The following is a 57,249-nucleotide window of genomic DNA, read 5'->3' on the forward strand; positions in this document are numbered from 1 at the left end:
CACGGCAACGACTGCGGCCACGTCGCCCTCCCCCACGGCGATCACACCGACTACGCCCACGACGGACACCTCCACCGAATCCATGAGGGCCACGTCGACGAGTGCGTCGCCGGCGGCCACGCCGTCCACGAGGGCCATGACCACCAGCACGGCGAGGGCTGCGGCCATGTGGCCGTACCGCACGGCGACCACACCGATTACGTTCACGACGGCCACCGCCACGCCGCCCATGAGGGACACTGGGACGATCACTGATCTCCCGCCCGAACATGAGGGCACGTCAGGCCCCCGCCACAATCGAATCGGAAATCATTGCCATATGCTAATGTCTGCATATGACGATGCCTCCCCCTCCCTCGGCGGACGAGCCGGCCCAGACCCTGAAGGCCGCCAGTGAGCTTCTGCGCGCCCTGGCGTCACCCGTGCGCCTGGGCATCGTGCGCGAACTGTCCGACGGCGGGAAGTACGTCCACGAGCTGGTGACCGCCCTGGGCGTGAGCCAGCCGCTGGTCTCCCAGCATCTGCGGGTGCTGCGCGGCTCCCGGATCGTCACCGCCCGACGCCAGGCACGCGAAACCCAGTACACCCTGACCGACGACCACGTGGCGCACATCGTGCTGGACGCCATCCACCACGCACAGGAGTAGCGCCGGCAGTCGTGGCACGAGTCCACTTCGATGGCCGCCCGACCCCAGTCGGGCGGCCATCGTCGCTCCCACACTCACGCCTCTCGGCAGCCGCTTGGGCGGAGAGACCCGAGAGGGCGGTATTGAAAACGAATTCCACTGGTGCCCAGTGTCGGGGTGCGCCGATGTGCACGGGGTGTCACCGGCTAGTTCTGCTCCTCCGTTGCCTCTCGTGCGCCGCTGCCCGTCCAACCCTGAACGCCGCCCGCCCCGCGCTGTCCAGCCGAGGAGGGAAGCCCGCGGCGTCAGGAAGCGCGGGCCAGTCCGGATAAACGTCTTCCGCATGGGCGGGCGAAGCAGCCCGGGCGCGCCTCCCGGGTGGCCAGGGGCAGCGGGCCCGCCTGGCCCGCAGCCCCCGTCACCCGTTTTCCAGCTGTCCACCGGCCGCCACGCCTCGCTCCCGGCGAGAGGATCGACGGTCGCCGGCACCCGGGCTTTGACAGTCCACGCGCCCACCTCCCCGACAGGCGGCGCACTGATACCGCCCGGCCGTCGCCCAGTTGCGGAGCCCTCGCAGCACCGGGGATGCACCGCACCAGCCGTACACCTCCTGTCCGGGCATCACGCGACGGCATGGCGGTGCCCCGCATCAGCACTATCTGATCTGCCGGGCTTGCGGCCACAGCCGCCCCGTGGACTCCGAGGTCATCGAGGAGTGGGCCGATCGCATCACCGCCGACACCGGGTTCGCCGCAGTCGAGCACACAAGACCAGCCTCGTCCGGGCCCTGCTGGGCCGGCAGCCGCTGTCCGCCGGAACGCTGACCGTCCTGGGCCGGCCTGCCCGCAGCGCCAGCCGGCACATCGGCTACATCCCGCATCAGGCGGCACTGTCCGGACACGCGATGCTACGCGCCCGTGACCTCGTGCGCTTCGGATGGGACGGGCACCGCTTCGGACCGTGCCCGCACAGGTTGGGGAGGTGACAAGCGTCACGGGGGTGTATCCAGGTTTCATGGGTGCTCGAGGACCGCACGGCAGTCATCGCCGATCACGGGAGTCGCATCAGGCTCTGCTTGCGGTACCACTCGGGCTCATCGTCATCGTCACGGTGGGCGACATCCTCGCTCCCCCCGAAGTGCATCTCGGTCCCTTCCTGGCCGCCGCTCCCGCCATCACCGCATCGTTCGCCGGCCCTCGCACCACCGGATGCGTCGGGGCGGTCGCGGTTCTGGCCCAGGCCGTGATCGCGATCGTGCGCACCAGTCTCACCGACCTCAACCACAGCTTCCAGCTCACCGCGCTTGTTCTGATCTCGGTGTTCGTCACGCTGTTCGCCCACCGGCGCGAGCGACACGAGAACGAGCTGATGCAGCTGCGCTCGGTGGCGGAGGCCGCACAGCAGGTCGTGCTACGACCGCTGCCACGCCGGATCGGGCCGCTGCGCATCGCCTCCGTCTACCTGGCCGCCGAAGCCGAGGCACAGATCGGCGGCGACCTGTTCGCCGCAGCGCGTGCCGGACAGGGGACCCGGTTCATCGTCGGGGATGTCCGGGGCAAGGGCATGGAGGCGATCGGGGACGCTGCTCTCCTTCTCGGCGCCTTCCGCTCCGCCGCCCACCGGCAGGCCGACCTCGCCGCGCTGGTCGCCTACCTGGAGGGAACCGTCTCCTCGGACCTGGACGACCCGGAAGCGGCCCTGTCGGGAGCCGGATCCCGCAGCGAAGCCTTCGTCACCGCCGCCGTCCTGGACATCCCCGACGACACACCGGTCCTTCATCTGATCAACTGCGGCCACCCACCGCCGCTACTGCTGCACAACGGCCAGGTCATCTCGCTCGAGGTGAGCGATCCGGCCCCGCCTCTGGGGCTCAGCGAGTTCGCCGCCTCACCCTTCGCCGCGAAAAGCTTCCCCTTCGAACCTGGCGACACCCTCTTGCTGTACACCGACGGCGTCATCGAGGCCCGCGACGGATCGGGGGCCTTTTACCCGCTGGCCCAGCGTATGAGCGTCGTTCCCGAGGGCGAGCCCGATGGGCTGTTGCGTCATCTACAGAAAGACCTCCTCGCTCATACGCCGGGAGGGCATCTGGGCGACGACGCTGCCATGGTGGCGATCGAGCGCGAGAGTGACGGCTTGACGTCGTCCTGAGCGCGAGCCACCTCGGTCACCACCGGCGCACTCGTCAGTCCCCGGCCGAGTCTTCCTCCGCCTTACGCGGACGTGACAGGACGGCGGCCATGAACGCGGTGACGACGAGGCCGACCGCTGCGATCATCGCCAGGGCGGTGAAGCCGCGGTCGTACGCCTGCCGGGCCGCGTGCAGCACAGCGTCCGCGGTGGGGGAAGGCACGTGTGCCACGAAACCCTCGGCTACGGCGAACGACTCCACGGCGGTGGATCGTTCGCCCGGTCCGAGGCCCGGTACCACGGGCAGGCCGGTGCGGTGGACGGCGGCCAGGACGGTTCCGAGGACGGCGACACCGAGGCCCGCGCCGAGTTCGAAGGACGTCTCCAGGATCCCGGCCACCTCTCCGGAGCGCTCGGGCTGTGCGGCGCTCATGATGGAGTCGCCACCCAGGGACATCACGATGCCGGGCGATGGCCGCCCTGGGTGTGAGCCGGCCGCTGGTCTCCCAGCCCCTGCGGGTGCTGCGCGGCTCCCGGATCGTCACCGCCCGACGCCAGGCACGCAACACCCAGTACAGCCTGACCGACGACCACGTGGCGCACATCGTGCTGGACGCCATCCGCCACGCACAGGAACAGCCACTGCGCGCATACGTCGGCACTGCCTCGACGGCCGTCCGTCCTTGGGCGGCCGTCGCTGCTTGCGGCCCGTCTTCTGGTCGGTCACCGGAAGCTGCGCGCCATCGGGTGGCCGGAGTTCAGGCGCGCCGTCCTCCAGCTGCGCCCGCTCGGCCACGGCCGGGTCGGTCGAATCCGAGACCAGCTCTGCGATGCGCAGGGTGCACTCCCACTCCGTCAGCCTGCCTTTGATCACCACCAGGTATGTCTCCTGGTCGGCGAAGCGGTACACGTGACGCCGTTTCTCGACGATCTTTCTGCTCGGTACATACGTGTGAAGGGCTGCACGAAGTGCCTTCAGCGCCTGGTCCTTCGTATCCAGCCCACGGCAGATGAACTCGGTCCTGTGTACGTCGCTGTAGTACTCCGCCATCACGACCCAGCTGCCCGTCGCGCTCCCCCTCGGCGCCGCGGCCAGTCAGTCGCAGCTCACTCCCCGAAGCAAGAGTGAAGCAGACCGGGGGTGGCCTCTATGCGAGAGCGGCGGATGGGGAGAGCGGCTGACCACCCCCACGTCGAGCACACCTTCGCCCGCTGATAACGGACACTGTCCGGCCCAACTCGCCGAAGCATTCCGGGGCCGGCGGGCTGGTCCCGCCCCCGCTTGGGCCAGGGGATGGCCGGTGCGGGGACTTGGCCCTCTCTCGGTTACTGCTGGCCGAGCCAGACGTAGAGAATCAGGCCGCCGAGAACGGTGCCCGTCGTCTGGACTGCGACGGCGGCCGCGAACTCAAGGAGTCGCTGCCTCTTGCTGGGCTTACAGTTGTGCATGAGATGTCCCCTCTCAACTGGTGAAGCTTGAGAGAGAGCCCGCGCCAAAGGTATCCGCCCGGCCTGTCGGTTGGAGGCCGATCACCGAAACCCGCAGGACGACTCTGATCACCGCCGATTGCGGCTGGTGACAGAGTTCTCAGCACCACTCGATCGGCCTCCACATCGAACCCGAGCACCGGGTGACTGTGATCGCCGCCCTCGGCGTCCATCAGCACCGGCTTGCCCAGCCGTTGGCCGATCACTGTGACAACGCCGCAGAACATGTCGAGCCGTTCCTGCCTGTGCAGCTCCCACAGGTCAACGTCGAAGTCGATTTCTTCCACCGAGTAGAAGCGGAAGATCGCCAGGACGTCGGAAGTCGGTCCGGACCCGCAACTCGGGGCACTCGGCATCAGCCGGACGGGACAGCACTGCCTCAGCCCGACGCACCAGCAGCACCGTCTCACCCTCGGAGTACTGCTTCCTCCAGTCGCTCGAGGCGACGAGGTCGAGGACCGACTGCCAGCAACGACCCCATCAAGTCGGGACCGAAGGACGGCTTCCGGTCAGGCGAGAGGGCGTAGAAGTCGCTGCCGTGGCGGTGTACTCGGGGCGCACCCGGGTCCTGTGCCGCGTTCCGGCGGGCCGGGCGCTCTGGTCGGGATCTTCGGGCAGTCCCGGCGTCAAGATCGATTGTCAGTGGCGGGTGAGAGCATCGAGGTACCGAGTCGGATCAGGGGGAGTTGTCATGTCCGGAAGCCAGAACTACATCAACCACGTTGCTCTTGTGCTGGACGCCAGTTCATCCATGTCGCACCTCAGCCGCAAGGTCGTGGAGGTCGCCGACCAGCAGATCACCTACCTGGCCCGCCGATCGCAGGAGCTGGATCAGGAGACCCGTGTCACGGTGTACGTCTTCGCGGACCAGGTCGAGTGCGTCATCTACGACAAGGACGTGCTGCGGATGCCGTCCCTGAAGCAGTTGTACCGGGCCGGCGGGATGACAGCACTGCTCGCGGCGACGCTCAAGTCACAGCGGGAACTGGCGCAGACGGCTCAACTGTACGGAGACCACAGCTTCCTGACGTTCGTACTCACGGACGGACAGGAAAACGCCAGCCATCGCTGCCCGGACGCACACCACAGGGACCCGCGCGCCCTGGTCGGGGCCGTCGCCGAGATGATCGAGAAGCAGGAGGACAACTGGACCCTGGCCGTTCTCGTGCCGGATCAGATGGGCAAGCGCGAAGCCATGCAGTGCGGGTTCCCCAAGGACAACATCGCCGTCTGGGACGCCACGAGCACTCAGGGACTGGAGGAGGCCGGGCAGGTCATCCAGCAGGCCACCGAGCAGTTCATGGTGGGCCGTTCCCGGGGTATCCGTGGATCGCGGGCGGTGTTCTCCACGGGTGCGCAGGCAGTCAACAAGGACACCATCAAGGCAGCCGGTCTGGTCCCGGTGGATCCGTCGGCGTACCAGCTGATCCCGGTGGCCCGTGATGCGGCGATCCGCGAGTGGGTCATCGAGTGCGGGCACACGTACCGCACCGGTGGTGCGTTCTACCAGCTGAGCAAGTCGGAGAAGATCCAGGCGCAGAAGCAGATCGCGGTGCTGGAGAAGAAGACGGACCGCGTGTACACGGGGCCGCAGGCACGGGCGCTGCTGGGCCTGCCGGGTACGGAAATCCGCGTCAAGCCGGATCACAACGCCGAGTTCACGATCTTTGTGCAGAGCACCAGCGTGAACCGAAAGCTCGTGCCCAACACCCGACTGCTCCTCATGCTCTGACACCTCAAACCCCGGCAGGTGGGACGCGCGAGGGCGTCTTCGGCGGCTGCCTGCCGGTCACCACCGTGGGCAACGCCGGGCACGTTGCCCACGGTGGTGACCGGTTCGACGGGCGTCGGCGTCGGGCGGAGTCGGTGAGTGCGGGCGGGGTGGCAACGCGTGCGCCGGCCCGGAACTCCTCATCCGATCGAGAAGGTGGCACCGGGCGCGGCATAGTCGACGGGACCGTCGAACCGGGCCGAGGCGCGTGCCACCGCCTGTTGCGGGGTGAGGAATCGTCCGACGTGGGTGACGATCAACCGGCCCACCCGGGCCCCGCCGGCCGTCTCCCCGGTGTCTTCGGGCGTGTGATGCACCTGTTCACCCTCGGCAGGCGCTTGGGCGCTCTCGGCCTCGCACAGCAGCACATCGCATCCCTCGGCGAGCCGCGTGAGGTTCGGGCACGGCGCTGTGTCCCCGGAGTAGACCAGCGACCGGCCCTCGGCCTCGATGCGCACGGCGAAGGCCGGGATGCCGTGCGCCACTGCCCGGCTGGTCAGAGTGAGTGCACCGACCCGTGCCTGATGCCCGTCGGCCAGCTCATGGACGGCGAAGGCGGACTCGACGGGACTGCGCGTCGGGCTGTTGGTGAGGAAATGGGCCAGCCGGTCAGCGAGGCCCGGCGGCCCGTACAGGGGGATGGGGGCGGCGAGTTGTATGTCCGCGTAGAGCGCCGCGTAGTAGGCGGTGAGCAGGTCCGCGCTGTGGTCGGCGTGCAGGTGGGAAATCCAGATCGCGTCCACCTCGTCGAGGCGGACATGCCGCTGCAACTGGGCCAGTGTCCCGCTGCCCGCATCCATCCAGACCCGAGTGCCGCCGCTGGAGACCAGGTAGCCGGAGCACGGGTTGTCCACGCTCGCATAGGGCGTCGCACTCCCCAGGACGGTGAGGCGGAGAAGATCGCTGGCCATGGGGTGAGTGTATTGAACGCTTGTCCACAAGCGGTGAGGTTCTCCTGGGACTGCCACCGCGCGATCCGAAGCCGGCATCCGACTGGAGACGAGTCGTATCGTCTTGCTATGGTGGCGGCATGCGTTTCTTCTACTTTCTCTGAGTCCGGGCACGGCCGACGCCGCCGTTTCTGCTGCCCGTAGACCCTTCGCATCCCCAGGGAAAGTCACATGCGCGAACGCGCCCATACCGCTGTGCCCGCTGCCGTGGCGCAGCTGTCCGTCAAGGACGTCACCAAGTCTTACGGCACTCGGACCGTCCTCGACCAGGTCTCCTTCACCGTCCGACCGGGCGAGAAGGCCGCCGTCATCGGCGAGAACGGCTCCGGCAAGTCCACCCTGCTGCGGCTGCTGGCCGCGGCCGAGACGCCGGACGCCGGCGACGTCACCGTCAGCTTCCCCGGCGGCATCGGCCATCTCGCCCAGACCCTCGGCCTCGACCCGGTCTGCACCGTGCGGGACGCGATCGATCTCGCCCTGACCGAACTGCGCGACATGGAGCACCGGCTGCGCAGCGCGGAGGAGCGCCTCGGCGAGGCGTCGGAGGACGAACTCGCCGCGTACGGTGAGCTGTTGACCGCGTACGAGGAACGCGGCGGGTATGAGGCGGACGTCCGTGTCGACGCCGCGCTGCACGGCCTCGGGCTCGCCGGGATCACCCGCGATCGGGTGCTCGGCTCGCTCTCCGGCGGCGAGCAGTCACGGCTGGCCCTCGCCTGTGTGCTGGCAGCCGCCCCCGAGCTGCTGCTCCTGGACGAGCCGACGAACCACCTCGACGCGACGGCGGTGCGCTGGCTGGAGGAGCGGCTGCGCGCGCATCGCGGCACCGTCGTGGCGGTCACCCACGATCGTGGCTTCCTGGAGAACATCGCCACCACGATCTTGGAGGTGGACCGGGACGCCCGCACGGTCCACCGGTACGGCGACGGCTGGGCCGGCTACCGCGCCGCGAAGGCCGCATCCCGGCGGCGGGCGGAGCAGGAGTACGCGGACTGGCTGGAGGAGGTGGCCCGTACCGAGGAACTGGTCGAGGCCGCCGGGAAGCGGCTCGCCACCACCGGCAAGGATCCGCGGCAGGGCTTCGGCAAGCACCGCCGTTCGCACGAGGCGAAGCTCGGCGGACAGGTGCGGGCGGCCCGGGAACGGCTGGCCCATCTGCGGCGCAATCCGGTGGCGGCGCCGCCGCAGCCGCTGCGGTTCACAGCGGCGCTGACGGCGGCGGACGGCGACCGTCCCGTCGAGGTCCCGCTCGCCGAACTCGACGGCGTGGCGGTCGGCGAACGGCTGTGTCTGGACGGCCTGTTGACGATCACTCCCGGGCAGCGGCTGCTGGTCACGGGTGAGAACGGGGCGGGCAAGACGACCCTGCTGCGTGTCCTGGCGGGCGACCTGGAGCCCGACGCGGGCACGGCTCGCCGCCCCGCCCGGATCGGCTACCTGGCGCAGGAACTGCCCGCCCGCTCCACGCGGCTCCCGCTGCTGTCCGCCTTCGCCGCCGGGCGCCCTGGGGTGCCGCAGGAGTACGCCGAACAGCTCCTGACGCTGGGGCTGTTCCGTGCGGAGGATCTGCGTGTGCCGGTGGCCGCGCTGTCCGCCGGGCAGCAGCGCCGGCTACAGATCGCGGTCCTGGTGACCCGGCCCGTGGACCTCCTCGTCCTCGACGAGCCGACGAACCACATCGCGCTCGACCTGGTCGAGGACCTGGAATCCGCGCTCTCGGCCTACCCGGGAGCGGTGGTCGCGGTCTCCCACGACCGCGGCTTCCGCGAGCGGTTCCCCGGGGAGCGGCTGGAACTGCGCGAGGGCCGCAGGTGCTGAGCCCCCGCCTCCAGGACGGTACTGCCTGCTTTGTCACGTACGTATCTAGACCTGTGCGGTTCGCCGGTTCACGGTGGTCCTTCCTGTCCGTCCTATCCGCCTGGAGGGGATCCCGCAGTGAGACGTAGGCGATTTGTGGCAGGGGCGATCGGTACGTTCTCGGGGCTCGCACTCGGCCCGGCCACGGCACGGGCCGACGTGCCGACGCCCCGTACGCAAGGCTGGCAGGCCGTGCCGGCACCGGGCAGCACTCCGGCCGCGCAACTGCGCCGTATCGCCGCCGCCGGGCCTGGGCTGGCCTGGGCGGTGGGCGAGGAAGGCCGGGCCGGGCCGTCGCAGGGACGCGCGCTGGCCATGCTCTGGAACGGCGGCGCCTGGACGAGGACCGACCTGACGCACCTGGGTCACACGCGGTTGCTCGATGTCGCCGGTACCTGCTCCGCGGCCGCGTGGAGTGTGGGCCAGCCCGTCGGGACCGGCAGCGCGCTGCTGCGCTGGGACGGAAGCACCTGGCAGGAGGCGGCGTTCCCGGGCGCGGGTGAGACGGGCCTCCGGATGAACGCGGTGGCGGTGGACTCCGACCGGCAGGTCTGGATCTGCGGGAGCCGAGGCGGCGCCGCCGGTGTGCTGTACGGCGACGGGGGCGGGGAGGTGTGGCGCTGGCTGGAACCGCTGCCCGTCACGAGCGCGAACCTGTACCGGGTCGTGGTGCGCTCGCCCGGCGAGGTCTGGGTGGGCGGCGACCAGTCGAACGGCGGAGGCTGGTCCGGACTGGTGGCCCGCTGGGACGGTGCGTGGACGGTGCTGCCCCCGGTCGCGGGCCTGCGTCTGGGCATCGCCGATCTGCACGCGGCCGGGCCGGACGACGTCTGGGCGGTCGGCACCGAGGCAGGCATCGGCGGGCCGCCCGGCCGACCGGGCAACCCCGCCCTGTGTCACTGGGACGGCACGGCCTGGACGCGGGTGGAAGCGGGCTTCACCGTCGGGTCGTTGAGCGGCATCGCGGGCGACACGCAGGGCCGGGCCGCATGGATATCGGGCTGGAACTACCAGGATCAGAGCCGTAGTACGTATCTGCGGCGCGACGGCGACGCCTGGACCGTCGTTCGAGGGCCGGCCGGTCCAGCGCCGGCGCCGTACCTGAACGACGTGACGTCCGTTCCCGGCACCGGAGGGTTCTGGTCGGTGGGCATGACGAGTCCCACCCCGGCTCCGCCGACCGAGGCCTACACGGAGCGGCTGGAAGCCTGACGCGATCGGTGCGCGTCAGCGGGATCGGCGATTCGCCGGGTCAGTGGCGGTGCCGTCAGTGCCGGCCCTGGAGGAATGCGATGAGAACGGCCGTGAGTTCCGCGGCGGCGTCCTCCTGGACGAGGTGGCCCGCGTGGGCGATCGGCTCCCACCGCGCGCCGGGGATCAGTGCGGCGAGCTGTCGTCCCTTCTCGGGGGGAATCCAGGTGTCGTTGTGGCCCCAGCAGATCAGCGTCGGGACGGTGATCTCGGCGTACCGGTGCTGGACCTCGTCGGTGTAACGCTGGTCGGCCTGGGCGATCTGCCGGTAGAAGGCCGCCTGGCCGGGGGTGCCGAGCCAGGGCTGGACGAGCCGGTCGAGGACCGCGGGGTGCAGGCCCGGGCCGCTGGCGGAGCCGACGTACTCACGGACGAGGGCCTGGTGCAGTGGGGGCGGCAACTGCTCGAAGACCTCGGCGTGCTCACGGACGAGCCGGAAGAACGGGGACCCCCACGGGGCAAGCGCCACCGGGTCGACCAGGGCGAGGGCCCGGTAGCGGACACCGTGCAGCAGATACGCCCGCAGGGCGACGGCGCCGCCGAAGTCGTGGGCGGCGACCAGCGGCTCCTTCAGCGCCCAGTGGGCCAGGAGTTCGGTGAAGACGCGGCCCTGGGCGGCCAGGGAGACGTCCTGGTCCGCGGACTTCTCCGACTGGCCGTAGCCGGGCATGTCCCAGACGAACACCTGGTGGTCACGGGCGAGCGAACGGGCGATGGCGCGCCAGACGTAGGAGGAGAACGGCGTTCCGTGCAGCAGGACGACCGGCGGCCGGTCGGGGTGCCCCAGCCGGTCCCAGCGCACCTGACCGGAGGTGCTGGAGAACGTCCTGGTCAGCTGCCATTCGCTCATGCGTGCCCCTGCGCTTTCCGTCCCTGCTGTCTGTCGGGTCCCTGCCTGCCCCGTCCGTCGAGTCCCTGCCGTCCGTCGAGGAACAACGTGGTCACCCGCTCGGCGAGATCGTCTTCCGTCATCGTGATCTCGACCTGGACGGCGGGCAGTTGGAGACGGCGGGTCTCCGTCCGGAGGCGACTGGTGAACATCTGATCACGTTCGGCGAGATTGCGGGCGGCCTTGGCCGGATCGCTGGTCTTCCCTACGAACCCCTCTTCCGGTGCGGCCCGGCTCCGGAAGGCGGCCTGGCGGAACTCGGGGGTGGGCAGAAGCCAGACGGCGTGCTCGGGAGCGGCGAGCAGCGGTTTCACGAGATGCGGCAGCAACCGGAAGCCCTCGACGACGACACACGGCTCCTGCGGCAGCCGGAGGAGGTCTTCGACGATCAGGCCGAAGCCTTCGCCGCGATACCAGTGGAACGTGTCGAGCATGGTCTCCGGGGATCGGTTCACCCATCGTTCGTCCATGTCCATGGCCATGAACCGGTGCAGGAAGGGCGCCTCCTGGGGCGTGGTCCGTCGAGCGTGCTCCCCCATCACGTCGTCGGTGGCGTAGAGACGCCAGCCGTTGCGGTCCGCGAGGCGACGGGCGATCGTCGACTTGCCGCCTCCGCTGCCGCCGCCGATCCAGTAGACGTGCCGCAGCCGTGCGGGCAGCGCTGCGACGTCGGTCATCTCTTCGTCCTGCCCGGGCTGCATCCCTCTCCCCTCCGATACGGCGGTCGATGCGATGAAGCCAGTCTGGCGGCGCGTCAGCCGCTGGACGCCGCCGACACCTCGGCGCACAGGTACGGCCGAGCGAGCAGCAGGCCGGTGCCGGTCAGGGCGATGCCGAAGTAGACCGGCGCGAGGTGGAGGAAGTCGGTGTAGTGGATCGCGCCGTGCACCACGACGGCCGGGAGGAAGCCCGCGGCGGCCGCTGCGGTCAGGGTCCAGAACACCCAGCTCTCACCGCGTCGCCAGCCCCACGCGCTGAGCAGCGTGATCGCGACGGCGGCGGACATCAGCGCGCCGCCGAAGCCCGCGCGGTCGTGGGCGACGAAGGGCACCAGCCGGGGATTCACGGCTTCCAGCATGGGCGTGCTGGTGCCCAGGAAGGTCAGGTCGCTCGGCACGAAGACCCCGGTCAGACCGACCACCGAGATCACCGCACCGCCGGCGAACAGCCCCGCTCCGGTGACGATCAGCAGCAGCTGACCGACCAGCGCCCGCCGCCGTTCCGGCTCCGGCCCTTCGGGCGCGAGGCGCCACCGCGGCGCGTGCGGGGTCCGCCGGACGGCGGCCAGGTACATCGGGAACAGCACGACGGCGGTGGCCGTGTGCAGGGGTTCCACGAAGCCGGTGGCCAGGAAGTAGAACAAGGTGGGGAAGCCGATCGCCCCCGAGATCAGGTACACCTCGCGGGCCCAGGGCCAGCCGCGTCTGATCCCGCCCACGGCGAGGCCGGTGTAGAGGGCGCCGATCGCCACCATCGTGCCGGCCATGGTGATCCGGTCGTGCTGGAGGAAGTGCACGAGGTGGTGGTTGGCGTCATGCAACTCGTGCAGGGTCATGCCGAGGTAGTCGCGGTCGTACCAGAGCAGTACCGGTCCGAGGGTGATCACCGCGGCTCCGAGTCCGGCGCCCGTCATGCCGAGCCCGACGAGCAGCGCCCACCACCAGGCGGGCCAGCGGCGGGGATCGCGGCCGAGGTCCCGGAGCCGTGGAGCGGGCGCCGTGGGTGTGGCGGCTTCCGTGACGCGTGCGAACCAGCCGGGTCCGGCCTCGACGAGCACCTCGGGGCGGGCGAGGACGACGGTGTCCGGATCGGCGAGCGCGGCCGCCGCGGCGGTGACCGACGGGTCGGACACGCGGACCACGTGCGGATCGTCGTCTCCGGTGAACCCGTCGACGTGCGCCTTGAGGGCGGCCTGGGTCTCCGGGTCGCGGGCACGGACGACCACCGGGATCGAACGCCCGGCGGCGGCCTCCCGTACGGTCTCCACGTCAGCGGCCGACACGGGCGACACCTCGACGACACCGGCCCCGAGCGGGGGCATGGCGCGGACCGTTTCGCGGGCGAGCGCGGGCGGCACCGATATGCCCAGCCGGACGGTCACGGGCACGCCGGCCGTCTCGCCGGCGAGTCGCTTCGGTGGATGGCGGTGGCCGAAGCCCCGGGCGATCAGTCGTGCGCCGGCGGGACGGGAGCCGATCGAGGCCAGCAGCCGCAGTGCGGTGCGCTGCGAGCGGCGCTCGCCGAGGACCGCGGCGGCCGCGCCGCGCAGCGGGTGATACGTCCAGTCCGGCATCAGTGGCTCTCGCTCTGTGTCGTGGTCGCCGGGTCAGCGGGCGGGGTCCAGCCGAGGACCGGCGTCATGGAGCGCAGCGTCGCCCGCGTCGGCGTCAGCCGGGCTGCCGTGTCGCGCAGCAGCACGGCGGGCGGCCACGACAGCTGGCCGACCGTGCCGAGGCGGGCGGAGCGGCGCGCGATGGCCTGGGTGCGAGGGCGGCGCCGCATGTCGTACGAGGTGAGCGCCGCGGTGATGTCCGGGGTGCCGTCGAGACAGTGGGCGAGGGTGACCGCGTCCTCCAGCGCCTGGCACGCGCCCTGGCCCAGGTTGGGGGTCATGGCGTGGGCCGCGTCGCCCAGCAGCGCGACGCGGCCGCGGGCGAAGGAGGGCAGCGGCGGCAGGTCGTACAGGTCGTGCCGGAGCACCGTGTCCGCGGGGACGGCGGCCAGCAGGGCGGGGATGGGATCCGGCCAGGACCGGAAACGGCGCAGCAGTTCGGCGTACTCGGACGTGCCGGAGGCGGCTCCCGGCGGCAGGGAGGCGGTGGCGAAGCAGTACATACGCCCGCCCGGCAGCGCCGTGTACCCGAATCTCTCGCCACGGCCCCAGGTCGCGGCGCCTTCGGCGGGCGGGTCGGCGAGGGGCTCGGTGACCATGCGCCACGCGGTGTATCCGGCGTACCGGGGACCTGCCGCGGTGGGCCACAGAGCGCTGCGGACCCCGCTGCGCAGGCCGTCGGCGCCGATCACCAGGTCGGCCCGGGACACGCCCCCGCGGTGTTCGACGATCAGTCCATCGGCCTCGTCGCGGACCGCCGACGCCTCGCTGCCCGGCCGCAGGCTGTCGGCGGGCAGCGCCTCGGCGAGCGCCCGCAACAGGTCGGCGCGGTGCAGGACGACCAGGGGATGGCCGAAGCGGCGCGTCAGTTCCGCGTTGTCCGTGCGGGACAGCCAGCGGCCGTGCCGGTCGCGTACCCCGCCGGTGGCCTCGACGGCGCCGAGTGCCCGGACGGTGCCGGCCATGCCGAGCGCCTCCAGGGCGCGCAGCGCGTTCGGCCACAGGGAGATACCGGCGCCGATCTCGGTGAACGCCGGGGCTCGTTCCAGCACCTCGACGCGCCAGCCCCGGCGGTGCAGGGCGATGGCCGCCGCGAGGCCGCCGATCCCGCCGCCGACGATGGTCGCGGCACGCTGCGGCATGGGTCCTCGCTCTGGGCTCTGGGCGCCGCCCTCGGTCGGGCGGCCGTCGATCCGGTGCCCGAGCGGCGTGCGATGCGACGCAGGGCTGCTGAGCAGCGCTTATAGCAGCATGTCGACAGATGCCTGTCAACGTGCGGCAGCACACGCGACCGCGCTCCGCAGGCAGCGACCAGGGTTCCGAGGGACGGGAGGGGTGGGCCCGTGCGCCGTCCCGACGGACCCTGCGCCCTGGGCCCGGCCCTCCCTCCCGCGTCAGGCCTCGGCGGGGCGGCGTTCGCGCCACCAGGAAGCCGCCCAGGCGGCGCCGGGTACGCGCCACCGGAGCTCGGGTTGCCCGGCACAACGAAGAGCAGGACGACGACGCCGGTGCCCAGCAGGCCCAGCAGGGTCCGGAGCGCGAGCGCGGTCGTCGCCGAGGCGAGGACGACGGGCGCCTCAGCCCTAAGGGACTGTTAGGACTTCGTTCGCCGTGTTGAACGGCCCTGTCGAGCCGTCGACCCTGTGTGCTTCCGGGCCGCAGACAAGGGAGTTTTCGATGGCCACACAGACCACGCCCGTGAGCGCGCAGGAGTCGCGCCGCGGTGAGCGCAGGGTCGTCAGCAACATCGTGCGCGGATCGATCGGCAACTTGATCGAGTGGTACGACTGGTACGCGTACACCGCGTTCAGCGTGTACTTCGCCGCCGCGTTCTTTCCGTCCGGCGACCAGACGGCCCAGTTGCTGAACACCGCCGCGGTGTTCGCCGTCGGCTTCCTGATGCGGCCGATCGGCGGCTGGGTGCTCGGCCGCTACGCCGACCGCCGTGGCCGCCGGTCGGCGCTGACCCTGTCGGTGACGCTCATGGCGGCCGGTTCGCTGATCGTGGCGCTGACCCCGTCGTACGGGGCGATCGGGGTCGCCGCGCCGGTCCTGCTGGTGACCGCGCGGCTGTTGCAGGGCCTGTCGGTCGGTGGTGAGTACTCGACGTCGGCCACCTATATGTCGGAGGTGGCCTCGCCCGGCCGGCGCGGCTACTACTCCAGCTTCCAGTACGTCACCCTCATCGCCGGCCAACTGACCGCGCTCGGCCTGCAAATCGTGCTCCAGCAGGTGCTCAGCGCGGCGCAGATGGAGGCATGGGGCTGGCGGGTCGCGTTCGTCGTCGGTGCGGCGGGGGCGATCGTCGTGCTGTGGCTGCGGCGCGGGATGGACGAGTCGGAGAGCTTCGAGCGCGCGGCGGCCGGGGAAGGCGACGGCAAGAGCGGCGGGCCGGCGCGCGGCAGCCTGCGGATGCTGCTGTCGTACCCCCGGCAGTGCCTGGTCGTCGTCGGGCTGACGATGGGCGGCACGCTGTTCTTCTACACGTACACCACGTATCTGCAGAAGTTCATGGTCAACACCAGCGGCATCGCCAAACCGACGGCGGCCTGGATCAACTTCTTCGCGCTGCTGGTGTTCGTGGTGCTCCAGCCGGTCATGGGGCTGCTGTCCGACCGGGTGGGCCGGCGTCCGATGCTGATCGCGTTCGGCGTGCTGGGCGCCGTGGTCGTGGTGCCCTCGCTGACGCTGCTGTCGCACACCAGCGACCCCGTGTACGCGTTCCTGCTCATGGTCGGGCCGCTGGCGGTCAGCTCCCTCTACACCTCGATCAGCGCGGTCGTGAAGGCGGAGCTGTTCCCGACCTCGATCCGGGCGCTGGGCGTCGGCCTGCCGTACGCGCTGACCGTGGCCGTGTTCGGCGGAACCGCCGAGTACGTCGCCCTGTGGTTCAAGGACGCCGGGCACGAGAGCTGGTACTTCTACTACGTCACCGCCTGTGTCCTGATTTCGCTGCTCGTCTACATTCGGATGCGCGAGACGTCCGACGGATCGCCGCTGGAGACCGAGACCCGCGATCACTGACGGAAGGGAGGCGACCGTGCGCGTGCTGCTGGCCGAAGACGACGACGGGGTGGCCGACGCCCTCACCGAGGCCCTGTACGAGCACGGTCATCTGCCCACCCGGGTGCGGCGCGGGGAGGAGGTCCTCGTCCGGCACCGGCAGGCCGACCTGCTGCTGCTCGACCTCGGCCTGCCCGATCTCGACGGCCTGGAGGTGCTGCGCAAGCTGCGTGCGGTGAGCGGCCTTCCGGTGGTGGTGCTCACCGCGCGGGGCGACGAACGGTCGGTGGTGCGCGGCCTGCGGCTGGGCGCCGACGACTACCTCGTCAAGCCGGTGCGGCTGGCAGAGCTGCTGGCCCGGATCGAGGCCGTCACCCGCCGCGCCACGACGGCCGCCGCGACCGCCGCCGCTCCGGTACCGCGCACGGTCCGCGCCGAGGACGTCGAGGTCGACCTCGACGCGCGCCGGGTGACGGTCGGCGGGGCCGAGGTGCGGCTGACCACCAAGGAGTTCGCGGTCCTCGCCGCGCTGGCTGCCAGGGCCGGTACGGCGGTCAGCCGCCAGCAGCTGATGGACGAGGTGTGGGGCGACGCCTACCTGGCCGTCTCCCGCTCGCTCGACGTCCATCTCACCCAGCTGCGGGCCAAGATCGGCCGCCCCGAGGTACTGACCACGATCCGCGGCTTCGGCTACCGGTTCGGCGGCTGAGCAGGCCAGGGCCTCGCATGCGTACCCGGGTACTGACCGTCGTCCTGGCCTTCGCCGTGCTCGCGGTGGCCGGATTCGCCGTCCCGCTGCTCGGCGTCACCGCCACCCAGCGCACCGAGCAGCTCGTCGCGGCCCGCACCGCCGACCTCGACCGCTTCGCGGGGCTGGCCGGGCAGGCCGCCGTCAGCGGCGACACCGGGGCGCTGACCGCCGAGGTCACCCGGTACACCGAGCTGTACGGCGAGGCGGTCGTGGTCGTCGACGCCCGCCGCGCCCCGGTGGCCCAGACCGGCGGCATGCGCGCGGCCGACCCGGCCGTGGCCCGCCTGGTCGACGCGGCCCTGCGCAACCAGCCCCTCTCGCCCGGGGGCACCCTGCGCCCCTGGTCACGCGGCGACAAACTGCTCGCCCGTCCGGTGGGCACCGGCACCCGGGTGTCCGGTGCCGTGGTCCTGCGTGCCTCGGTGCGGGCAGCCGCCGACGACATCGCCCTGCGCTGGGCGCTGGTCCTGGCCGGCGCGGGCCTGTTCGCCGTGGCCTGTCTGCTGCTCGCCCGCGCCGCCACCCGCTGGGTCGTACGGCCCCTGCACCGCCTGGACCGCGCGGTCGGCGCGCTCGCGGCAGGGCTGCCCGCCGAGCACGCCCGGGAAGGCGGCCCGCCCGAGCTGCGGCAACTCGCCACCGGCTTCAACCGCATGGCCGACGCCGTGTCCACCGCGCTGGAACAGCAGCGCCGCCTGGTTGCCGACACCTCGCACCAGCTGCGCAACCCGCTCGCCGCCCTGCGCCTGCGCATCGACTCGCTCCAGCCCCGCCTGCCCGACGCCGCCATCCGCACCTACACCGGCGTGACCGCCGAACTCGAACGCATGGAGCACCTCCTCGACGACCTGCTCGCCCTCGCCCACGCCGAACACCGCGCCGGCGAACTGGCCGTGACGGACGAACGGGAGGTGTGCTGCGATGCGACGGCGGTCGCCGCGGCCCAGACCCGGCTGTGGCACCCGGTGGCCGAACAGGCGGGGATCCACCTGGAGTTCTCCCCCGGTCCCGCCGTCCGCACGACGTGCGCGGAGGGCGAACTGGCCCAGCTGGCCGACATCCTGCTGGACAACGCGATCAAGTACGCCGGGAGCGGCGCCCGCGTCCGGACGCGCTGTTTCGCCGAGGGCCGGGACGCGGTGTTCGAGGTACGGGACGACGGGCCGGGCCTCGCCGAGGGCGAACTCCCCCAGGCCGGCATCCGTTTCTGGCGCTCGGAGCGTCACCGCGAGGTGCGGGGCAGCGGGCTCGGTCTGGCCATCGCCGAGCAGCTGGTGGCCGGCCGGGGCGGACGTGTCGAGTTCGCGGCGGCCGAGCCGCACGGGCTGCGGGTCCGGGTCCTCCTCCCGCGGGCCGCGCACGGGGCGCCCGCGTCGAAGGGGCGTAGGGCATGACCGGCCCCGCCCGCCGCACCGCGCTGCGCGCCGCCCTCGGCACGGCCTGCACGGCCCTGCTCGCCGGCGCCGGGACGGCCGACGCCCGGCACACGGACCGTGGCCCCGAGGGCGGGCTGCGGATCGCGACCGGCGAATCCGACGGCTTCTACGCGGCCTTCGGTCGACTGCTCGCCGACCAGGTGACGCAGGCCTACCCGCGGCTGTCCTGCGAGGTGATCCGCAGCGAGGGCAGTGTGGCCAACGTACGGCTGGTGCAGGAGCGTCGGGCCGACGTGGCGCTGGCTCTGGCCGACATCGCGTGGGCGGCGTACGCAGGTTCCGCGCCGTTCGGCCGGCGCGTCCCGCTGCGTGCGATCGGCCGGGTCTACGAGAACTACGTCCAGCTGGCCGTCCGCGCCGACGCACCGATCCGTGCCGTCGCCGACCTTGCGGGGCGCACCGTCTCGCTGGGTGCGCCCGCGTCCGGCGGCGCCGTGCTCGGCGACCGTCTGCTGCGGGCGGCGGGGCTGACGCCGGGCACCGACGTCCGCGTCCGGCATCTGCTGATGCCCGAGGCGGCGCGTGCGGTGGCGGACGGCTCCGTGGACGCCCTGCTGGTCGCGGGCGGCGTACCGCTGCCGGTGCTGTCCGGCCTCGACATCCGGCCCGGCATCCGACTGCTGCCGCTGGCCGGCCTGCTGCCCCGGCTGCGTGCCGGTACGGAACGCTCCGGATCGGGTCTGGAGGCGGTGACGGTGCCGGCCGGGGCGTACCGAGGCACGCCCGAGGTGACCACCATCGGCGTCGCCAATCTGCTCCTGTGCCGCCCCGGCCTGCCCGCGCCCGTCGCCGCCGCCCTCACTCACGTGCTGGTACGCCGGGCCACCCGGCTCGTCCCCACCACCGCCCTCGGCACGCAGTTCCTCGACGCCCGCAGCCTGATCTCCACGGGCGTGGTGCCTCTGCACCCGGGGGCGGTCGCCGCCTACCGCGAGCTGCACGGTTAGCGTCAGTGCCGCGAGGTCCGGGGCGCAGGAACGCTGTCGATGATCCAGAGCTCGCGACCTCGATCGGCCCTGGCGACCGCGGCCCGCTGGGGTGGGGCGAGCCGTTCGGTCGGGGCGTAGCGGCTGATCATGTTCGTTCTGCCGGCTCCCGGCAACGCTGACGGGTCAGCGGCGCGCACGAGCGAGCAGTGCCGCGTGAGGCAACGCCAGCCGGCCGTGCTCGTCGGCGAACTCCGCGCTGAGGGCGTCGAAGTGGCGCTTGATCTCCGCGCGCACCTGGGGTGTCTGACTCTGCACGATCCGACCGCCGGACGCCACGCCCGCCGCGGGACCGCTCCACCACTCCGCGGCGTCGGCGTGGTGGTCCCAGCGCAGGGTCTCGCAGACCGGCTCGCGCAGCCCTGCCGCCGTCATCAGGCCGGTCATGCCGCTCTCGTCGCGGGAGAAGTCGTCCTCGGGGGCCAGTCCCGAGGGCAGCTGCGGTGGACGTACCGCGCCCGCGGCCTGGATCGCGCGGCCCAGCAGGGTCTGGCCCGGTGCCGGTGGCGCCGCCCAGATCGTCACGGCGATCCAGCCGTTCGGCCGCAGGACGCGGCGCAGTTCGGCGAGGGCGGCCTTGGGCCGGCCCACGTGGTTCAGTACGAAGTTGGCCACGACGGCGTCGAATTCCCCGTCCCTGAAGGGGAGTTCGGGGAGGACGGCCACGCGCACGTCGGCCGAGGGCGCGGCTCGCACGGCCAGTTCGACCATCGTCGGCTCGGCGTCCACGGCCGTGACCCTCGCGCCGCGGGCACATGCGGCGGCCGCGACCGTCCCCGGTCCGGTACCCACATCCAGTACCCGTACGTCCGGCCCGACCCGAGCGGCGTCGAGCAACCGCGGCGCCGGATGGGCACACAGCCGGGCATAGCTGCCGGCGTAAGCGGCCCCTCGGCCGGCCCAGATCAGCCGCTCGCTCGCGTCGAAGCTCGTCATCGTCATCGTCATCGCCGGCGTCAGCGAGGCTTGTGGGCCGCGGCGAAGGCGTCGGCGGCGGTGAGGTCGAAGTCCCCGTGATCGCTGCCCAGGCCCTGGGCCACGAGGGCGGCCGCCGCGGAGCCGAGGACGGCGGCTTCGTACGGGGTGCGGCCCAGGCCCGTACCGCGGACGAAGCCGGCCGAGAACGCGTCGCCGCAGCCGGTGGTGTCGACGACGTCGATCTCGAAGGCGGGGACCTTCTCGGCGCCCTCCGGGGTGACCAGCAGGGCGCCGTCGCCGCCGCGGGTGACCGCGACGAGGCCGGCTCCGGCGGCCAGGAGCTTCCGCGCGCCCTTGGCGAGGTCGTCCTCGCCGGTGAAGCCGAGGACCTGGTCCTCGTTGGGCAGCATGTGGTCGACGAAGGGCAGCAGCGACTCGATCTGTTCGAAGCTGCCGAGCGCGCCGGGCGCGAGAAGGTCCACCGAGGTGGTCACGCCGTGTTCCTTGGCGTACGACAGGATGCGCGTGGCGGTGTCGACGCCGATCAGTTCGGGGCCGCCGAGGTGGAGGTGGTTCGCTTCGGCGAGCGCGTCCCAGGGCACGTCGTCGGGGCCGTAGGTGATGTTGGCGCCGAGGAGGTGGAGTGAGGGCCGGTCGCCGTCCGGGCGGATGGGGAGGACGCTCGCGGAGGTGGGGGTGTCCGCGCGGCGGACGAGGAAGCGGGTGTCGATGCCGGCCGCGGCGAGGAGTTGGACCAGCATGTCGCCGGTGGGGTCGGATCCGATCGCGCCGGCGCTGCTGACCGAGGCGCCGAGTTTGGCGAGGGTGAGGGCGGTTCCGCCGGCCGTCCCGGCGGCGGTCATCCTGATGTCCTCGACCAGGGCGGCGCCCTGCCCCTCGGGTATGGCCTCGACCGGCCGCACCAGCACGTCCAGCACATGCACGCCCAGCGTGACGACCTTCATCGGTTTCCCTCCTGCACGGGTGGTACGGGGTGGGTGGTGCCGTAGTTCCGGGCGAGCGCGGCCTCGATCACCGCGAGTTGCTGCTGCTCGTCGAGGACGCGGGGCCTTCCGAGGGCGGCCGCGTGCTGGTAGACACCGCACGCCCACTCCAGGAGCAGTGCGTGCTCGACCGCCTTGGCCAGCGTGGGGGCGTGGGTGAGGGCGCCGTGGCTGGCCATCAGCGCGGCGCTGCGGCCCTCCAGCGCGGTCAGTACGGACTCGGCGAGCGCCGGGGTGCCGAACGTGGCGTACGGCGCCACGCGCACCGAGCCGCCCAGGGTCAGCAACTGGTAGTGGATGCAGGGCAGTTCGTCGAGGACGCAGGACAGTGCGGTCGCCATGGGTGCGTGGGTGTGGACGACCGCGCCCGTGCCGTAGCGGCGGTAGACGCCGAGGTGCAGGTCCAGTTCCGAGGTGGGTTCGAGCGTCCCGGCCACGACGTTTCCGTCGAGGTCCACGACGGTCACCTGGTCGGCCGTCAGTTCTGCGAGCACAGCGCCCGTCGCCGTGATCGCGACCTGGTCGTCCACCCGCATGCTGACGTTGCCGGCCGTGCCGATGAGCAGCCCCTCGGCCCCCAGTCGACGGCTCGCTTCGGCCACGGCGGCGCGCTCCTGACCCAGCGCTGAGCTTGAGTCGGTCATGTACGCGACGGTAACGTAAACATGAAACAATGTCACGTTCAGCTTCGGAGGTCGCTCATGGGTGAACCCGCCGCACCGCCCGGCGGCGGTACCTGGCACGTCGCCCTGCGTCGCACTCCCCAGCAGGCGCGCAGCAAGGCACGGCTGACCCGCGTTCTGGAGGCTGCGGAGCGTGTGCTGGTCAGCGAAGGGGTCCAGGCACTGACGACGACGCGGATCGCGGCGGAGGCGCAGGTCTCGGTCGGCTCGCTGTACCAGTACCTGCCCGACCGGGACGCGATCGTCGACGCTCTCGCGGCCGGCTACTTCGCCCGGCTCGAGGCCGCCATGGACGACCTGGTCCGCGCGGCGGCGGCCGAGCGGTGGGACGACCCCGTCGCTGTGCTCATCGACGCGTACGCCGCGATCTACCGCACCGAACACGGCTTCAGGGCCCTGTGGTTCGGCAGCGGTCTGACCGAGCGGACCCGCGCCGCGGACCGTGCGCACAAGCGCCGTATGGCGGACGGCGTCCGGGGCGTCCTGCTCGCTCTCGGCCTTGCCCGGGACGACGAGACTCTCGCCCGGGCCTGCCATGCCGCGGTCCTCGCCGCCGACGCGCTCGCGCAGGAGGCGTTCCGTCGTGACCCCGAGGGCGACCCGGCCCTCCTCGCCGAGGCCAAGCTCATGCTGCGCGGGTATCTGGCCGGGGTCGCCGCCCGCGGTCCGGGGCTGCCATCCTGACGTGATGCCGGACCCCGCTCCCGTCACCCCGGACGCCCCCGCCGCCATCCGCATGCCCCTGCTCACCCAGCAGTGGCTCGACCTCGCCTTCATCCACTGGGCCGTCGAACCGGACGTCGTGGCGGGGCTGTTGCCGAGGGGGACCGTTCCGGACACACATGACGGGGTCACGTACGTCGGGCTCGTCGCGTTCCGGATGCATCGGGTCGGCTGGCTGCGGCTGCCTGGGGTGCCGTATCTCGGGACGTTTCCCGAGACCAACGTGCGCCTGTACTCCGTGGACGCGCAGGGGCGGCGCGGCGTGGTGTTCCGGTCGATGGACGCCTCGCGGCTGATCCCGGTGGTGATGGGGCGCGTCGGCTTCCGGCTGCCGTACCTGTGGTCCCGGATGACCGTCCGCGCGGCCGGCGACACCGTGACGTACACCAGCTCGCGCCGCTGGCCCGGTCCGCGCGGCGCTGCCAGCCGCATAACGGTACGCACCGGTGAACCCATCGAGGAACCCAACGAGTTGGAGCACTTTCTCACCGCGCGCTGGGGCATGCACAACGCCTTCTTCGGTGGGACCGAGCCGCTGGCTTACCTGCCCAACCACCACCCTCGCTGGCCGCTGTACCGCGCCGAGCTGATCACCTGCGAGGAGAACCTCGTCACGGCGGCCGGGCTGCCCGCCCCGAGTGACGCCCCGGTCAGCGTCCTCTACTCCCCCGGCGTCCCGGTCCGCCTCGGCCGCCCGGCACGCCCGGCGGGCATTCCCACGCCCTGATCCGCCGATCTGGCGCGTGTCGAGATCCGGAGTTCGGCGCCGACGTATTCGATGAGGGCCGGGCCGCGTTCCGCGCGGCCGGGCAGCCGGGCAGTCGGCAGACAGGCCGTCGGAACGGAGATCGATCATGTTGCTGAAGGACAAGGTAGCTGTGGTGTACGGCGCGGGCGGCGCCATCGGCGGGGCGGCGGCGCGGGCCTTCGCGGGTGAGGGAGCGCGGGTCTTCCTCGCCGGGCGTACCGCGGCGCCGCTCGACAAGCTCGCCGGGGACATCCGCGCCGCGGGCGGCACGGCCGAGACCGCCGTGGTCGACGCGCTGGACGAAGCGGCGGTGGACGCCTTCGTCGACGGGGTCGCCGAACGAGCGGGACGCATCGACGTCTCGTTCAACGCGATCGGATACGGGGACGTCCAGCAGCCGCTGATGGAGATCTCGGTAGGGGACTTTCTGCACCCCATCGCGACGGCGATGCGCTCGCAGTTCCTGACGACCCGGGCGGCGGCCCGGCACATGGCCGCGCGCGGCTCGGGAGTGATCCTCGCCTTCGGCGGCGGTGGCCCGCAGACGCTGCCGGGCCTCGGCGGCTTCAAGATCGCGCTGGACGCGCTGGAGGGACTGCGCCGCCAGTGGGCCCTGGAACTGGGCCCGCAGGGCATCCGTGTGGTGACCCTGAAGTCCGGCGGCATCCCGGAGAGCGTCCCCGACGGGTTCCCGGGCAAGGAGGCGATCAGCGACAGCCTGGTCGAGGCCACCCAGCTCGGGCGTACCGCGACTCTCACGGACGTCGGCCATGTCGCCGCCTTCGTCGCCTCCGACCTGGCCCGCACGCTCACGGCGACGGACGTGAACATCTCCTGTGGCGCGATCGTGGATTAGGCCCTGTCGTTTGGATCAGCCCGGCTGTGAGGCGCGGCTCCTTTCAGCCGACCCGAGCGGGGCCTGGTGCGTGCAGCTGCAAGGCGGAGGAGGGCACCAACGCGGAGCGTTGGCAACCGACGACAACGCCGCAGATGCACGCACCAGGCCCCGCGACGCCGGGGTGATCCAAACGACAGGGCCTAACGCACCGAGCCGCCATGGGCTCGGTCAGGCCATACGGTTCCCCGGACATCCGTCTCGCCGTCGACGTCGCTACGGCAGCAGGCCCCGGCGTCGCGCGGTGACCACTGCCGCGAAGCGCGTTCCGACGTCGAGCTTGCGCATCGCGCTGCGCAGATACGCCTTGACGGTCTCGGCGCGGAGGCCGAGGCGGTCGCCTGCTTCGGCATTGGTGCAGCCCAGGGCGATCTGGGCGAGCACGTCGAGTTCCCTCGGGGACAGCGGCGAGACAGGCTCGGACTTCGGTGCCGCGCCGAGAGCGGCCAGGCGGCGCGACGCGGCGCCCAGCCGCGCGCGGAGTTCGTCGTCCTGGACCGCCTGAGCGAGCAGCCGCAGCTCCGCGTGGAGTTCGCGGATCTCCTCGACCATGAACCGTTCCCCGACAGGCTCGCTCTGCGCGACGCGCATGAGTTGCAGACGCCGGTCGACCTCGTCCCGTACGGCGACCTCCCCGGACAGACGCCGCGAGGCGTCCACGACCTCGTCCGTCGCCCGGTCCCCGAGAGGAGTGGCGCCCCGGGTGGCGCCGTACAGCACACCGCGCACCGCACCGGCCACGACGACGGGAACGGCGACGACGGAACGGATGCCCTCCGCCAGCACCGGACCGTCGTAGTCGTGTGTGATCGACCGGTCTGCCCCATAGTCGGACACGGCGGCCGGCCGTGCACTGGCCAGGACCCGGCCGCCCAGGCCGGTCTCGGTACGGACGGCGAGACCGCGCAGCCCGGCCGTCCGGGCACCGATGCACTGCGACAGGTTCAGCACGTGTTCGCGCACCTGGCCGCCGAAGACGACCGGGATGCGCGAGCGCTGGTGGAGCGATCGAAGGGCCTGCCGGAAGGCGTCCCCGTCGTCGGGCCGCAGAGCGGTGTCCGTACTGGAGTGCATTGCCCCTGCCCCTTTCCGGGGGTAGTCGGCGCCGTGCGTGACGCGCAGCATGTGACTGCGACGCGCAGCATAAGACGCGGTAACGCCCCTGTAAAAGGCCCTGTCCATGAGAAAGGAAGTGGATTGTCGTGACGCCCCACGGTCATTCCGCCGATGTGCGGGAGAGCTCCCCCGGGCCGGCCTCGCCGGAACACCGGGTACGGGAATTGCTCGCGCTCTTCGATTCTCCGGACGCCTACGCCTCGGAATTGCTGTGCGACCGCCATCCCGAGGACGCGGTGGCCTTCACGATCGTGGACGCGGACCTGTCCGCCGAAGACCTCACGTACGGACAGCTGCGCCGTGAGTCGGCCCGTTTCGCCGCCGCGCTGGCTGATCTGGGTGTCGAGCCCGGGGACGCGGTCGCCACGCTGATGGGTAAGTCCGCCGACCTGGTCGTGGCGCTTCTGGGCATCTGGCGGCGCGGTGCGGTGCACCTGCCGCTGTTCACGGCGTTCGCCCCGCCCGCGATCGCACTCCGGCTCGGCGCCGGCCGTGCGAAGGTCGTCGTGGTCGACGCGGATCAGCGCACCAAACTCGCGCTCGGCGAGGACATGCCGGCCGATCCGCCCTGGCTGACCGTGGTCGCCGGTGACACGCCGGACGAAGGCGGCCTCTCTTTCGCCGGGCTGCTGGCCGACTACGCCGGCGACGAGCCGCAGGGCCGGCCTGTCGCCGTCGGCGGGGAGGGTCCGCTGGTCCAGCTGTTCACCTCGGGCACCACAGGTGCGCCGAAGGGAGTCCCCGTACCGGTCAAGGCACTGGCGTCCTTCCAGGCGTACCTGGAGTTCGGCCTGGACGTACGCCCCGACGACGTATTCTGGAACGCCGCCGATCCCGGGTGGGCGTACGGCCTGTACTACGCGATCCTCGGCCCGCTGGCCACCGGCACCCGCAGTCTGCTGCTGCACGCCGGTTTCAGCCCGGCTCTCACCTGGCAGGTGCTGCGCACCTACGGGGTCACGAACTTCGCTGCCGCGCCCACCGTCTACCGCAGTCTCAAGGCCGCGCCCGGCCCCGCTCCGGACGGCGTACGGCTGCGGCGTGCTTCCTCGGCCGGTGAGCCGCTCACTCCCGAGGTCGTCTCCTGGTCGCAGGAGGCTCTCGGCGTGGCGGTACGTGACCACTACGGGCAGACCGAGCACGGCATGGTGATCGTGGGCGGCTGGGCCGACACCGTGCGGGTCCCGGTTCCGCCCGGTTCGATGGGCAGGCCGCTGCCCGGCTGGTCGGCCGAGGTGCTGTACGACGACCGGGACGAACCCGCGCCGCAGGGCACCCTCGGCCGAGTGGCGATCGACGTGACCGGCAGCCCGCTGATGTGGTTCTCCGGGTACGTCGACGCGCCGGAGAAGACCGCCGAGCGCTTCAGCGCCGACGGCCGCTGGTACCTCACCGGGGACGCCGGCGCCCGGGACGCCGACGGAAACTTCTTCTTCTCCGCACGCGACGACGACGTGATCATCATGGCCGGGTACCGCATAGGCCCGTTCGACGTGGAGAGCGTGCTGGTGCAGCACGAAAGCGTCGTCGAGGCAGCCGTCGTCGGCGTGCCGGACGCGCTGCGCGGCGAGGTGCTGGAGGCATACGTCGTGCTGCGTGACCCGGCGGCGGGCGACGCCGCCCTCGCCGAGGAGCTGCAACACCTGGTCAAGCGCAGGTTCGCCGCGCACGCCTATCCCCGGACCGTGCACTTCACCGACCGACTGCCCAAGACGCCCAGCGGCAAGATCCAACGCTTCCTGCTCCGCGAGCAGCGCGCCCGGGAGGTCCGGCAGTCCTGAACCGTCGTCCGACGGCACACCCCCCACACTCCTCGTTCCATCCGCTCACTGGAGGTTCGCCCCATGCCCCGCGTACCCGTGTCCCGACTGCTGCCGACCGAGGAGGCGGCGGAGTTGCTGGAGTTGACGCGCGAGATCGCCGACGGAGCACTGGCTCCGCGTGCCGCCGAGGACGAGGCCGCCGAGCGGTTCCCGCGCGACGTCTTCCGTACCCTGGGCCGCGCCGGGCTGCTCGGACTGCCCTTTCCCGAGGAGTGGGGCGGCGCCGGACTGCCGTACGAGGTCTACCTCCAGGTTCTCGAGGAGATCTCGGCGCGTTGGGCGAGCGTCGGCATCGGCGTGAGCGTGCACGCGCTGTCCTGTTTCGCGCTGGCGAACCACGGCACGGACGACCAGCGGGAGCAGTGGCTGCCGGACATGCTCGGTGGGGACCTGCTGGGCGCTTACTGCCTGTCGGAGTCCCACGCGGGCTCCGACCCGGCCGCGATGCGCACCCGCGCCGACCGCGACGGGGACGACTATGTACTGCGCGGCGAGAAGGCATGGACCACGCACGGCGGGCACGCCGACTTCTACACCGTCATGGCACGCACCGGCGAGCACCGCAGCCAGGGCATCTCCTGTTTCCTCGTCCCGGGCGACGCGCCGAACCTGTCGGCCGACCCGCCGGAGCGCAAGATGGGTCTGACCGCGCAGGCCACCGCGACGATGCGCTTCGACGACGTCCGGGTCTCCGCCGAGCGCAGAATCGGCGCGGAGGGCCAGGGCCTGCCCACCGCGCTCGCCGGCCTCGACGCGGGACGCCTGGGCATCGCGGCCGTCGCCGTCGGGCTGGCCCAGGGGGCGTTGGACGACGCCGTGTCCTATGCGAAGGAACGGGAGGCGTTCGGGCGGCCGATCATCGACCACCAAGGGCTGGCGTTCCTGCTCGCCGACATGGAGGCGGCCGTGGAATCCGCCCGGGCGACGCTGCTGTCGGCGGCGCGACGGAAGGACGCCGGACTGCCGTACGGCCGCCAGGCCAGCATCGCCAAGCTGGTCGCCACCGAGGCCGCGATGCGGGTGACCACCGAGGCCGTCCAGGTGTTCGGCGGCGCGGGCTACACCAGGGACTTTCCCGTGGAGAGGTACATGCGGGAGGCGAAGGTCATGCAGATCTTCGAGGGCACCAACCAGATCCAGCGCCTGGTCATCAGCCGGGAACTCGCCCGCGGCCGCCGCGGGCCCGCCGCCCACGTCCTCGCCTGGGAAGGGAACCGACCGTGAACCTCACCGGAACCGCCGCCCTCGTCACCGGCGGCGCCAGCGGTCTCGGCCGCGCGACCGCCACCGAACTGCTGCGCGCCGGTGCTCATGTGGTGATCGCCGACCTGCCCTCGTCCCCCGGCAAGGCTGTCGCCGACGAACTCGCCGCCATCGGGCCCACGGTGCGCTTCGTCCCCTGCGACGTGACCGACCCCGACGACGTACAGGCAGCGGTGGACGCCGCCGCCGAGCCCGCCCCGCTCCGGACGGCCGTGACCTGCGCGGGCGTAGCGACACCCGGGCGCATGCTGTCGCGGGGCGGACCGCTCGCACTGGACGACTTCGCCCGCGTGGTCCACATCAACCTGACCGGCACCTTCAACGTCTTCCGGCTCGCCGCCCACCGCATCTCCGAAACCGAGAGCGTGGACGGCGAACGCGGAGTGCTCATCGCCACGGCGTCGGTCGCCGCGTACGACGGCCAGATCGGCCAGGCCGCCTACGCCGCCTCGAAGGCCGGCGTCGCCGGGCTGGCCCTCCCCGCCGCCCGCGAACTGGCCCAACACCACATTCGGGTGGTTGCCATCGCGCCGGGCCTCTTCGACACCCCCCTGATGGCGGGACTCCCCCAGGAGGCCCGTGACTCGCTCGGCCGACAAGTACCCCATCCGGCCCGCCTCGGCGACCCGTCCGAGTTCGCGTCCCTGGTCCGCCACATCACCGAGAACCCGATGCTGAACGGCGAGGTCATCCGCCTCGACGGCGCGATCCGTATGGCGCCCCGCTGACGGAACGAAAAAGAATTCCGTGTTCCCGGCTTTCCCCGAGGCTTTTTCTTTCAGGCGGCTATCGCTCTCCACGTGGCTGATCGACCTGTGCCCACATCCGGGGATCCCCGGTGTTTCGACCGCCGTCTGACATTCGCCCCCGTCCCCTCACACCGCAACGCCATCCATTTCCGTAGTTCCGAAGTCCCCATTCAGCCCGCCCTGTTCTGCTGAGTCAACGGAGAGTCAGATGGAGCAACAAACGACCCGCTCGACGTCCATGCGCCGTGTCGCCACCGCCAGTTGTGTCGGCACCACCATCGAGTTCTACGACTTCTTCATCTACGGCACGGCCGCCGCCCTGGTCTTCCCGCAGGTGTTCTTCCCCGCGCTCGGCAGCGCCGCCGCAACGGTCGCCTCGTTCGCGACCTTCGCCGTCGCCTTCGTCGCCCGCCCGCTCGGCGCTATCGTGTTCGGGCACTACGGCGACCGCCTGGGCCGCAAGAACACCCTCATCGCCACCCTCATGCTGATGGGGATCTCCACGGTCGTCATCGGCCTGCTCCCGGGCGCTGCCACTCTCGGCGTCGCCGCCCCCATCGCCCTGGTGGTCCTGCGCTTCCTGCAGGGCCTCGCCGTCGGCGGTGAATGGGCCGGAGCGACCCTGCTCGCCGCGGAGTACGCCCCACCAGCCAAGCGCGGGCTGTACGGGATCTTCCCGCAGCTCGGCGCGGCCATCGCGTTCGCCCTGGCCAGCGGCACCTTCCTCGCCGTCAACATAGCGCTCGGCGAGACCGACCCGGCCTTCCTCGACTGGGGCTGGCGGGTCCCGTTCCTCCTCAGCGCCGTCCTCGTCGGCCTGGGCCTGTGGGTGCGCACGGCCATCGAGGAGACCCCCGCCTTCCGCAACGCCCGCGAGCGGCAGAGCGGCGCGCCGAAGCGGGCCAAGCCGCCGATCCTCGAGGTCTTCCGTGCCCAGCCCCGCGAGGTCCTGCTCGCAGGCGGCGTGCTGACGATCGTGTTCGCGCTGTTCTACCTGGGCACCGCCTTCCTCACCAGCTACGCCACCAGCACCACCGGCGCAGGACTCGAACGCCGCACCGTCCTGATCCTCAACATCGTCGCCGCGGTCGTCTTTGCCGTGACCACGGCCGTGTCCGGAATCGTGTCCGACCGGTTCGGACGCCGAAGAGTGATCGTCACCTGCTGCGCTCTGTCGATCCCGTGGGCGCTGGTCCTCTTCCCGATCATGGACACCGGGTCGGTGTCCGGCTTCGCCGCCGGCCTCATCGGCACCCTGGCGATCTTCGGGATCGCCTACGGCCCGATCGGCGCCTACCTGCCCGAGATGTTCCACACCCGTTACCGCTACACCGGCGCCGGGATGGGCTACAACCTCGGGGGCGTCCTCGGCGGAGCCGTCTCACCGCTCCTCGCGGCCGAGCTCGTCGGCAGCTACGGCGGCTACGCCGTGGGCCTCATGATCGCCGCGCTCGGGCTGGTCAGTCTGGTCAGCGTCCTCGCTCTCGGCGAGACCAAGAACCGCGCCGTCCACGCGGCACCGGACACCACCACCGACTCCACGGACAGGCTCACCCCCGCCTGACCCACGGTGACTCCCTGCCCGGCACCCGGCCGCCGTCCTTCGTGGTCCGGCCGGGCAGGGCAACCGCAGCTCCAGAATCCGGACCGTTCCGTTCGTCGCCACGACGCGACGGTGACGACACGTCAGCACGGTCCGGACACCACAGAACCTGCAAACGCCTACGCAAGCGCCGAAACTGGGAAACAAGCCCCTCACTTGAGCCTGACGAGGCGTCAGAAAAGTTGCATTAGGTCAGCAGGAGTCCTGCCACAGCCGCCCACAGACAGCCACGCCGAGGAATCGCCAACCGCACCGGCCTGGGCAAGCCGGCTGTTTGGACGCCTTCCGGCAAGCAGGTGGAAGGCCGTGGGAATTACCCGACCACCTTCCGCCCTGCGACCACCAACGCTGAGCGTTTCCGCAGTTCAGCGCACTCTCCCCCGCGGTTTCAACGGCACCGACGGCAATTCCGGTGCGGGCAGTGGCGCCCCGTCGTACATCGCGTGGACCACCGAGTCACGCCATTGGCCAGACTTGTTGATGTGGCTGCGGATGATGCCTTCCTCGACCACGCCCGCCGCCGTCATCGTCTTCGCCGAGGCTTCGTTGTGTGGAGAGCGTGCCCCCCCCCAGATGCGGTGCAGGTCGAGTTCCTCGAACCCGAGCCCGAGGAGAAGGCGGAGGCAGAGCGGGGAGCAGACATCTGGTGGAACTTCATGCCAGCGTGCGATGACTGCAATCGATGGAAGACGGGCGCTGAGCGCGCAACTTAGGGCGTGTCCTCAGCGGCGCGGTCAACGACGCCGACGTCGCAGTCGCCGACCGAGCTCGCCGAGGAGGGCCCGGACCGGAATGACCAGTCCGGGCCCCGAGAGCACGTCCGGAGATCAGGCGCCGCTACGGCGTCTTCTCACCGTCAGCCGGCGCGGCGCCTCGTCCGCATCAGCAGCAGGAAGCCGGCCATGAGGAGCACTGCTCCGGCCGCGGCCGGCCACAGCGTGGTGCCCGTCTCGGCGAGGTCCCCGACCGCCTGCGGCTCCGTACCCGAACCGCCGCCGGACTGCTCGCCGCCTGCGGCGGGCTGCGTCTGGGCGGGAGTGCTGCCCGCGTCGGCGCCGTCGTCCTTCGAGCCGTCCTGTGCCTGGGCGTCGGCGTCCGCGGTGGGCGACGGGGTGCCGTAGGCCTTGGGCGCCACCGTGCTCGACACGGTGGGCTTGTCGTCCTTCGCCGGGTCGGTCGCGGGTGCCTCGGCCTCGGGCTCGTCGGTCTTGGGCTCGTCGGTCTTGGGCTCCTCGGTCGCGGGCGCCTCGGTGGCGGGATCCTCCGTCGCGGGCTGCTCGGTCGCCGGGGCCTCGGTCGGCTTGTCGCCTCCGTCGCCGGGCTCCGGGTCGTCGTTACCGCCCGGCGGGGTGGTGGGAGCCTCGGTCGGCGGCTGAGTCGGCTCCTCCTGGCCCGGGTCATCGCCGGCGTCGGCGCCGACGCCGCACTTACGGCCCTCGTTGATGCAGTCGACCATCTCGCCCATCAGGTCCTCGTCGAAGACGTTGATGAAGTCGCCGTGGTCGGTGACCGGCTTGTGCAGCTGCTCCGGGAAGGTGTCGACCGCGAACAGCGGGGTCGTACGGCCGCCGTCCTGGAGGCTCGGCGCGTCGACGTCGTACACGATCCGCTGCACCAGCTGCGGAATGGCCTTGAAGCCGTTCGCGCAGCTGCCGTCGGCCGCCGCGAACGCCACGTGGGTGCGGTGGTTGGCGCTGTCGATGTTCTGTCCGTCCCAGCAGCTCTGGAACTTGAAGGTGCGCACCACGTCGCTGCCCTGCGGGCACAGCGGGTACTTGTCCTTCAGCTGCCGGTCCTCGAACCCGGTGCAGCTCCAGGAGGCGTTGGCGTTGGCGGTGCCGTTGACGAACGCCTTGGCGTCGCCGGTGATGATGCGCAGCAGCCGCGGCATCTCGGTGACCTTGCTGCGCGGGTTGCCCACGAAGTTCAGCGTCACTTCCTTGGGAGTGACGATCTCACCGGCGTTGCCCTCGATGCCGCCGCCGGGCGAGTTGGCGTCCTGTTCCTGCGTTCCGTTCTGCAGACGGATCACGGGCCAGTAGTAGGTGGACTTGTCGCCCTGGTCGACGCAGCTCGTCTCGGCGTTCGCCAGGTCCTCGTCGCTCGCGAAGGCGTCGTTGGACTGGTTGCCGATGTAGTCGTGGAAGTGGTGGGCGCCGTTGGAGACGCCGGGGGCCACGATCACGTTGTCCGAGTTGAACAGGCCGTTCTCGTTGACGCCGCAGCTGGTGGCGAAGGTGCCGCGGGAGGCGTCGGAGGTCAGGGCCGGGCTCGGCACGTTCGGCTGCACGGACTTGATGTCCACGTAGTCCGCGGCGACGGGGCCGTTGCCGGCCTGGCCGCCGTTGCCGGGCTGTTGTCCGCCCTGCTCGGCACCGTCCTGGCCCGCGCCGTCCTGGTTGTCGCCGCCCTCCTGGCCGCCGGAGCCGCTCTCCTGGCCGCCGGAGCCGCTCTCGGCGGCGCGCAGCGTGCAGGCGGCGAGGGACTCCAGACCCTCGGGCCGGTCGCCGGCGCGGTCGACAGCGATGGCGATCCGCTCGATCGTCGCGGCGCGCTTCTCCTTCAGCGGATTCATGATCGCGTTGTCGGCGAAGCCGGCGTCCTGCTGGATGGCCTGGGCCGACTCCTGCAACCGCTGGTAGGCGTCGGCGATCTGCTGGTCCAGGAGCGCGAGTTCCTTGGCGACGTCCTCCTTCGCCGTGTCCGGCACGGCCGTCAGTTGGCTGCCCACGTCCGGGCAGTCGATCGTGCCGGCCGGTGAGGACAGCGTCCGAACGGGGTCCGGGCCACCGTCCTCGGTCGCCGAGGCGTAGACGTTGGCCGCAACCAGGCCGCCGCCGCCCAACATCAGCGCGACCGCTGCAAAGGTCGCGCGCCGTGCGCCCGTGGGGCGTCTTCGCGTGCTGCGTCCCAAGGAAGTACTCCTACGCCTCGTGGTCGGTCGGGGCATGAAAATCCCCCGGTCCTATACGGAGACGGGCCGCGTGGTGTTCAAACGCCTCACGGATTCACAGAAATTTCTCACAGGGAGGGTAAACACCCTGGTGGGTACGGGGTGTTGCGGTCCAGGTCAGTCCATCAGGCCTGCGGCGAGCGTCGCTCCCAGCTCCCAGCACGCCTCGGTGTCGGTCCTGGCGGGTTCGCCCGTGACGGTCACCGGTTTCGCCGTACGGCGCCAGCCGAGGCCCGTTGTGATCGACTCGATCGCGCGTACCGCTCCGGTGACGTCGCTGCCGCCGTGGACGTAGTAGCCGAAGGGCCGGCCCTGTGTCGCGTCCAGGCACGGGTAGTAGACCTGGTCGAAGAAATGCTTGAGGGCTCCGGAGATGTAGCCGAGGTTCGCCGGAGTGCCGAGGAGGCAGGCGTCGGCGGCGAGCACGTCACTGGCCGTGGCCGACAGCGCCGGTCTCCGCACGACCTCGACGTTCTCGATCTCCGGCGCCGTGGCGCCGGAGATGGCGGCTTCGAGCAGGGCCTGGCAGTTGGGCGACGGTGTGTGATGCACGATCAGCAAGGTGGGCACATCCGAACCCTGCCGGTGCGCTGCCGCACGATGCAACCCTGACGGTCGGGGGTGTCGCCCTCACTGGTCGGGAGCCGCGGAGCTGATCCGGGCGACCGCGGCCGACAGATGTTCCTGCACATCGTCGGGCAGGGCGTCGCCTTTGACCGCGGTGACCAGGTCACCGGCCAGGTGGTGCAGTTTGGTGTTGGTGTTCTGGGAGGCCGTGACCAGGACCGTCCAGGCCTCCTCGGAGCTCAGGCTGAAGGAGGCCATGAGGATGCCGCGGGCCAGGTCGATGGTCGGCCGGGTCTGCATGGCGCGTCGCAGTTGGGCGACTTCGATCCGCAGGTCGTGATCGGCGTACTCGGAGGGTTCCTGGTCCGGGGCCGCGGTGCCGAACAGCGGGTGCGTGCCGGTCAGGGTGAGCAGGCGGTCAACTGCCGTACTGGTGGCGTGGATGATGACCGTCTTGGACTGCTCCAGGGCACGGTGGCGCAGGTGGAGCAGGATGTTGAGGGCGGAGCAGTCGCAGAAGGACACGCCCTCCAGATCCAGGTCGATGCCACGGACCGAGCGGTTCAGGGCGTGGCGCAGGACGCCTCGGAAGCGCTCACTGGCGTCGAGGTCGAGTTCCCCGGAGACCGTCACCCGCACCCTGTCCCCCTCCGTGCGGGCTGTGGTGACCAGCGCGCACGGCGGGGTCACCGCCGGCGTGCCTTCGGTGTTCGCAGAGGACGCGAGCTCCGGCATGACCGCCTCTCCCTCAGGTGCTGCTCCCCGTCGTCCGTACCAGAGTGAACCCGAACGGCCGAACACGTCAACAGATACATGAAATGCAGTGCGTGTTTTTGTATACGTGAACACTCAGTCGTAGGGTTGGTCCATGGACGGAGTCCCTGAGCCGCACACTGGATGGACGTTCCTCACCAACCATGCCCGCGTGTTGGCGGCCATCGCCGACAACCCGAACGTGCGTATCCGGCATATCGCGGCGCACTGCCGCCTCACGGAGCGCGCCGTTCAGAAGATCATTTCCGATCTGGAGCGGGACGGCTATCTTTCGCACACCCGTGAGGGGCGCACCAACACCTACCGGATCGACCCTGCCAAGGTGCTGCGGCACCCCGCAGAGGCCCGGCTGAAGGTGGCTGAGCTGCTCTCACTCCTCGTCCGGGCCGAGGCCGACCGCAGCACCGCCGCCCCGCAGCAGCAAGGGGGCGGCGATCACCGGGCGGCGGAGGTCAGCACAGGACGCGCAGTGCGCCCGGCAGGACCCTGACCGTGACCGGGAGGGTCGCCTCGACCTCGCCGTCCGCGCCGTAGGGCACCGCCCGGTCGGCCGCGATGCGGATCTCCTTGCCGCGCAGGATCCGGACCTGGGGGCGGTGGACGTGGGCACCCGTCTTGAGGTCGTTCATCAGGGCGAAGAACAGCCGGCGCGGCGCCTCGCGGATCAGCACTATGTCGAGCAGGCCGTCGTCCACGCGGGCGTCGGGGGCGATGCGGCGGCCGGAACCGTAGTAGCCGGAGTTGGCGGCCACGACCGTGTAGCCGGTGTGCAGGTGTTCCTGGCCGTCGACGGTGACCCGGTAGCGGGCGGCGCGCCAGGTGGTGACGGCTCGCAGGCCGCCCGCGTAGTAGGACGCCGCGCCGCGCAGCAGGGTGGAGTTGTTGGCGTGGCGGTTGGCCAGGGCGTCGACGCCGGCGTACACGCTGCCGAGGACCACCGTGCGGTGGTGGACGGCCGATTCGACTTCGACGGTGTCGACCCGACGGGGCTCGTGGTGGAGCAGCACCTGTGCGAGTGCTGCCGGGTCGGTGGGCAGGTCCAGCGCCCGCGCGAAGTCGTTGCCACGGCCGGCCGGGACGAGCCCGAGCAGGGCGTCGGTGCCGCTGAGGGCGCCACCGATGCCTCCGGCGATGCCGTCGCCGCCGACGGCGAGCACCACCCGGCCCCGCTCCCCGGCGTCCCGGGCGAGCTCCCGGGCGTGTTCGAGGCTGCGGCTGTACTCGGTCTCCAGCTCGGCCCCGGCCTCCCGCAACGGCCGGGCCACCTCCAGCAGGGCGGCAGCTGAGGCCGATCCCCCGGCCGTGGGGTTGACGATGGCGGTGAACTGTCGCATCGATGTGCCTTTCGGGCCCGTGAGGTGGGGTCAGTCGAGGGGCAGCAGGACGCCGGGGTTGAGCACGCCCGCCGGGTCCAGCCGTCGTTTCACGGCACGCAGCGCCTCGATGCCCAGGGGGCCCGCCTCGCGGACGTACCAGTCGCGGTGGTCGGTGCCCACGCCGTGGTGGTGGGTGATCGTGCCGCCCGCGCCGAGGATCGCCTCGTTGGCGGCGTGCTTGGCCCGCTCCCAGTGCGCCACCGGGTCGTCGCCCTGCGCCGAGACCACGGTGAAGTACAGCGAGGCGCCGTTCTCGTAGACATGGGAGATGTGGCACATGATCAGCGGCGGGGTGCCGGTCTCGGTGAGCGTGGCGGTCAGGGCGTCGCGGACGGACGCGTACAGCTCGGGGACTCGTGACCAGAACGTCGCCGTCTCCAGTGTCTCCGCGAACGCCCCCGCGTCCAACAGGGCGTCCCGCAGGTAGGGGGCCGAGTAGCGGCCGTGCGCCCAGCGCCGTCCCGGTTCCTCGCCCAGCGGGGTGCCGCCGCAGTCGCGCAGGACGGCCGCGGCACGCTCCCTGCGGTGGGCGGTGTCCTCGTGAGTGCCTTCGTAGCCGGTGATCGCCATGCATCCGGCCGCGGACTCCAGCCCGGCGCCGATCGCGTCGGGCTGGGCCAGGCCGACGAGGGTCTCGGTCTCGTCGGACAGCCGCAGCACCGTGGGGCGGGGCCCGTCCTGGGCGAGGCGGCGCAGCGCGGCGGCGCCCTCCTCGAAGGAGGCGAAGCGCCAGCCCTCGTACACACGGGCCTGCGGGACCGGGCGGATCCGGACCGTGACGGACGTGATGACGCCGAACGCCCCTTCCGAACCGAGCAGGAGCTGACGCAGATCGGGTCCGGCCGCCGAGCTCGGGGCGCGGCCCGTGTCGATGGTGCCCTCGGGGGTGGCGAGGGTCAGGCCGAGGACCATCTCGTCGAAGCGGCCGTAGCCGGCGGACGCCTGGCCGCTGGAGCGGGTGGCGGCGAATCCGCCGATGGTGGCCCACTCGTAGGACTGGGGGAAGTGGCCGAGGGTGAAGCCGTGTTCGGCCAGCAGCGCCTCGGCCTCGGGGGCGCGCAGGCCGGGCGCCAGGGTGGCGGTGCGCGAGACCGGGTCGAGGGCGAGCAGTTGGTTCATGCGCCGCAGGTCCAGCGCGACGAAGGGGCCGCGGCGACCGGGGGCGAGACCGCCGACGACGGACGTACCGCCGCCGAACGGGACCACCGGCAGGCCGTGTTCGGCGCAGGCGCGCAGTACGGCGACCACCTCGGCGTGGTCGGCGGGGAGCACGACGGCCGCGGGGAGGTCGTCGACCTCGCCGTCGCGGATCCGCAGCAGGTCGGGGGTGGACTTGCCGCGGGTGTGCCGGATGCGTGTGTCCGCGTCGGTGCGAACGTGCTCCTCGCCGCCGACCGCGGTGAACAGGGCCTGGTGTGCGGCGGGTTCGAGCCCCGGCTGGGGTACGGCGATGTCCTCGAGGTCGACCGGCCCGGCGGTGCGCGGCTTGACGCCGAGCAGATCGCGCAGCAGCCCGGTCACGGTCTCGGGCAGCGGCGCCGCCTTGGCCGGGTCGCCCCAGCCGCTCCACAGCATGTCCATGGCTGTCGTCCTCACCGGTCGATTCGAGCGATGCCGTGTCCCGGACGGCCTCGCAGGCGTTACACTGTGACACATGACGCCTATTCGTCACAACCACTCGGACAGCGATGCGGTGCTCGACGCGGTGCGCGACTGCGTCCTGGCCGTCGGAGTCCGCCGTACGACGCTGACCGACGTCGCCCGCCGCGCCGGGGTCTCCCGGATGACGCTGTACCGCCGGTGGCCGGATGTGCGGTCCCTGGTGGGGGACCTGATGACGCGGGAGTGGGTCGCGGTGGCCACCGGGGCCATGCCCGAGCGGCGGCCGGGGGCGGACGCGCGCGCCCTGATCGTCGACGGGCTGGTGGCCGGAGTGCGGGCCTTCCGCGCCCATCCCCTCTTCCGGAAGATCGTCGACGTCGACCCGGAACTGCTCCTCCCCTACGTCCTCGACCGCCGTGGCGCGAGCCAGGAGGCGCTCATCGCGCTGCTCGCCGACGCCGTGCGCGAAGGCCACACCGACGGCTCGGTGCGCGCCGGTCATGCCGAACGGCAGGCGCGGGCCCTGCTGCTGATCGTGCAGTCCTTCACGCTGTCCCTGCGGACCATGACCGACGAGGACGACGCCGACCTGCGCAGCGAGGCCTTCCTGGCGGAACTGCGCAGCATCCTGGAAAGGACCCTCACGCCATGAGCCCCGCCACTGCCCCGGTCCCCGAGCCGGTTCCCGGAGCCTCGCTGTCCGCCGCCCGGCGCTCGCGTGAACTCGCCGAGACGGTCGGCGGTCCCGTCGTGGACGTCCTGGTCGTGGGGCTGGGCGCGACCGGCGCCGGGGCCGCGCTGGACGCCGCGGCCCGCGGGCTGACGGTGGCCGCCGTCGACGCCCACGACCTGGCTTTCGGCACCTCGCGGTTCAGCAGCAAGCTCATCCACGGCGGACTGCGCTATCTCGCCTCCGCCCAGCTCGACGTGGCCCACGAGAGCGCGGTCGAGCGGGGCGTGCTGATGGAGCGCACCGCGCCGCATCTGGTCCGCGCCCAGCCCTTCGTGCTGCCGTTGACGCCCCTGGTCTCCCGCGGTCAGTCGGCGCTGGCCTGGGCCGGGTTCCGGGCCGGTGACGCCCTGCGCCTGGCGGCCCGCACGGCCCGCGCCACCCTGCCCGCCCCGCGCCGGCTCTCCGCCGTGGAGACCCGGCATCTGGCGCCCGCCCTGCGCACCCAGGGCCTGCGCGGAGGCCTGCTGTCCTGGGACGGCCGGCTCACCGACGACGCCCGCCTGGTGACCGCCGTCGCCCGCACCGCCGCCGCACACGGCGCGCGCATCCTGACCCGGGTCAGGGCGCTGGAGCTCACCGCGTCCGGAGCCCGCGTACGGGACGAACTCACCGGCGAGGAGGGCGAGATCAGGGCCCGCGCCGTGATCAACGCGTCCGGTGTCTGGGCGGGCGACCTGGTGGACGGCATCCGGATCCGCCCCTCCCGCGGCACCCACCTCGTCCTGCGCTCGGACCGGCTCGGTCCCCTGCCCGCGGGGATGCACGTGCCGGTCCCCGGCGAGACCAACCGCTTCGTCCTCGTGCTGCCCCAGGGCGACGGCCGGGTCTACGTCGGGCTCACCGACGAGCCCGTCGAGGGCGGCATTCCCGACGTTCCCGAGGTACCCGAGACGGACATCGGTTTCCTCCTCGACGTCCTCGGCTCCGTCCTCGACGTCCCGGTCCAACGCGACGACGTCGTGGGTGCGTTCGCCGGACTGCGCCCCCTGCTCGACACCACCCCTCAGGGGGGCTCCGGCGCCGCCCCGCGCACCTCCGACATCTCCCGTCGGCACGCGGTCCTCACTTCGCCGGACGGTGTGATCACCGTGGTCGGCGGCAAGCTCACCACCTACCGGCGCATGGCCGAGGACGCCGTGGACGCCGCTGTCACCACCCGTCGGCTCACCGCCGGCTCCTCGCCCACCGCCGGCCTCCCCCTCGTCGGCGCCGCGTCCCCCGGCACGCTCGGCTCCCTCCGGGCGCCGCGCCGCCTGGTCCAGCGCTACGGCACGGAAGCACCGGCCGTCCATGCCCTCGCCGGGCGCGATCCCCGGCTGGGCGAACCCGTACTGCCCGGGCATCCCGTCACCGGCGCCGAACTACTGTGGGCCGTACGCCACGAGGGCGCCCTGGAAGAGGCCGATCTGCTGGACCGGCGGACCCGGATCGGACTGGTGCCCGCCGATCGCGCGGCAGCGCTGGACGCCGTACGCGACGTGCTGGGCGAGGTGTCGGCGCCGGTCGGTGAGGTGTAGGCGCAGGGGCCGGCCGCGGGGTGCGTCAGGCGTCGCCGCCGCGCCGGATGCGCCACACGCTGTCGTACCGGAAGCCCTCCACGCCCTCGGGCGAGACGCTCCGACTGCTCACCGTGTCCAGTGTCTCCACGGTCCATTCGGTCTCCGGCAGGGCGAGTTCGTCGAGGACACTCCGCAGTGTCGGGAACTCGGCCTCGAAGGGCGGCTCGGTCTGCCACGACGGCCAGTTGGCGTGCATGACGAGGAGCAGGGTGCCGCCCGCCGCGACCGCCGCCGCGGCCTGACGCAGAATCAGCTGCTGGTCGAGTGCGACCGGAGACTGGAGGAACTGGGCGTTGACGAGGTCGAAGGACCCCTCGGGGAAGGTTTCTCCCAACTCGTGGCGTTCCCAGGCCGTACGGCCGCCGACACCGGCCTCGGCGGCGTGGCCGGCGGCCCGCTCCAGCGCGGTGGGCGAGATGTCGACGCCCGTGACCCGCCAGCCGCGCGAGGCGAGCCACACCGCGTCGGCGCCTTCGCCGCAGCCGAGGTCGAGTGCCGTGCCCGGCACGAGGTCGGAGGCCTCTCGGACGAGCAGCGCGTTGGGGCGGCCGCTCCACAGCCGGCCGCCGTCGCGGTAGCGGGCCTCCCAGAACTCGGCGGCCTTCAGGGCAGGGGTCTCGGTCATGGCGTCTCCCGGTGCGCAGGTGTGGTTGTGTTCACGCTGAAGAAGCCTGCGGGACGCTCCGAGCGACGACAAACAGCCTTGCCGGTTCGGCAAAACCGGCAGCAGCCCGGGGCACGCCCAGGGCCACAGGACTACGACCTTGGCCGGTCCTTCTGAGCCCGCGGCCCGATCCGCCGGGCCCGCCGCCCCGCCTAGCTTCGAGCCATGCGTATAGGACTACTCGGCACCGGCAACGTCGCACGGGCACTCGCGCAGGGCTGGCGAGCCGCGGGACACGACTCCCTGCTCGGCTCCCGTGCACCGAAGGAGCGAACGGATCTCGGCCTCCCCGTGGCGGACTTGAGCGAGACGACCGCCCACGCGGAGGTGCTCGTGAACGCGACCCCGGGAACGCGTCCCTGGAGCTCCTGCACTCCATCGGGGCATCGGCCCTGGCCGGCAAGGTGCTCATCGACATCGGAGTCGGCCTCACCGACGACTACACCGAGCTCTCGCACCCCAACAGCAGCCTGGCAGAACACATCCAGCAGGCCTTCCCGCTGACGCCCGTCGTCAAGACGCTCTGCACGATGGACTCGACGGCGATGATCTCCCCGGACAGTCTCGAGGGGCCCAGCACCGTCTTCCTCTCGGGCGACGACGCCGAAGCCAAACACCTCACCGGCCGGCTGCTCACCGACCTGGGCTGGCCCCCGTCGTCCCAGCTGGACATCGGGGGCATCACCACCGCACGCGGTCAGGAACACTTCGCACTGCTCTTCATGGGGATCGCCGACGGCCTGGGCGCCCACACGTTCAACATCAAGGTGGTCCCCCGCGTCGCCCGCTAGATCAGTCCTCCGGTGCCTCCAGCCAGAATCCGGAGCGGGTGCGCCACAGGTCGAGAAGTGCCGTGTCGCCCTTGGTCTCGATGGCGATGGCGGGCCGCTTGTAGAAGTACAGGAGGAGGTCGGTCACCGGGCCGCGCGCGGTCGCGGTGGCGCCGTCCGAGCCGGGCCGCCAGACAGGGCGTTCGCCGGTGAGGTCGACGAGCCACTCTCCGGCGTCGGTCGCGTCGAAGTGGAGGGTGCGGCCGGGCCCGAGCAGGTCGGGCAGGTCCGGCCGGGGCTCGAACGCCTCGGGGAAGGTGGAGAACTCCAGCCATTCCTGCACCCCGTCGACGGCGAGGTCGCTGTCCAGCGCGAACTCGGTCCCGGCCGTGAGGGCCGCGTCGGCGCGGTGCAGGGCGGTCTCGAAGGTCATGCGGCGCGCCCAGAACGCCACCGGCGCCGCCCGGTCCGCGGACGGGTTCCACGCCAGGGCCGCGGCCCCGGCCGCACGAAGGGTGGAGCTCAGCCCGGCCGCGCCTTCGACGAGCCACGGGATCAGGAACGACGCGTCCTCGTGGGCGTATGCGGTCAGGTCGTTCACCAGCTCGTCGGCGACCGGGCCGCCCGCACGGGTCCGTACGGCCTCCTCCGCCCACCGGTGGTCGCCGCCCACGTGCCGCAGGAGTTGCCCCAGGTTCCAGCCGGGGCAGGTGGGGACCGGGGCGGTCATGTCCGCGCCGCGCACATGAGCGGTGAGCCGTTCGGTCTGGGAGACGATCTCGTCGCAGTGGCGCTCGAAGCTCAGCGAGGTCATCGCTTCATGATGCAGCAGGGCCTGGATCCGCCTTGCCAGTGGTCTCGGATACTGTGTGCCGCCTGAGCAAGATCAGCGTGCGGGACAGGGTGGGGAGAGAACACGATGTCGGTGGGGGCAAGACGGGCACGGCGTCGGCTGGCCCAGGTGGCGGTGCTGGCCGGGATGTTGTCGGGCTGTGCGGGGGCGGCCGAGGACGGCACGAAGGCGTCGGCGAGCGCTTCGGCGCCGGCTTCCGCGACGGCCTCGGCACAGGCGGCCGGCGACGGTGGCCCGGCGGTGAAGAGCGGGGGCACCATCGGCGCCGCCGGATCGGCGTGCGAGCTCCCCGTCACGTTCGACATCGCCCAGTACTGGGAGGCGGAGGCCGTCGACGCCGGGACGGAGAAGGACGAGTCGGCCGGCAGCGGCAGCGGCTCCGCCGATGCCGGGGAGGACGAGCTGTCCCAGGAGATCGCCGACGCGCTCTTTCACCAGGGCCCGGTCACGGCGGCCTGTGAGGTCGACGCCAAGCCGGCCGGGAACATCGGTTTCCTGCGTATCTGGACGGGCGAGCCGGGCTCCGACGACGCGCGCACCGTGCTGGAGGCCTTCCTCGCGGACGAGACCGGCGTGAGCAAGGCGAAGTACGGCACGTTCAAGGCGGGCGGCGTCGCCGGGGCCGAGGTGAAGTACCTCGTCACGAGCGAACTCCTGGAGGAGACCAAGGAGGAGACCGCCCTGGCGGTCACCACCGAGAAGGGCCCGGTCGTCATCCACCTCGGCGGGATGGACACCGAGGAGCACCGGGCGATGCTGCCGGCCTACGACCTGGCCAAGGAGACCCTGCGGGTCGGCTGAACAACGGCTGAGCGACGAGGGTGCCCGGCACGGGCGGACCGCGCGCCGCGCCGGACACCGGCCCGGCGCCGGTCAGGACGCGGCGCAGGAGCCGGTCGCCGGGGCCGTGCTGGTGCCGTTCCGCAGTTCTACGGCTGCCCGCCGCCGCCCGCCTGCCCGCTGTCGGTGAGGAACCGGTCGAGGGCGGCCGTCAGTTCGGCCGGCTTCTCCACCGGCAGTTCGTGGCCGGCGTCCAGGACGCGGATCACGGCGTCCGGGTAGGCCTTGGCCATGCGGAGCATCTGGGCCAGTGGCAGCTGGATGTCGTGGTAGCCGTGCACCATCAGGGTGGGCGCGTGGATGTCGCCGACCCTGTCCAGCACGTCGAAGGCCCGCATGGCGCCGTAGAGCGTCATGACGACCTCGCGGGGCGTGTCGGCGGAGGCGCGGACGTACTCGCGGATCTCCTCGCGCGGGTAGCCGGGGGCGAAGGCACGCTGGATGTTGGCGGCGACGAACAGCTTGAACGGGGCGAGCGTCGAGGCGGCCATCAGCAGGGCGCGTCCCCGGCTGTAGGCCATCCGGCCGATGGAGTTCACCAGCACCATGCGCTCGACGCGCTCCGGGTGGGTGAGGGCGATGGTCTGGGCGATCATCCCGCCCATGGAGTGGCCGATGATCACGAACCGCTCGATCTCGAGGTGATCGAGGAGGGCGAGGACGTCCTGGGCCAGGTCGTCGATCCTGCGCACTCCTGCCCCGCTGCTCTCGCCGTGCCCGCGCAGGTCGAGCCGGACGACCCGCCGCGCCTCGGCGAAGTGGGCGACCTGGTGGTCCCAGCGGTGCCGGTTCGCCGTCCAGCCGTGGACGAACACCAGGGGCACACCCTCGCCGTCGCGGGGGCCCTCGTCGTCGTACGTCAGCGTCGCGCCGTCGACTTCGAGCTGCGGCATGGGTGGCCTCCTGGGGTGCGGATCTCCGGTTACTGACCGGTACGGTAACCGGCGGTGCGGGCTGCCGTCACCGGCGTTCTCCCAGGAAGTCGAGGATGTGTCCGAACACGTCGAGGGCCGCTCCTCTGCCGAGGAACGTGTCCAGGTGGCCGTAGCCCGGGATCTCGGCGTACGTGACGTCGAGTTGGGGCTGGCGGTGGGCCAGGACGTCGCGGCAGAGCCGTTGGGAGTCGAGCCACAGGCCGTTCTCGCTGCCCGCAAGGAGCAGGACGGGGGTGTCGATGCGGGCCGCCGCGTCCAGGGCGTTCTGCGGGAGGTCCCGGTAGCGGTGGTCGGTGTCGTGCCAGCGGACGACGGTGCGGGCGAGTTCGATACGGCGCAGGTGCGGCAGGATCCACAGCGGGGCGGGGCCGAGGAGGTCGGCGAGGCGGTCGTGCGTCGTGTCGGTCAGGTGCTCGTGGACGAAGAGCGAGGCGCCGGTTCCCCAGGCCGAGTTGTGCAGGATCTGGCAGGTGGGGTCCGGGCAGGTCGCCTTGCGGGAGGCCAGGGCGAACAGCGGGGTGTACTTGGACCGGAGTCCGACCTTGCGGAAGTCGACGGGGATGTGGTCGATGCGGGACTTCAGCAGCTCTCCGGCCAGTGTCATGCGCAGGGAGGTGCGGCCCGCGAGCTTCGGGGTGAGGAAGACGCCCTGCGAGACCACGCCCGCGAGGCCGGGGACCAGGCCCGCCGTCATGCTCAGGGAGAGGGTCAGGGAACCGATGCAGTGGGCGACGACGAAGAGCGGGCGGTCGCCGATGCGGGTGCGGATGTGGGCGACGGCCTCGGGGATGTCGTAGAGGGCGACGTCGTCGTAGGTGTAGCGGCGGCCGGTCTCGTTGTACGGCAGGCGGCAGCTGCCTCGCCAGTCGAGCAGCCAGGGTTCGTGGCCCTCGTCGAGGAGGGCGTCGACCAGGTTGCGGGTCTCTGGCAGGAGGAACATGTCGGCCGACGCGGTGTGTCCGTGCAGGAGCAGGACGGCGGGGCGGTCGTGGGCGGGGGCGCGGGTGCCGGGGTCGATCCGGGTCAGGCCGAGGCGCAGGCCGTCGCTGGCGTGGAACGGGATCTCCTCGACGTGCGCCGGGTCGAGGCGGTGGTGGAGGGGGCGCAGGGTCGTGGTGGTCCTGACCTTGCGCAGGGCCGGCCTGGCGGTCCTTGGGTTCGTCGTACGGAAGATCATCGGTGGTGCTCCGTGGGGGTCTGGGGGCGGCGCAGGTCGAGCAGGTCCGCGGCGGCCCGGGCGAAGGGGCCGAGCAGACCGCGGCCCATCTCCAGGCCGAACCAGGCGAGCCAGGTCAGCTTGGCGGTGCGCTTCTCCTGGCTGGTCAGGCGCGGGTCGACCTGGATGCCGTCGATCTGGTCGCGTACGTAGGAATCCGCGGGGACGACGACCTCGCCGGCCAGGTGCGCGGGTGCGCCCTCACGGCCGAGCTCAACGGTCAGGGCGCGGGTCTGCCGCCAGACGTCGCGGCGGGCACGGGCGTACTTGTGACCCTCCAGCCACCAGCGGCCGCCCTCGCTGTCGGTCAACTCCAGCCGGTAGCGGAGGAGTTGGTGGGGCAGGCCGTGCCGGTGCGGGATGCCTTCCTCGGGGCGGATCCAGATGTCGCCGCGTGCCACGGTCAGTGGCTCGGGGTGCAGGGCGGGGCAGGTGACCTCGCCTCGGACGTCGACGCGGCGGTCCGTGACCAGCTGGTGCATGCTCGCGACGGAGAGGGTGAGGGACATCGACATCGGGCACCGGGTGTCGGGCGTGTCACCGACGGGACCGGCTTCGACAGGAGCGGCTCGGACCGGACTCACGCTGCCCTCGGCGGTCTCGGAGAACCACAGGTAGGGCTGGTCCTCCTTGTGCGGGAGGCGGGCGAGGCCGTCGTTCGCGAGGCGTTCGAACGTCTTCAGCCGGGCCCGGGCGTCGTAGCGGGCGGCGGGTGGCAGACCGAGGGCCTCGACGAGTGCGGTGGTGCGGTCGGCGGTGGCGGCCGGGCCCTTCAGGGTGGCCTCGCACAGCTTCAGGGCGGTGGGGCTCTGCAACACACGGCTGAGGAAGGTCAGTTCGGGGACGGGGTCGGCCTCCAGGCGGGCCAGGGCGTCGACGCGCCACTCGTCCCAGTCGTGGACCCTGACGTGCATGCCGCCGAACGCCATGTCCCGTACGACGTCGTCGAGGGTGTTGGGCACGCCGGTGAGGTTGTAGTCGAAGCCCCAGGCGTCCGGTTCGCAGACGGCGGCGACCGCGACGCGGCTGACCCAGTCGACGGGGGCGGCGTTGAGGTAGCGGAAGGCGGGCACCGTACGGAAGCGGCCGAAGGCCGAGATGAGGCCGCTGCTGAGGTCCTGGGGGTTGTAGGCGCCGGTCCTGGTGTGGCCGCCGATGCCGCCGGGGCGCAGGGCCGTGACGAGGAGGCCGTGGTCGCGGGCGCGGCGCAGGGCGACCTCGGCGGCCCACTTGGTCTGGTCGTAGCCGGCGATGAGCCGGTCGATATGGGCGAGCGGGTCGTCCTCGCCCATGGAGGAGATGCCGACCTCGTTGAAGACGGCGATGGAGGAGATGTGGTGCAGGGGCTTGGGGCGTCCGGTCGCCGCCAGTTCGGCGAGGGTGAGGGCGCCGAGGACGTTGCTGGTGCGCAGGGACTGGTAGCCGCGCAGGAAGTCCACGGCCGCCGCGACTCCCACGATGCTGTCGAGTTCGTGGGCGAGCGTGTTCCAGAGGTCGTCGGACAGGCCCAGACGGGGCCGGCGGATGTCGCCGGGAAGCACTGTGATGCGCCGGCGGACCTCCGACGACCAGGGCAGCCCGTACTTCTTGAGCGCCTCGCCGAGGCGGGCCGTCGCCGCCTCCTCGTCGGCGGCGCGGACCAGGCAGTGGACGTGGGCGTCGCTGTGCCGCAGCAGGTCCAGCAGCATGTGGCTGCCGAGGAAGCCGGTGGCGCCGGTCAGCAGGACGCGGCGGGGCGGGAGGGGGTCGGGCGAGGCGGTGAAGGGGAGACGGTCGGCGAGGGCAAGGTCGGCGAGGATCTGGGTGAGGTCCTCGGGGCGGGCGGTGGAGGCCGACGGGGCGCTGTGGGGACGCGCGGCCACGGAGGGCGCTGGGACGGGCTGCGTCGCCCCGGGGGCGGCCGCTTCCGATACGGCAGTCGACGAGGCGTTGTGGGAACGCGCGGCCACGGCGGGAGGCGGCGTCGGCCGCATCGCCGCAGGGGAGGCCGCTTCCGGCGCGGCTGTCGCGGCTCCGCCGCCTTGCGGGCGGCCCTTGGCAAGCGCCACCGGCCTGGCGTCGGCGAAGACCTCGTCCAGGTCGACCGACACGCCCAGCTCCACCTCCAGCGCCGAGACGAGTTCCACCGCGCTCACGGAGGTGCCCCCGGCGTCGAAGAAGTCGGCGTCGGGCGAGAGGTTTCCCGCCGGGACGTAGCGGCCGGCCACGGCCGCGATGGCGGCGGCGAGTTCGTCGGCGTCACGCGCCGGGGCGCTCTGGGCGGGCGGGCCCGACCCCGTGACCTTGGCCAGCAGGTCGGAGACGGTCAGACCGACGCCGCCGCGCTCGATCGCCTCCGCGGCCGCCCGCTGGTCGGCGCCTGCCGACACGTTCTCGTTCACCTCACGCATGGGAGCCCTTCACGGTGTTGCCCTGCCCTTTCGTCGCTGCTGTCCGCATGTCCTCGTACCGTCACCGGCGCTGCCAGGAGCGGAACGCCCGAAGGTGCTCCGGCGTGACCACGGTCTCCAGCCGGTCGTCGTCCTGGTCGCCGCCGCCCAGCGCTGCCAGCAGGCGCCTGGCCGGGGTGTTGCGTGCGGTGCGTTGCGCTGTCAGGCGGACCTTGGCGCAGCCCAGTTCCTCGGCGCGGCCGGCGAGCCAGTGCAGCAGGCGTTCCTCGACGCCTCGGCCGAGTGCGCGGCAGCTCATCAGCCAGGCCAGGACGTCGAGCCGGTCGCCCTCGCGGCGTACGGCGAGGAGGCCGATCTGGCCGTAGTCGCCGAAGCGGTCCCGGGCCGTCACCGTCCAGACCTCGCCGTGCCCGCGCCAGCGGGCGACGTCGCCGCCGTCCGCCGAGCGTGCGCGCAGTGTGAACTGGTTGGTGCGGCATACGAGTTGCTCCGCCCGCCGCACATCGGCGTCGGACAGCGCGCGGACGTCCACCTCCAGCTCCAGCTGTTCCAGGAACTCCTCGAAACCGGCCTCCGCACGGACGGCGCCCCGCTCGCGTTCCTGCTCGTAGAACCTCGCTCGCAGCGCGTCCTCCGCGGTGGCGGCCGCGGGGACCAGCGGCCACAACCGGCCCAGGAAGTCCGGCAGTTCGGATGTCGACGGGCAGGTCACCGACAGCACCTGTGGGAGTGCGGCGCGCATCTTGGCGATCTCCGCCGGGTTGTCGTCGAGGAACAGGAAGCTGTCCAGGCCGAGGCCGAGCGTGCCGGCGGCATCGGCCAGGCGGGCCGGTTTCGGGCCCCACTCGGCGGAGACCACGCTGAAGTGTTCCGCCTTCAGCAGGCTGTCCGGGCGGTCCAGTACGGCGCGGACGACGTCCTCGTCGTTGTTGCTGACCAGCACCAGCAGCGCGCCGGCCGCCCGCCAGTGCAGCAGCCTGCGGGCGAGCAGGGCTCGCGGACCGGTCAGGTCCACCGCCTCGGGGCCGATCTCCCCGGCCACGCCGCCCCACAGGGTCTCGTCGCCGTCGACCGCGATCACCTTGGGCGCCGGACGCCGTACGGCGCGCACGACTTCGGCGAGACGGAGGGCCACCGCCGCCTGGAAGGGCGCGGTGAAGGGGAGGTGGGCCAGGCGTTCGGTGCGCTCGTCGAAGCGTTCCGCCACGGGGTGGTGGCGGGTCCAGTCGTCGGGGCCGAGGACGGCGATACCGGGCACCTCGGCCAGCTCGGCGGCGACCTCCTGTTCCCATCGGCGGAGGCGGTCCTCCCTCTGTGCGGTGGGCAGGAACCCGACGATCAACGGCTTGCGGGTGCGCTCGGCCACCACGCGCAGTGCCGCCGGGTGGGCAGTGCGCAGTTCGGCGAGCAGCGTGTCGTCGACCGGGCCGAAGCGTTGCAGGTCCGTGGCCCGCAGCAGGACGACGCCGACCGTCGTGGCCGGGTCGGCGAACACCCCGGAAGGATCGCGCAGACCCGCCAGAACGTGGTGGTACGGGGCTTCGGCGACGGCGGCCGGGCTGTCCGGTGCCGCCGCGCCGAGGGCCGTCTCGCACATCAGGGGCAGGTTGCCCAGCGCGAAGGTGGCTGCGAGGGCGAGCCGGTCGGCCCTGGGCCGGGCCGGGGCCGGGCCCGCGTCCGGTGCCGGGACGCGCACCGGCCCTGTCGGGTCCTCGGCCGTCTCCGCCAGCAGCCGCAGCAGCTCCTCCCCCAGCCCGGCGACCGTCGCCGCGTCCAGGATGTCGAGGTTGTGATCGAGGCGGATGCGGCCCGCGTCCGGGGTCATGGTGATCATCAGGTCGAGGTCGGAGTAGCCCGTGCCGGCCGGAAGCACCTCCAGGGCGCTCAGTCCGCCCGCGGCGCGTACGTAGTTGAAGTACACCTCCACCAGCGGCGCGTTCGCCCGGTACAGGCCCTGCCGGGCCAGCGCGGGCAGCACGTCGGAGAACATGGCGCCCTGGGTCAGCACCCGCTCCAGCCGCCCGTCGGTGCGGCGCAGCACCTCCTCGGTCCGCTCCCCCGCGTTCGCCTCGGCGGGGAAGGGCACCGGCACGCCGAAGAAGCCCACCGCGTCGTAGGCGTCGGCGTGGATGCGGGTGTCCACGGGCACGGCGAGGACGAAGCGTTCCCGCTCGCGCTTCCTGGCCAGCAGGACGGTCAGGGTGCCGAGGCAGAAGGCGGCGGGTGTCACGGCCAGGCGGCTCGCGGCGGTCGCGATGCGGTCCGTGAGGCCGTCGGGGATCGGCACGGTGACGCTGCCGGCCCGGTACGAGCGGGTCTGCGGGCGCGGTCGGCTCAGGGTCAGGTCGAGTCGTGCGCTGCCTTGGAAGGCCGCACGCCAATCGTCCGCGTCGGCCTGCCCGTTGCCCTGCCTGTTGCCCTGCCCGTTGCCCTGCGCGCCGGTCTGCTGGGCCTCGATCAGCAGATGGATGTCACGGTTGGCGATGGTGTCCCCGAGCGTGACACCGGAGAGCTCGGCGTCGATCTCGCCCGCCACCAGCAGCAGCGACTGGAGATCACTGACCGCGTGGTGGGCGCCGTAGACCAGGATCTGGCCGCGCTCGCCGCCGTCCAGCAGCTCGAAACGCCACAGGGGCGCTACGGCCAGGTCGAACGGCGGCTCCAGAAGCCCGCGCAGCCGGTCGGCGGCATCGAGGGCGGTGTCCTGCGGAACAGCCGTCTCCTCCGGGACGACCGTCCATCGCAGGGGCGTTTCCGGCAGTTCGCGGTCCACCCTCAGCTGCCGTCCGCCCTCGTCGGCGGTGACGACGGCGGTGCGCAGGGCAGCGTGGCGTGCGGTGAGGCGGTCGAGGATGCCGGTGAGGGTCTCGCGGGTGGTCGGGGTGGTGAGGCGTACGGCGAGGCCGACCGCGTGGGCCGCGTCGGGCATGCCGGGCCCGGCGCTGCGCAGCAGGCGTGCGACATCGCGGGTCACGGGGTGCAGTTCGGTCGCCGGTACTTCGTCGGTGTGCCGCGGCTCGTGCGGTGGCGTGGGGTCCCGTTCGGGCAGCGCGGTGCTCAGCGCCTGGGCGAGGCCACGGATGTCGGCGGCCGAGAAGACGGTGGCGGCGGGGAGCTCGACGCCGAGTTCGCGGGCGAAGGCGTTGCGCAGCCGCACCAGCATCAGGGAGTCGAGGCCGAGTTCCTTCAGGGCCGTGGTCGCGGCGACCTGTACCGCCCCGCCGGAGACCTCGCCGACCCGGGCGCGGACGTATGCCTCCAGACGCACGGCCCGTTCGGTGTCGGTCGTCGCCGCGAACACGTTCCTGACGAGGTCGTCCGTGGCGGGCGTGCCGGTGGGGGCGGTGATCAGGTCGGCCAGGATCGGGCGGCTGCGGGCGGCGTCGGGGTCGAGGGCCAGCAGGTCCCAGTCCAGGGCCATGGGGGCGAGCTGACGGCGGGAGGTGGTCAGCACCCGCTCGAACAGCACGACGCCGTCCTGCGCGGAGAAGGCGACGAGTCCGGAGCGGGCCGTCTCCACTTCCCGGACGCCGGACTCGGCCACCATGCCCACGCCGGCCCAGGCGCCCCAGTCGAGGCTCAGCGACCGGCGGTCCCGGAGGGAGAGGTGGTGCGCCCAGGCGTCGAGGAAGGCGTTGGCCGCCGAGTACGGGCTCTGTCCGGCCGAACCGAGCAGGCCGGCAGCCGAGGCGAACAGGACGAAGTCCTCGGCGTCCGGGGTCAGTTCGGTGAGCAGGGCGGTGCCCAGGACCTTGGGGCCGAGGACGCGCAGGACACGCTCGTCGGTCAGGCCCGCGATCGTGGCGTCGTCCAGGACACCGGCCGCGTGGACGACCCCGGTGATCGGGCCGAGCGTGTGCCGTACGGCGTCCAGCGCCGCCGCCAGTTCCTCGCGGTCGGCGACGTCGGCGCGGGCCACGTGCACGGTCACGGCCCGCTCTTCGAGCCCCCGGATCCAGTCCAGGGCGTCCGCGTTCGGTGCGCCGCGGCTCACGAGGGCGAGCAGGCGGGCGCCCCGGCGGACCAGCCGCTCGGCGACGACCCGGCCCAGACCGCCGAGACCACCGGTGATCAGGTACACCCCGTCCGGGGAGGTCGCGCCCTGCCCGGAGTCGTCCGGGCGGGTGCGGATCAGCCGGGGTACCAGTCGTCCGTCCTCCCGCAGCGCGACGAGCCGTTCGTCGTCGGCGTGCCACAGCTGGGTCCACAGGGCGTCGGCGCCGCCCGTGGGCGGAAGGTCGACGAGGGTGGTCCTCAGCTCGGGGTGTTCCTGCGCGACGGCGAGGCCGAAGCCCCAGGCGAGCGCCTGCTGAGGGTGCGTCACCTGCCCGCTGCCGCCGGCGGCCTGGCTTCCCCGGGCGACTACGAACAGGCGGGGCGCCTGCGCCCGGTCGGCGAGTGCTCGCACCAGACGCAGGGTGCTCAGGCAGCACAGCCGGGCCGCCTCCTCGGCCGTACGACCGTCCTCGATCGCCGGGGCGTCGAGCGCGGAGAGCTGCACGACCCGCTGGGGAGGTTCGTGTGCGAAGGCCTCGTCGAGCAGACGCGCCAGCTGGCCCGGGTCGGCCGTGTCGAGCACGTACCGGCCGGGGCCCTCGGCGGCGAACTCCTCGCCCCTGCGGGCGATCACGCAGGTCGCGGAGGTCGCGGAGGCGCCGAGTCGCTCGACCAGGTCGGCGGCCACGCCCGACTCGTCGGCCAGGACGAGCCAACTGCCCGGTGCGGGCGGCTCGCCGGCGGGCGGGCGCGGCTGCCAGCCGGTCTCGAACAGCGCTCCGTCCAGCGGTGAGAGCGCGGCCAGCCGGAACTCCTCGGCCTCCAGCAGCAGTTGGTCCTTGTCGTCGTACAGGCGGAGGTCCAGGGTGACGGTGTCGCCGGACACGGACCGCAGCTCGCAGGTCACCCAGGCGGGGGTGGTGCGCCGCCCGGTGTGGCGCAGTCGTGCGACTCCGGCGGGCACGAACGCCCGCCCCTGGGGTGCGTCGCCGGGCAGCGCGGCCGTGTGGAAGGCGGCGTCGAGGACGGCCGGGTGGAGCAGATGGCCGGCGGCGGGCCGGTCGGCAAGGCGGGCGACAGCGGTGGTGTGGGAGCGCCGGCCCGACTCCAGGCCCCGGAAGGCGGGTCCGTACTCGATGCCGAGGGCGGCGAGGGTGCCGTAGACGGTCGGGAGGTCGGCGGGTTCCGTGCACTGGGCGCGCAGTGTGGCCGGCGGCGCGCTCGGGCCGGCCGTGGGTTCGGCGGGGGTGACGGCTATACGGCCGTCGACGTGCCGTTCCCAGCGGGCGCGCTGTCCGTCGTCGGCCGGGGCCGAGGAGATCGTGAAGTCCCGGACGCCGTCGACGGCCGGCTTCAGGACGAGTTGCAGCCGTGTCGGCCGGGACTCGTCCAGGTGCAGCGGCTGGAGGAAGCCGACGTCGCGGAGCCGTACGTCGTCGCCGTCCTGCACGGTGGCCGCGGCCTCCAGCGCCATGTCGAGGAAGGCCGCGCCCGGCAGCCAGACCTCGCCCGTGACCCGGTGGTCGGTCAGATAGGCGAAGCGGCTGTCGCGCGGGTCCACCTCGCTCTGGAAGATGTGCCGGTCGGCCTCGTCGCTGGCCTCGACGTGCGTGCCCAGCAGCGGTGAGGCGCCGGTCGCGGTGGCCGGGGCGGGGGCGAGCCAGTGGCGTTCGCGGGCGAAGGCGTAGGTCGGCAGGTCGACGCGGCGGCCGGCCGGGAACAGCGCGGCCCAGTCGGGCGTGTGACCGGCCGTGTACAACTCCCCCAGTCTGCACAGCAGTACGTCGCGCCCGCCCCGCCGGTGGCGCAGCGAGCCGACGCTTACCGCGTCGATTCCGGCCGCCGCCGCCACGGCCTCGATGGACGAGCCGAGCGAGGGGTGCGGGCTGAGTTCGACGAAATAGCGGTAGCCGTCGTCCAGCATGCGCGTGATCGTGTCCGCGAAGCGGACGGGTTCGCTGAGGTTGGCGTACCAGTACGCGGGGTCCAGGCGGTCTCCGGTCACGGGCTCCGCCAGCACCGTCGAATACAGCGGGACGGCGGTCCGCGTGCCCCGGATGCCGGGGAAGCGGTTGAGCAGATCCTCCCGCAGGGGGGCCATGAGCGGGGTGTGGGAGGCGAAGGGGGTCGACAGGGACCGGGCCTCGATGCCCTGCTCGTCGAGGCTGCGGCGCAGCTCGGCCAGGGCGTCGCCGGCGCCGGAGACGGCAGTGGAGTGGGGGCTGTTGACGGCGGCGACGAACAGCCGGCCGGCGTAGGGCGCGAGGAGTTCCTCGACCCGTGGGCGCGGCAGGTCCAGGGACAGCATGCCGCCCTTGCCCGCGACCGGTACGACCGCCTGGGCGCGCCCGGTCACCACGGTCACGGCGTCGTCCAGGGTGAGCGCGCCCGCGCTGTACGCGGCGGCGATCTCGCCCAGGCTGTGCCCGGTCACGGCGTCCGGGGTGACGCCAAGCGAGCGCCAGGCGGCCGTCAGTGCCGCGTTCACCGCGAACAGCGTCGGCTGGAGATACTCGGTGCGCTCCATCGGTGAGAACTCCTCGGGTGCCCGCAGCGCGTTGAGCACCGACCAGCCGACGTGCCGCTCCACGGCCTCGTCGATCCGGGTCAGCTCCTCGCGGTACGCCTCCGACTCGGCCATCAGGTCCAGGCCCATGCCGGGCCATTGGCCGCCGTGCCCGGCGTAGACGAAGGCGACCTTGCCCGTCTGCTCCTCCCGGGGCGCGGGCAGCGGAATCCGTCCGGTCGCCAACTCACCCAGTACAGAACGCAGTTCGTCCCGGTCCTCGGCCAGGATCGCTGTGCGTCGCTCGAAGTGGCTGCGGTGGTGGGCCAGGGTGTGGGCCGTGTCCGGCAGCGCGGTCTCGGCGTCGGTATGGGGGCCGTCGACGGCGGCGAGGTGGTGGGCCAGTGCCGCCGCCTGTCCGCGCAGGCCCCCCTCGCTGCGGCCGGACAGGACGAACAGCCGCTTGCCCGGGGGGAGTTCGACAGGTGGCCCGGCGGTCGCCGGTCCTGCCTCCTCGACGATCACATGTGCGTTGGTGCCGCTGATCCCGAAGGCGCTCACGCCGGCACGTCGGATCCGCTGCCCCGACGCGGGCCAGGCGGTCTCCTCCCGCAGCAGGTGCAGTCCGCTGTCCGCCCAGTCGACGTGCCGGCTGGGGACGTCGGCGTGCAGGGTGCGCGGGAGGGTCTCGTGGTGCAGTGACTGCACGACCTTGATCAGGCCGAGCACGCCCGAAGCCGCCTGTGCGTGCCCGATGTTGGACTTCAGCGAGCCCAGGTGGAGTGGGCGGCCCTCGGGGCGTGAGGCGCCGAAGACCTCGGCGAGGGCGTTCGCCTCGATGGGGTCGCCGAGGGTCGTGCCGGTGCCGTGGGCCTCGACGTGGTCGATGTCGGCGGGCATGAGTCCGGACCGCTCCAGCGCTCGCCGGATCACCTGCTCCTGCGCGGGGCCGTTCGGCGCGGACAGGCCCTGGCTGCGGCCGTCCTGGTTGACGGCGGTGCCGCGCAGGACGGCCAGCACCCGGTCACCGTCGCGCCGGGCGTCGCTCAGTCTTTTCAGTACGACCATGCCGGCGCCCTCGGCCCAGATCGCACCGTCGGCCCCGTCGGAGAAGGAGCGGCAGCGGCCCGTCGGCGACAGTCCGCGCAGCCGGCTGAACTCGACGAAGGTCTGCGGCGTGACCATCAGGGTGACACCGCCGGCGAGCGCCAGATCGCACTCGCCCGCCCGCAGCGCCTGTGCCGCCAGATGCACGGCCACCAGCGACGACGAGCACGCGGTGTCCACGGTGAGCGCGGGACCGTTCAGCCCGAGGGTGTACGCGAGCCGGCCCGAGGCCACGCTCAGGGCGGAGCCCGTGCCGACGTAGCCGTCCAGTTGGTCGAGCCGGGTGCCGGAGAGGTATTCGCTGCCGAACATGCCGACGTAGACACCGGTGGTGCTGCCCGCCAGGTCGGCGGGCACGATTCCGGCGCGCTCCAGCGACTCCCAGGCCGTCTCCAGCAGCAGTCGCTGCTGCGGGTCCATGGCCGCCGCCTCCTTCGGTGTGATGCCGAAGAAGGCGGCGTCGAAGGAGTCGATGTCGTCGAGGAAACCGCCCTCGCGGGCGTACGACTTGCCGAGCGCGTCCGGGTCGGGGTCGTACAGCGCCTCGACGTCCCACCGCCCCGCCGGGAACGGCCCGACCGCGTCCCGGCCCTCCGCGACCAGACGCCACAGTCCGTCCGGGTCGCTCACGCCGCCGGGCAGCCGGCAGGCCATGGCGACCAGGGCCACCGGCTCGTCCGACGGCGGCGTGTGCGCGGACGGGGACCCGGACGTGGATCCGGAGGTGAGCTCTCGGCTCGGTCCGCCCGGCGTCGCCAGAACCCCGGTGAGCAGGTACTCGGTCAGGCGGGTGGGAGTGGGGTGGTCGAAGAGGAGGGTGGCGGGGAGTTTGGTGCCGAGGCGGGTGCTGACGCGGTTGCGCAGGTCGACCGCTGTCACCGAGTCCATGCCGAGGTCACGCAGCGGCTGGTCGGGGCGGACGGATTCCGCCGAGCGCAGACCGAGCGCGTGGGCGGCCTCCTCTCGGACCAGCGCGAGGACACGTGCGGCGCGTTCGGGCTCCGGCAGCCGGGCCAGCCGGTCGGCCAGGGTGCGGCCGCCGGCCCGGGCGGGGCGTCGGGCGGGAAGCAGCGAGCGCCACAGTGCCCCTTCGGGTGCGGCGGCCCGCAGCCGGGGCAGGTCCAGGGCCCAGGCCACCAGGTGGGCGGCGTCGCGGCGCAGGGCGAGTTCGGTCAGCTCGCGGGCCTGGTCGGGGGTGAGGGCGCGGTGGCCAAGGCGGGCCATCCGCTCCAGGTCTGCGTGGAGCGCCGCGAGCCCTTCGCCCGCCCAGGCTCCGAAGGAGACCGAGACTCCGGCCAGGCCCTGGGCGCGTCGGTGGTGGGCGAGTTGGTCGAGGAAGGCGTTGGCGGCCGCGTAGTTGGCCTGGCCCGCGTTGCCGACGACTCCCGCGGCCGAGGACACCAGGAGGAAGAG

The 57,249-nt window shown here is 72.2% G+C and carries 43 protein-coding genes and 3 pseudogenes (1 of these 46 running past the window's edge); 23 read left to right on the forward strand and 23 right to left on the reverse strand.

The window, feature by feature from the left end; all coding sequences use genetic code 11:
- The 4 genes and pseudogenes from KUM44_RS45930 to KUM44_RS30590 form a co-directional block, all read left to right on the forward strand.
- Positions 1-255, forward strand: a 255-nt coding sequence (locus KUM44_RS45930; RefSeq protein ID WP_254390320.1) for a hypothetical protein, incomplete at its 5' end; no start/stop codon positions are given.
- An 80-nt stretch (positions 256-335) separates the two neighbouring features.
- Positions 336-647, forward strand: coding sequence for a helix-turn-helix transcriptional regulator (locus KUM44_RS30585; RefSeq protein WP_217212993.1), 312 nt, complete (start codon positions 336-338; stop codon positions 645-647).
- 739 nt (positions 648-1,386) lie between these two features.
- Positions 1,387-1,587, forward strand: a pseudogene (locus tag KUM44_RS45940) (ABC transporter ATP-binding protein); the annotation flags it as partial.
- Between the two features lie 53 nt (positions 1,588-1,640).
- Positions 1,641-2,777 carry a PP2C family protein-serine/threonine phosphatase gene (locus KUM44_RS30590; RefSeq protein ID WP_217212994.1) on the forward strand — a complete coding sequence of 379 codons (1,137 nt, stop codon included), beginning with the start codon at positions 1,641-1,643 and terminating at the stop codon, positions 2,775-2,777.
- A 34-nt stretch (positions 2,778-2,811) separates the two neighbouring features.
- Here the strand turns inward: KUM44_RS30590 and KUM44_RS30595 are convergent, their stop codons facing one another.
- The 3 genes and pseudogenes from KUM44_RS30595 to KUM44_RS45945 all read right to left on the reverse strand — a co-directional run.
- Complete coding sequence (locus KUM44_RS30595) at positions 2,812-3,189, reverse strand: hypothetical protein (protein ID WP_217212995.1); 378 nt, start codon at positions 3,187-3,189, stop codon at positions 2,812-2,814.
- A gap of 893 nt (positions 3,190-4,082) precedes the next feature.
- Positions 4,083-4,205 (reverse strand): hypothetical protein, encoded by a 123-nt coding sequence (locus KUM44_RS46940; protein WP_302186076.1) that lies wholly within the window; start codon positions 4,203-4,205, stop codon positions 4,083-4,085.
- 140 nt (positions 4,206-4,345) lie between these two features.
- Positions 4,346-4,712: pseudogene (locus tag KUM44_RS45945) on the reverse strand (hypothetical protein); the annotation flags it as partial.
- A gap of 223 nt (positions 4,713-4,935) precedes the next feature.
- Between KUM44_RS45945 and KUM44_RS30600 the strand changes: the two are divergent.
- Positions 4,936-5,976 carry a vWA domain-containing protein gene (locus tag KUM44_RS30600; RefSeq protein ID WP_217212996.1) on the forward strand — a complete coding sequence of 347 codons (1,041 nt, stop codon included), beginning with the start codon at positions 4,936-4,938 and terminating at the stop codon, positions 5,974-5,976.
- Between the two features lie 179 nt (positions 5,977-6,155).
- Here KUM44_RS30600 and KUM44_RS30605 read toward each other — a convergent pair whose 3' ends face one another.
- A complete protein-coding gene (locus KUM44_RS30605) occupies positions 6,156-6,926 on the reverse strand; it encodes an MBL fold metallo-hydrolase (RefSeq protein ID WP_217212997.1) in 771 nt (256 codons plus the stop codon).
- Between the two features lie 210 nt (positions 6,927-7,136).
- Between KUM44_RS30605 and abc-f the strand changes: the two genes are divergently transcribed.
- Positions 7,137-8,783 carry a ribosomal protection-like ABC-F family protein gene (abc-f, locus tag KUM44_RS30610; protein WP_217212998.1) on the forward strand — a complete coding sequence of 549 codons (1,647 nt, stop codon included), beginning with the start codon at positions 7,137-7,139 and terminating at the stop codon, positions 8,781-8,783.
- A 117-nt stretch (positions 8,784-8,900) separates the two neighbouring features.
- Positions 8,901-10,034, forward strand: a complete 1,134-nt coding sequence (locus tag KUM44_RS30615; protein WP_308402771.1) for a hypothetical protein — start codon at positions 8,901-8,903, stop codon at positions 10,032-10,034.
- A 55-nt stretch (positions 10,035-10,089) separates the two neighbouring features.
- On the opposite strand, the gene KUM44_RS30620 is transcribed toward KUM44_RS30615, so the two are convergent.
- From KUM44_RS30620 to KUM44_RS30635, 4 genes are all read right to left on the reverse strand, one after another.
- The gene (locus KUM44_RS30620; RefSeq protein ID WP_217212999.1) at positions 10,090-10,923 is read right to left on the reverse strand and encodes an alpha/beta fold hydrolase; all 834 of its coding nucleotides are present in this window, start codon (positions 10,921-10,923) and stop codon (positions 10,090-10,092) included.
- Entirely contained in the window at positions 10,920-11,639 is a 720-nt protein-coding gene (locus tag KUM44_RS30625) for a hypothetical protein (protein ID WP_254390321.1), read from the reverse strand. The genes KUM44_RS30620 and KUM44_RS30625 overlap by 4 nt, the downstream gene beginning before the upstream one ends.
- Before the next feature lie 77 nt (positions 11,640-11,716).
- Complete coding sequence (locus KUM44_RS30630; RefSeq protein ID WP_217213000.1) at positions 11,717-13,255, reverse strand: hypothetical protein; 1,539 nt, start codon at positions 13,253-13,255, stop codon at positions 11,717-11,719.
- On the reverse strand, positions 13,255-14,436 hold the full coding sequence (locus tag KUM44_RS30635; protein ID WP_217213001.1) for an FAD-dependent monooxygenase: 1,182 nt from the start codon (positions 14,434-14,436) through the stop codon (positions 13,255-13,257). The genes KUM44_RS30630 and KUM44_RS30635 overlap by 1 nt, the downstream gene beginning before the upstream one ends.
- A gap of 535 nt (positions 14,437-14,971) precedes the next feature.
- Between KUM44_RS30635 and KUM44_RS30640 the strand changes: the two genes are divergently transcribed.
- Genes KUM44_RS30640 through KUM44_RS30655 form a run of 4 tightly spaced genes read left to right on the forward strand, consistent with a single transcriptional unit; the run spans position 14,972 to position 19,431 of the window.
- Complete coding sequence (locus KUM44_RS30640) at positions 14,972-16,318, forward strand: MFS transporter (protein WP_217213002.1); 1,347 nt, start codon at positions 14,972-14,974, stop codon at positions 16,316-16,318.
- 16 nt (positions 16,319-16,334) lie between these two features.
- Positions 16,335-17,006, forward strand: a complete 672-nt coding sequence (locus KUM44_RS30645; protein WP_217213003.1) for a response regulator transcription factor — start codon at positions 16,335-16,337, stop codon at positions 17,004-17,006.
- A 17-nt stretch (positions 17,007-17,023) separates the two neighbouring features.
- The gene (locus KUM44_RS30650) at positions 17,024-18,442 is read left to right on the forward strand and encodes a HAMP domain-containing sensor histidine kinase (protein ID WP_217213004.1); all 1,419 of its coding nucleotides are present in this window, start codon (positions 17,024-17,026) and stop codon (positions 18,440-18,442) included.
- Positions 18,439-19,431 (forward strand): TAXI family TRAP transporter solute-binding subunit, encoded by a 993-nt coding sequence (locus tag KUM44_RS30655; RefSeq protein WP_217213005.1) that lies wholly within the window; start codon positions 18,439-18,441, stop codon positions 19,429-19,431. Before KUM44_RS30650 ends, KUM44_RS30655 begins: the two co-directional genes overlap by 4 nt.
- A 165-nt stretch (positions 19,432-19,596) precedes the next feature.
- Here KUM44_RS30655 and KUM44_RS30660 read toward each other — a convergent pair whose 3' ends face one another.
- The 3 genes from KUM44_RS30660 to KUM44_RS30670 are packed head-to-tail and all read right to left on the reverse strand — an operon-like array spanning position 19,597 to position 22,036.
- A complete protein-coding gene (locus tag KUM44_RS30660) occupies positions 19,597-20,406 on the reverse strand; it encodes a class I SAM-dependent methyltransferase (RefSeq protein ID WP_217213006.1) in 810 nt (269 codons plus the stop codon).
- Between the two features lie 20 nt (positions 20,407-20,426).
- Positions 20,427-21,353, reverse strand: a complete 927-nt coding sequence (locus KUM44_RS30665; protein WP_217213007.1) for a carbohydrate kinase family protein — start codon at positions 21,351-21,353, stop codon at positions 20,427-20,429.
- On the reverse strand, positions 21,350-22,036 hold the full coding sequence (locus KUM44_RS30670; RefSeq protein WP_217213008.1) for a class II aldolase/adducin family protein: 687 nt from the start codon (positions 22,034-22,036) through the stop codon (positions 21,350-21,352). The genes KUM44_RS30665 and KUM44_RS30670 overlap by 4 nt, the downstream gene beginning before the upstream one ends.
- A 57-nt stretch (positions 22,037-22,093) precedes the next feature.
- Between KUM44_RS30670 and KUM44_RS30675 the strand changes: the two genes are divergently transcribed.
- From KUM44_RS30675 to KUM44_RS30685, 3 genes are all read left to right on the forward strand, one after another.
- Complete coding sequence (locus tag KUM44_RS30675; RefSeq protein ID WP_217213009.1) at positions 22,094-22,759, forward strand: TetR/AcrR family transcriptional regulator; 666 nt, start codon at positions 22,094-22,096, stop codon at positions 22,757-22,759.
- Positions 22,760-22,763: 4 nt separating this feature from the next.
- The gene (locus tag KUM44_RS30680; protein WP_217213010.1) at positions 22,764-23,525 is read left to right on the forward strand and encodes a YqjF family protein; all 762 of its coding nucleotides are present in this window, start codon (positions 22,764-22,766) and stop codon (positions 23,523-23,525) included.
- Between the two features lie 127 nt (positions 23,526-23,652).
- Positions 23,653-24,402 (forward strand): SDR family NAD(P)-dependent oxidoreductase, encoded by a 750-nt coding sequence (locus KUM44_RS30685; protein WP_217213011.1) that lies wholly within the window; start codon positions 23,653-23,655, stop codon positions 24,400-24,402.
- 255 nt (positions 24,403-24,657) lie between these two features.
- Here the strand turns inward: KUM44_RS30685 and KUM44_RS30690 are convergent, their stop codons facing one another.
- Positions 24,658-25,515, reverse strand: coding sequence for a LuxR C-terminal-related transcriptional regulator (locus tag KUM44_RS30690; protein WP_217213012.1), 858 nt, complete (start codon positions 25,513-25,515; stop codon positions 24,658-24,660).
- A 128-nt stretch (positions 25,516-25,643) separates the two neighbouring features.
- Between KUM44_RS30690 and KUM44_RS30695 the strand changes: the two genes are divergently transcribed.
- The 4 genes from KUM44_RS30695 to KUM44_RS30710 all read left to right on the forward strand — a co-directional run bounded on the left by KUM44_RS30695 (position 25,644) and on the right by KUM44_RS30710 (position 30,956).
- Complete coding sequence (locus tag KUM44_RS30695) at positions 25,644-27,338, forward strand: AMP-binding protein (protein ID WP_217213013.1); 1,695 nt, start codon at positions 25,644-25,646, stop codon at positions 27,336-27,338.
- A gap of 63 nt (positions 27,339-27,401) precedes the next feature.
- Positions 27,402-28,604, forward strand: a complete 1,203-nt coding sequence (locus KUM44_RS30700) for an acyl-CoA dehydrogenase family protein (RefSeq protein WP_217213014.1) — start codon at positions 27,402-27,404, stop codon at positions 28,602-28,604.
- Positions 28,601-29,371 carry an SDR family NAD(P)-dependent oxidoreductase gene (locus tag KUM44_RS30705; protein WP_217213015.1) on the forward strand — a complete coding sequence of 257 codons (771 nt, stop codon included), beginning with the start codon at positions 28,601-28,603 and terminating at the stop codon, positions 29,369-29,371. The genes KUM44_RS30700 and KUM44_RS30705 overlap by 4 nt, the downstream gene beginning before the upstream one ends.
- A 229-nt stretch (positions 29,372-29,600) precedes the next feature.
- Positions 29,601-30,956 carry an MFS transporter gene (locus tag KUM44_RS30710; RefSeq protein ID WP_217213016.1) on the forward strand — a complete coding sequence of 452 codons (1,356 nt, stop codon included), beginning with the start codon at positions 29,601-29,603 and terminating at the stop codon, positions 30,954-30,956.
- 895 nt (positions 30,957-31,851) lie between these two features.
- On the opposite strand, the gene KUM44_RS30715 is transcribed toward KUM44_RS30710, so the two are convergent.
- From KUM44_RS30715 to KUM44_RS30725, 3 genes are all read right to left on the reverse strand, one after another.
- Positions 31,852-33,843 carry a DUF1996 domain-containing protein gene (locus KUM44_RS30715; RefSeq protein WP_254390365.1) on the reverse strand — a complete coding sequence of 664 codons (1,992 nt, stop codon included), beginning with the start codon at positions 33,841-33,843 and terminating at the stop codon, positions 31,852-31,854.
- Between the two features lie 222 nt (positions 33,844-34,065).
- Positions 34,066-34,518 (reverse strand): flavodoxin family protein, encoded by a 453-nt coding sequence (locus KUM44_RS30720; protein ID WP_217213018.1) that lies wholly within the window; start codon positions 34,516-34,518, stop codon positions 34,066-34,068.
- Between the two features lie 60 nt (positions 34,519-34,578).
- Positions 34,579-35,250: an anti-sigma factor antagonist gene (locus KUM44_RS30725; protein WP_217213019.1), complete on the reverse strand. Its 672-nt coding sequence runs from the start codon at positions 35,248-35,250 to the stop codon at positions 34,579-34,581.
- A gap of 133 nt (positions 35,251-35,383) precedes the next feature.
- Here KUM44_RS30725 and KUM44_RS30730 point away from each other — a divergent pair, with 133 nt between their 5' ends.
- Complete coding sequence (locus tag KUM44_RS30730) at positions 35,384-35,779, forward strand: helix-turn-helix domain-containing protein (protein ID WP_217213020.1); 396 nt, start codon at positions 35,384-35,386, stop codon at positions 35,777-35,779.
- Here the strand turns inward: KUM44_RS30730 and KUM44_RS30735 are convergent.
- Both KUM44_RS30735 and KUM44_RS30740 read right to left on the reverse strand, forming a co-directional pair.
- Positions 35,742-36,623, reverse strand: coding sequence for a YegS/Rv2252/BmrU family lipid kinase (locus tag KUM44_RS30735; protein WP_217213021.1), 882 nt, complete (start codon positions 36,621-36,623; stop codon positions 35,742-35,744). The genes KUM44_RS30730 and KUM44_RS30735 overlap by 38 nt on opposite strands.
- 30 nt (positions 36,624-36,653) lie before the next feature.
- Positions 36,654-38,246 carry an FAD-binding oxidoreductase gene (locus KUM44_RS30740; RefSeq protein ID WP_217213094.1) on the reverse strand — a complete coding sequence of 531 codons (1,593 nt, stop codon included), beginning with the start codon at positions 38,244-38,246 and terminating at the stop codon, positions 36,654-36,656.
- 73 nt (positions 38,247-38,319) lie between these two features.
- On the opposite strand from KUM44_RS30740, the gene KUM44_RS30745 reads away from it, so the two are divergent.
- Together KUM44_RS30745 and KUM44_RS30750 are read left to right on the forward strand one after the other, a co-directional pair.
- Complete coding sequence (locus tag KUM44_RS30745; protein WP_217213022.1) at positions 38,320-38,919, forward strand: TetR/AcrR family transcriptional regulator; 600 nt, start codon at positions 38,320-38,322, stop codon at positions 38,917-38,919.
- A complete protein-coding gene (locus KUM44_RS30750; RefSeq protein ID WP_217213023.1) occupies positions 38,916-40,517 on the forward strand; it encodes a glycerol-3-phosphate dehydrogenase/oxidase in 1,602 nt (533 codons plus the stop codon). Before KUM44_RS30745 ends, KUM44_RS30750 begins: the two co-directional genes overlap by 4 nt.
- Positions 40,518-40,542: 25 nt before the next feature.
- On the opposite strand, the gene KUM44_RS30755 is transcribed toward KUM44_RS30750, so the two are convergent.
- Positions 40,543-41,184, reverse strand: coding sequence for a bifunctional 2-polyprenyl-6-hydroxyphenol methylase/3-demethylubiquinol 3-O-methyltransferase UbiG (locus KUM44_RS30755; protein ID WP_217213024.1), 642 nt, complete (start codon positions 41,182-41,184; stop codon positions 40,543-40,545).
- Between the two features lie 204 nt (positions 41,185-41,388).
- Between KUM44_RS30755 and KUM44_RS30760 the strand changes: the two are divergent.
- Positions 41,389-42,014: pseudogene (locus KUM44_RS30760) on the forward strand (NADPH-dependent F420 reductase).
- A 1-nt stretch (position 42,015) separates the two neighbouring features.
- Here KUM44_RS30760 and KUM44_RS30765 read toward each other — a convergent pair.
- Positions 42,016-42,807 (reverse strand): maleylpyruvate isomerase family mycothiol-dependent enzyme, encoded by a 792-nt coding sequence (locus KUM44_RS30765; RefSeq protein WP_217213025.1) that lies wholly within the window; start codon positions 42,805-42,807, stop codon positions 42,016-42,018.
- A gap of 105 nt (positions 42,808-42,912) precedes the next feature.
- On the opposite strand from KUM44_RS30765, the gene KUM44_RS30770 reads away from it, so the two are divergent.
- Positions 42,913-43,647, forward strand: a complete 735-nt coding sequence (locus tag KUM44_RS30770) for a lipoprotein (RefSeq protein WP_217213026.1) — start codon at positions 42,913-42,915, stop codon at positions 43,645-43,647.
- 128 nt (positions 43,648-43,775) lie between these two features.
- On the opposite strand, the gene KUM44_RS30775 is transcribed toward KUM44_RS30770, so the two are convergent.
- The 4 genes from KUM44_RS30775 to KUM44_RS30790 form a co-directional block, all read right to left on the reverse strand.
- Positions 43,776-44,579, reverse strand: coding sequence for an alpha/beta fold hydrolase (locus tag KUM44_RS30775; RefSeq protein ID WP_217213027.1), 804 nt, complete (start codon positions 44,577-44,579; stop codon positions 43,776-43,778).
- 67 nt (positions 44,580-44,646) lie between these two features.
- Positions 44,647-45,798 (reverse strand): alpha/beta hydrolase, encoded by a 1,152-nt coding sequence (locus tag KUM44_RS30780; protein ID WP_217213028.1) that lies wholly within the window; start codon positions 45,796-45,798, stop codon positions 44,647-44,649.
- A complete protein-coding gene (locus tag KUM44_RS30785) occupies positions 45,795-48,227 on the reverse strand; it encodes a thioester reductase domain-containing protein (RefSeq protein ID WP_217213029.1) in 2,433 nt (810 codons plus the stop codon). The genes KUM44_RS30780 and KUM44_RS30785 overlap by 4 nt, the downstream gene beginning before the upstream one ends.
- A gap of 61 nt (positions 48,228-48,288) precedes the next feature.
- Positions 48,289-57,249, reverse strand: partial view of a type I polyketide synthase gene (locus tag KUM44_RS30790; RefSeq protein WP_217213030.1) — the 3' portion only. The gene runs 4,812 nt beyond the window's last position; only the last 8,961 of its 13,773 coding nucleotides appear in the window; its start codon lies off the right edge, out of view; it ends in the stop codon at positions 48,289-48,291.

Source organism: Streptomyces sp. AC550_RSS872 (assembly GCF_019049285.1).
Classification (GTDB): Bacteria; Actinomycetota; Actinomycetes; order Streptomycetales; family Streptomycetaceae; genus Streptomyces.

Excerpts from the sequence above, each read along its gene's own strand:
- KUM44_RS30585 (WP_217212993.1), top strand. The coding sequence starts at position 336 with ATGACGATGCCTCCCCCTCCCTCGGCGGACGAGCCGGCCCAGACCCTG.
- KUM44_RS30590 (WP_217212994.1), top strand. The coding sequence starts at position 1,641 with ATGGGTGCTCGAGGACCGCACGGCAGTCATCGCCGATCACGGGAGTCG.
- KUM44_RS30595 (WP_217212995.1), bottom strand. The coding sequence starts at position 3,189 with ATGAGCGCCGCACAGCCCGAGCGCTCCGGAGAGGTGGCCGGGATCCTG.
- KUM44_RS46940 (WP_302186076.1), bottom strand. The coding sequence starts at position 4,205 with ATGCACAACTGTAAGCCCAGCAAGAGGCAGCGACTCCTTGAGTTCGCG.
- KUM44_RS30600 (WP_217212996.1), top strand. The coding sequence starts at position 4,936 with ATGTCCGGAAGCCAGAACTACATCAACCACGTTGCTCTTGTGCTGGAC.
- KUM44_RS30605 (WP_217212997.1), bottom strand. The coding sequence starts at position 6,926 with ATGGCCAGCGATCTTCTCCGCCTCACCGTCCTGGGGAGTGCGACGCCC.
- abc-f (WP_217212998.1), top strand. The coding sequence starts at position 7,137 with ATGCGCGAACGCGCCCATACCGCTGTGCCCGCTGCCGTGGCGCAGCTG.
- KUM44_RS30620 (WP_217212999.1), bottom strand. The coding sequence starts at position 10,923 with ATGAGCGAATGGCAGCTGACCAGGACGTTCTCCAGCACCTCCGGTCAG.
- KUM44_RS30625 (WP_254390321.1), bottom strand. The coding sequence starts at position 11,639 with ATGACCGACGTCGCAGCGCTGCCCGCACGGCTGCGGCACGTCTACTGG.
- KUM44_RS30630 (WP_217213000.1), bottom strand. The coding sequence starts at position 13,255 with ATGCCGGACTGGACGTATCACCCGCTGCGCGGCGCGGCCGCCGCGGTC.
- KUM44_RS30635 (WP_217213001.1), bottom strand. The coding sequence starts at position 14,436 with ATGCCGCAGCGTGCCGCGACCATCGTCGGCGGCGGGATCGGCGGCCTC.
- KUM44_RS30640 (WP_217213002.1), top strand. The coding sequence starts at position 14,972 with ATGGCCACACAGACCACGCCCGTGAGCGCGCAGGAGTCGCGCCGCGGT.
- KUM44_RS30650 (WP_217213004.1), top strand. The coding sequence starts at position 17,024 with ATGCGTACCCGGGTACTGACCGTCGTCCTGGCCTTCGCCGTGCTCGCG.
- KUM44_RS30655 (WP_217213005.1), top strand. The coding sequence starts at position 18,439 with ATGACCGGCCCCGCCCGCCGCACCGCGCTGCGCGCCGCCCTCGGCACG.
- KUM44_RS30660 (WP_217213006.1), bottom strand. The coding sequence starts at position 20,406 with ATGACGAGCTTCGACGCGAGCGAGCGGCTGATCTGGGCCGGCCGAGGG.
- KUM44_RS30665 (WP_217213007.1), bottom strand. The coding sequence starts at position 21,353 with ATGAAGGTCGTCACGCTGGGCGTGCATGTGCTGGACGTGCTGGTGCGG.
- KUM44_RS30670 (WP_217213008.1), bottom strand. The coding sequence starts at position 22,036 with ATGACCGACTCAAGCTCAGCGCTGGGTCAGGAGCGCGCCGCCGTGGCC.
- KUM44_RS30675 (WP_217213009.1), top strand. The coding sequence starts at position 22,094 with ATGGGTGAACCCGCCGCACCGCCCGGCGGCGGTACCTGGCACGTCGCC.
- KUM44_RS30680 (WP_217213010.1), top strand. The coding sequence starts at position 22,764 with ATGCCGGACCCCGCTCCCGTCACCCCGGACGCCCCCGCCGCCATCCGC.
- KUM44_RS30685 (WP_217213011.1), top strand. The coding sequence starts at position 23,653 with ATGTTGCTGAAGGACAAGGTAGCTGTGGTGTACGGCGCGGGCGGCGCC.
- KUM44_RS30690 (WP_217213012.1), bottom strand. The coding sequence starts at position 25,515 with ATGCACTCCAGTACGGACACCGCTCTGCGGCCCGACGACGGGGACGCC.
- KUM44_RS30700 (WP_217213014.1), top strand. The coding sequence starts at position 27,402 with ATGCCCCGCGTACCCGTGTCCCGACTGCTGCCGACCGAGGAGGCGGCG.
- KUM44_RS30710 (WP_217213016.1), top strand. The coding sequence starts at position 29,601 with ATGGAGCAACAAACGACCCGCTCGACGTCCATGCGCCGTGTCGCCACC.
- KUM44_RS30715 (WP_254390365.1), bottom strand. The coding sequence starts at position 33,843 with ATGTTGGGCGGCGGCGGCCTGGTTGCGGCCAACGTCTACGCCTCGGCG.
- KUM44_RS30725 (WP_217213019.1), bottom strand. The coding sequence starts at position 35,250 with ATGCCGGAGCTCGCGTCCTCTGCGAACACCGAAGGCACGCCGGCGGTG.
- KUM44_RS30730 (WP_217213020.1), top strand. The coding sequence starts at position 35,384 with ATGGACGGAGTCCCTGAGCCGCACACTGGATGGACGTTCCTCACCAAC.
- KUM44_RS30735 (WP_217213021.1), bottom strand. The coding sequence starts at position 36,623 with ATGCGACAGTTCACCGCCATCGTCAACCCCACGGCCGGGGGATCGGCC.
- KUM44_RS30740 (WP_217213094.1), bottom strand. The coding sequence starts at position 38,246 with ATGGACATGCTGTGGAGCGGCTGGGGCGACCCGGCCAAGGCGGCGCCG.
- KUM44_RS30745 (WP_217213022.1), top strand. The coding sequence starts at position 38,320 with ATGACGCCTATTCGTCACAACCACTCGGACAGCGATGCGGTGCTCGAC.
- KUM44_RS30750 (WP_217213023.1), top strand. The coding sequence starts at position 38,916 with ATGAGCCCCGCCACTGCCCCGGTCCCCGAGCCGGTTCCCGGAGCCTCG.
- KUM44_RS30755 (WP_217213024.1), bottom strand. The coding sequence starts at position 41,184 with ATGACCGAGACCCCTGCCCTGAAGGCCGCCGAGTTCTGGGAGGCCCGC.
- KUM44_RS30765 (WP_217213025.1), bottom strand. The coding sequence starts at position 42,807 with ATGACCTCGCTGAGCTTCGAGCGCCACTGCGACGAGATCGTCTCCCAG.
- KUM44_RS30770 (WP_217213026.1), top strand. The coding sequence starts at position 42,913 with ATGTCGGTGGGGGCAAGACGGGCACGGCGTCGGCTGGCCCAGGTGGCG.
- KUM44_RS30775 (WP_217213027.1), bottom strand. The coding sequence starts at position 44,579 with ATGCCGCAGCTCGAAGTCGACGGCGCGACGCTGACGTACGACGACGAG.
- KUM44_RS30780 (WP_217213028.1), bottom strand. The coding sequence starts at position 45,798 with ATGATCTTCCGTACGACGAACCCAAGGACCGCCAGGCCGGCCCTGCGC.
- KUM44_RS30785 (WP_217213029.1), bottom strand. The coding sequence starts at position 48,227 with ATGCGTGAGGTGAACGAGAACGTGTCGGCAGGCGCCGACCAGCGGGCG.